At 60.8% G+C, this 57,671-nt stretch carries 53 protein-coding genes (1 of these 53 only partly in view); 33 read left to right on the forward strand and 20 right to left on the reverse strand.

Features of this window, described 5'->3' with window-relative positions:
* Nucleotides 1-155, forward strand: the 3' portion of a protein-coding gene (locus IF199_RS05130; protein ID WP_192559849.1) for a GIY-YIG nuclease family protein. It extends 148 nt beyond the left edge of the window; only the last 155 of its 303 coding nucleotides appear in the window; the start codon falls outside the window, past its left edge; its stop codon occupies nt 153-155.
* Nucleotides 156-901: 746 nt separating this feature from the next.
* Complete coding sequence (locus IF199_RS05135; protein ID WP_192559850.1) at nt 902-1,837, forward strand: glutathione S-transferase family protein; 936 nt, start codon at nt 902-904, stop codon at nt 1,835-1,837.
* Nucleotides 1,838-1,868: 31 nt separating this feature from the next.
* On the opposite strand, the gene IF199_RS05140 is transcribed toward IF199_RS05135, so the two are convergent.
* The gene (locus tag IF199_RS05140; RefSeq protein WP_192559851.1) at nt 1,869-2,219 is read right to left on the reverse strand and encodes a glutaredoxin family protein; all 351 of its coding nucleotides are present in this window, start codon (nt 2,217-2,219) and stop codon (nt 1,869-1,871) included.
* On the reverse strand, nt 2,219-3,223 hold the full coding sequence (gene yejK / locus IF199_RS05145; RefSeq protein WP_007957356.1) for a nucleoid-associated protein YejK: 1,005 nt from the start codon (nt 3,221-3,223) through the stop codon (nt 2,219-2,221). Before yejK ends, IF199_RS05140 begins: the two co-directional genes overlap by 1 nt.
* Before the next feature lie 396 nt (nt 3,224-3,619).
* Between yejK and IF199_RS05150 the strand changes: the two genes are divergently transcribed.
* Nucleotides 3,620-3,901 carry an HU family DNA-binding protein gene (locus tag IF199_RS05150; protein WP_003221909.1) on the forward strand — a complete coding sequence of 94 codons (282 nt, stop codon included), beginning with the start codon at nt 3,620-3,622 and terminating at the stop codon, nt 3,899-3,901.
* A gap of 123 nt (nt 3,902-4,024) precedes the next feature.
* Here IF199_RS05150 and rlmF read toward each other — a convergent pair whose 3' ends face one another.
* From rlmF to IF199_RS05175, 5 genes are all read right to left on the reverse strand, one after another.
* On the reverse strand, nt 4,025-5,047 hold the full coding sequence (rlmF, locus tag IF199_RS05155) for a 23S rRNA (adenine(1618)-N(6))-methyltransferase RlmF (protein ID WP_096819200.1): 1,023 nt from the start codon (nt 5,045-5,047) through the stop codon (nt 4,025-4,027).
* Between the two features lie 131 nt (nt 5,048-5,178).
* Nucleotides 5,179-8,025 (reverse strand): valine--tRNA ligase, encoded by a 2,847-nt coding sequence (locus IF199_RS05160; RefSeq protein ID WP_096819202.1) that lies wholly within the window; start codon nt 8,023-8,025, stop codon nt 5,179-5,181.
* Between the two features lie 134 nt (nt 8,026-8,159).
* Complete coding sequence (locus IF199_RS05165; protein ID WP_192559852.1) at nt 8,160-8,555, reverse strand: DNA polymerase III subunit chi; 396 nt, start codon at nt 8,553-8,555, stop codon at nt 8,160-8,162.
* A gap of 8 nt (nt 8,556-8,563) precedes the next feature.
* On the reverse strand, nt 8,564-8,992 hold the full coding sequence (locus tag IF199_RS05170; RefSeq protein ID WP_096819206.1) for a DNA polymerase III subunit chi: 429 nt from the start codon (nt 8,990-8,992) through the stop codon (nt 8,564-8,566).
* Between the two features lie 60 nt (nt 8,993-9,052).
* Nucleotides 9,053-10,543: a leucyl aminopeptidase gene (locus IF199_RS05175; RefSeq protein ID WP_096819207.1), complete on the reverse strand. Its 1,491-nt coding sequence runs from the start codon at nt 10,541-10,543 to the stop codon at nt 9,053-9,055.
* A 308-nt stretch (nt 10,544-10,851) separates the two neighbouring features.
* Between IF199_RS05175 and lptF the strand changes: the two genes are divergently transcribed.
* The 8 genes from lptF (at nt 10,852) to pdxJ (ending at nt 19,267) form a co-directional block, all read left to right on the forward strand.
* Nucleotides 10,852-11,973: an LPS export ABC transporter permease LptF gene (gene lptF / locus IF199_RS05180; protein WP_096819209.1), complete on the forward strand. Its 1,122-nt coding sequence runs from the start codon at nt 10,852-10,854 to the stop codon at nt 11,971-11,973.
* Nucleotides 11,966-13,027, forward strand: coding sequence for an LPS export ABC transporter permease LptG (lptG, locus tag IF199_RS05185; RefSeq protein WP_096819211.1), 1,062 nt, complete (start codon nt 11,966-11,968; stop codon nt 13,025-13,027). The genes lptF and lptG overlap by 8 nt, the downstream gene beginning before the upstream one ends.
* Nucleotides 13,028-13,199: 172 nt before the next feature.
* Entirely contained in the window at nt 13,200-14,996 is a 1,797-nt protein-coding gene (lepA, locus tag IF199_RS05190; RefSeq protein ID WP_085608162.1) for a translation elongation factor 4, read from the forward strand.
* Nucleotides 14,997-15,005: 9 nt separating this feature from the next.
* Complete coding sequence (lepB, locus tag IF199_RS05195; protein ID WP_096819213.1) at nt 15,006-15,860, forward strand: signal peptidase I; 855 nt, start codon at nt 15,006-15,008, stop codon at nt 15,858-15,860.
* 182 nt (nt 15,861-16,042) lie between these two features.
* On the forward strand, nt 16,043-16,732 hold the full coding sequence (rnc, locus tag IF199_RS05200; protein WP_096819215.1) for a ribonuclease III: 690 nt from the start codon (nt 16,043-16,045) through the stop codon (nt 16,730-16,732).
* Nucleotides 16,725-17,627 (forward strand): GTPase Era, encoded by a 903-nt coding sequence (gene era / locus IF199_RS05205; RefSeq protein WP_003221935.1) that lies wholly within the window; start codon nt 16,725-16,727, stop codon nt 17,625-17,627. Before rnc ends, era begins: the two co-directional genes overlap by 8 nt.
* Nucleotides 17,628-17,790: 163 nt before the next feature.
* Complete coding sequence (gene recO / locus IF199_RS05210) at nt 17,791-18,477, forward strand: DNA repair protein RecO (RefSeq protein WP_192559853.1); 687 nt, start codon at nt 17,791-17,793, stop codon at nt 18,475-18,477.
* A gap of 46 nt (nt 18,478-18,523) precedes the next feature.
* Nucleotides 18,524-19,267: a pyridoxine 5'-phosphate synthase gene (gene pdxJ, locus IF199_RS05215; RefSeq protein WP_007957371.1), complete on the forward strand. Its 744-nt coding sequence runs from the start codon at nt 18,524-18,526 to the stop codon at nt 19,265-19,267.
* 43 nt (nt 19,268-19,310) lie between these two features.
* Here pdxJ and mltF read toward each other — a convergent pair whose 3' ends face one another.
* The gene (gene mltF, locus IF199_RS05220) at nt 19,311-20,771 is read right to left on the reverse strand and encodes a membrane-bound lytic murein transglycosylase MltF (RefSeq protein WP_096819217.1); all 1,461 of its coding nucleotides are present in this window, start codon (nt 20,769-20,771) and stop codon (nt 19,311-19,313) included.
* A gap of 285 nt (nt 20,772-21,056) precedes the next feature.
* Here mltF and purL point away from each other — a divergent pair, with 285 nt between their 5' ends.
* Entirely contained in the window at nt 21,057-24,953 is a 3,897-nt protein-coding gene (purL, locus tag IF199_RS05225) for a phosphoribosylformylglycinamidine synthase (RefSeq protein WP_102619519.1), read from the forward strand.
* 5 nt (nt 24,954-24,958) lie between these two features.
* Nucleotides 24,959-25,270, forward strand: coding sequence for a YqfO family protein (locus IF199_RS05230; protein ID WP_192559854.1), 312 nt, complete (start codon nt 24,959-24,961; stop codon nt 25,268-25,270).
* A gap of 396 nt (nt 25,271-25,666) precedes the next feature.
* On the opposite strand, the gene nagE is transcribed toward IF199_RS05230, so the two are convergent.
* From nagE to IF199_RS05265, 7 genes are all read right to left on the reverse strand, one after another.
* Nucleotides 25,667-27,382 carry an N-acetylglucosamine-specific PTS transporter subunit IIBC gene (gene nagE / locus IF199_RS05235; protein WP_192559855.1) on the reverse strand — a complete coding sequence of 572 codons (1,716 nt, stop codon included), beginning with the start codon at nt 27,380-27,382 and terminating at the stop codon, nt 25,667-25,669.
* 23 nt (nt 27,383-27,405) lie between these two features.
* Nucleotides 27,406-29,919 (reverse strand): phosphoenolpyruvate--protein phosphotransferase, encoded by a 2,514-nt coding sequence (gene ptsP, locus IF199_RS05240; protein WP_192559856.1) that lies wholly within the window; start codon nt 29,917-29,919, stop codon nt 27,406-27,408.
* A 35-nt stretch (nt 29,920-29,954) separates the two neighbouring features.
* On the reverse strand, nt 29,955-30,977 hold the full coding sequence (locus IF199_RS05245; RefSeq protein ID WP_096819227.1) for an SIS domain-containing protein: 1,023 nt from the start codon (nt 30,975-30,977) through the stop codon (nt 29,955-29,957).
* Entirely contained in the window at nt 30,958-32,064 is a 1,107-nt protein-coding gene (gene nagA, locus IF199_RS05250) for an N-acetylglucosamine-6-phosphate deacetylase (protein WP_192559857.1), read from the reverse strand. Before nagA ends, IF199_RS05245 begins: the two co-directional genes overlap by 20 nt.
* Nucleotides 32,065-32,094: 30 nt before the next feature.
* Complete coding sequence (locus tag IF199_RS05255) at nt 32,095-32,826, reverse strand: GntR family transcriptional regulator (RefSeq protein WP_192559858.1); 732 nt, start codon at nt 32,824-32,826, stop codon at nt 32,095-32,097.
* A 329-nt stretch (nt 32,827-33,155) separates the two neighbouring features.
* Nucleotides 33,156-33,671, reverse strand: coding sequence for a L,D-transpeptidase family protein (locus tag IF199_RS05260; RefSeq protein WP_096819231.1), 516 nt, complete (start codon nt 33,669-33,671; stop codon nt 33,156-33,158).
* 103 nt (nt 33,672-33,774) lie between these two features.
* Nucleotides 33,775-34,326 carry an NUDIX hydrolase gene (locus tag IF199_RS05265; RefSeq protein WP_096819233.1) on the reverse strand — a complete coding sequence of 184 codons (552 nt, stop codon included), beginning with the start codon at nt 34,324-34,326 and terminating at the stop codon, nt 33,775-33,777.
* A gap of 147 nt (nt 34,327-34,473) precedes the next feature.
* On the opposite strand from IF199_RS05265, the gene IF199_RS05270 reads away from it, so the two are divergent.
* From IF199_RS05270 to purT, 5 genes are all read left to right on the forward strand, one after another.
* Nucleotides 34,474-35,073 (forward strand): CoA pyrophosphatase, encoded by a 600-nt coding sequence (locus IF199_RS05270; protein WP_085711654.1) that lies wholly within the window; start codon nt 34,474-34,476, stop codon nt 35,071-35,073.
* Between the two features lie 47 nt (nt 35,074-35,120).
* Entirely contained in the window at nt 35,121-35,645 is a 525-nt protein-coding gene (locus tag IF199_RS05275; RefSeq protein WP_192559859.1) for a gamma carbonic anhydrase family protein, read from the forward strand.
* Nucleotides 35,642-35,857, forward strand: coding sequence for a DUF1289 domain-containing protein (locus IF199_RS05280; RefSeq protein WP_192559860.1), 216 nt, complete (start codon nt 35,642-35,644; stop codon nt 35,855-35,857). Before IF199_RS05275 ends, IF199_RS05280 begins: the two co-directional genes overlap by 4 nt.
* Before the next feature lie 64 nt (nt 35,858-35,921).
* On the forward strand, nt 35,922-36,389 hold the full coding sequence (locus IF199_RS05285; protein WP_096819236.1) for a preQ0 transporter: 468 nt from the start codon (nt 35,922-35,924) through the stop codon (nt 36,387-36,389).
* A 100-nt stretch (nt 36,390-36,489) separates the two neighbouring features.
* A complete protein-coding gene (purT, locus tag IF199_RS05290) occupies nt 36,490-37,671 on the forward strand; it encodes a formate-dependent phosphoribosylglycinamide formyltransferase (protein ID WP_192559861.1) in 1,182 nt (393 codons plus the stop codon).
* Between the two features lie 46 nt (nt 37,672-37,717).
* Here purT and IF199_RS05295 read toward each other — a convergent pair whose 3' ends face one another.
* From IF199_RS05295 to IF199_RS05305, 3 genes are all read right to left on the reverse strand, one after another.
* The gene (locus IF199_RS05295; protein WP_192559862.1) at nt 37,718-39,034 is read right to left on the reverse strand and encodes an MFS transporter; all 1,317 of its coding nucleotides are present in this window, start codon (nt 39,032-39,034) and stop codon (nt 37,718-37,720) included.
* Between the two features lie 234 nt (nt 39,035-39,268).
* The gene (locus IF199_RS05300) at nt 39,269-40,510 is read right to left on the reverse strand and encodes a transporter associated domain-containing protein (RefSeq protein WP_096819242.1); all 1,242 of its coding nucleotides are present in this window, start codon (nt 40,508-40,510) and stop codon (nt 39,269-39,271) included.
* Nucleotides 40,511-40,522: 12 nt separating this feature from the next.
* A complete protein-coding gene (locus IF199_RS05305; RefSeq protein WP_096819244.1) occupies nt 40,523-41,335 on the reverse strand; it encodes a cytochrome C assembly family protein in 813 nt (270 codons plus the stop codon).
* Between the two features lie 209 nt (nt 41,336-41,544).
* Between IF199_RS05305 and ffh the strand changes: the two genes are divergently transcribed.
* From ffh to IF199_RS05370, 13 genes are all read left to right on the forward strand, one after another.
* Nucleotides 41,545-42,921 carry a signal recognition particle protein gene (gene ffh / locus IF199_RS05310; protein WP_096819246.1) on the forward strand — a complete coding sequence of 459 codons (1,377 nt, stop codon included), beginning with the start codon at nt 41,545-41,547 and terminating at the stop codon, nt 42,919-42,921.
* Nucleotides 42,922-43,172: 251 nt separating this feature from the next.
* A complete protein-coding gene (gene rpsP / locus IF199_RS05315; protein WP_003185073.1) occupies nt 43,173-43,424 on the forward strand; it encodes a 30S ribosomal protein S16 in 252 nt (83 codons plus the stop codon).
* Nucleotides 43,425-43,429: 5 nt separating this feature from the next.
* On the forward strand, nt 43,430-43,966 hold the full coding sequence (gene rimM, locus IF199_RS05320; protein ID WP_096819247.1) for a ribosome maturation factor RimM: 537 nt from the start codon (nt 43,430-43,432) through the stop codon (nt 43,964-43,966).
* 2 nt (nt 43,967-43,968) lie between these two features.
* Nucleotides 43,969-44,721, forward strand: a complete 753-nt coding sequence (gene trmD, locus IF199_RS05325; RefSeq protein ID WP_192559863.1) for a tRNA (guanosine(37)-N1)-methyltransferase TrmD — start codon at nt 43,969-43,971, stop codon at nt 44,719-44,721.
* A 45-nt stretch (nt 44,722-44,766) separates the two neighbouring features.
* Nucleotides 44,767-45,117 carry a 50S ribosomal protein L19 gene (gene rplS, locus IF199_RS05330; RefSeq protein WP_003175895.1) on the forward strand — a complete coding sequence of 117 codons (351 nt, stop codon included), beginning with the start codon at nt 44,767-44,769 and terminating at the stop codon, nt 45,115-45,117.
* 91 nt (nt 45,118-45,208) lie between these two features.
* On the forward strand, nt 45,209-45,622 hold the full coding sequence (locus IF199_RS05335) for an acyl-CoA thioesterase (protein WP_114881518.1): 414 nt from the start codon (nt 45,209-45,211) through the stop codon (nt 45,620-45,622).
* A gap of 62 nt (nt 45,623-45,684) precedes the next feature.
* Entirely contained in the window at nt 45,685-46,581 is an 897-nt protein-coding gene (gene xerD / locus IF199_RS05340) for a site-specific tyrosine recombinase XerD (RefSeq protein WP_096819254.1), read from the forward strand.
* Between the two features lie 143 nt (nt 46,582-46,724).
* On the forward strand, nt 46,725-47,456 hold the full coding sequence (gene dsbC, locus IF199_RS05345; RefSeq protein ID WP_192559864.1) for a bifunctional protein-disulfide isomerase/oxidoreductase DsbC: 732 nt from the start codon (nt 46,725-46,727) through the stop codon (nt 47,454-47,456).
* 132 nt (nt 47,457-47,588) lie between these two features.
* Nucleotides 47,589-48,893: a homoserine dehydrogenase gene (locus IF199_RS05350; RefSeq protein WP_018926703.1), complete on the forward strand. Its 1,305-nt coding sequence runs from the start codon at nt 47,589-47,591 to the stop codon at nt 48,891-48,893.
* A 66-nt stretch (nt 48,894-48,959) separates the two neighbouring features.
* On the forward strand, nt 48,960-50,369 hold the full coding sequence (gene thrC / locus IF199_RS05355; RefSeq protein WP_096819256.1) for a threonine synthase: 1,410 nt from the start codon (nt 48,960-48,962) through the stop codon (nt 50,367-50,369).
* Nucleotides 50,370-50,488: 119 nt separating this feature from the next.
* A complete protein-coding gene (locus tag IF199_RS05360; RefSeq protein ID WP_192559865.1) occupies nt 50,489-51,862 on the forward strand; it encodes a transporter substrate-binding domain-containing protein in 1,374 nt (457 codons plus the stop codon).
* Nucleotides 51,863-51,980: 118 nt separating this feature from the next.
* On the forward strand, nt 51,981-52,388 hold the full coding sequence (locus IF199_RS05365) for a response regulator (protein ID WP_192559866.1): 408 nt from the start codon (nt 51,981-51,983) through the stop codon (nt 52,386-52,388).
* 164 nt (nt 52,389-52,552) lie between these two features.
* Nucleotides 52,553-52,834, forward strand: coding sequence for a DUF3509 domain-containing protein (locus IF199_RS05370; protein ID WP_085729753.1), 282 nt, complete (start codon nt 52,553-52,555; stop codon nt 52,832-52,834).
* 173 nt (nt 52,835-53,007) lie between these two features.
* Here the strand turns inward: IF199_RS05370 and IF199_RS05375 are convergent, their stop codons facing one another.
* Entirely contained in the window at nt 53,008-53,988 is a 981-nt protein-coding gene (locus IF199_RS05375) for a TIGR02285 family protein (protein WP_192559867.1), read from the reverse strand.
* Entirely contained in the window at nt 53,915-55,114 is a 1,200-nt protein-coding gene (locus IF199_RS05380; RefSeq protein ID WP_192559868.1) for a CaiB/BaiF CoA transferase family protein, read from the reverse strand. Before IF199_RS05380 ends, IF199_RS05375 begins: the two co-directional genes overlap by 74 nt.
* 146 nt (nt 55,115-55,260) lie before the next feature.
* Here IF199_RS05380 and IF199_RS05385 point away from each other — a divergent pair, with 146 nt between their 5' ends.
* Both IF199_RS05385 and recJ read left to right on the forward strand, forming a co-directional pair.
* Complete coding sequence (locus IF199_RS05385) at nt 55,261-55,803, forward strand: YaeQ family protein (RefSeq protein WP_096819266.1); 543 nt, start codon at nt 55,261-55,263, stop codon at nt 55,801-55,803.
* Between the two features lie 54 nt (nt 55,804-55,857).
* Nucleotides 55,858-57,567: a single-stranded-DNA-specific exonuclease RecJ gene (gene recJ / locus IF199_RS05390; RefSeq protein WP_192559869.1), complete on the forward strand. Its 1,710-nt coding sequence runs from the start codon at nt 55,858-55,860 to the stop codon at nt 57,565-57,567.
* Nucleotides 57,568-57,671 lie beyond the last annotated feature (104 nt).

A 57,671-nucleotide genomic window follows, 5' to 3' on the forward strand; every position in this document is an offset into this window, starting at 1 on the left:
AGGGCGCGCGATTCTTTCTGTCCAGCCCGGCGATGGCGCTGGTCTACACCGAGCTGTGCCGTGACAAGGGCGATGCATTGCGCCAGGAACGGTTGATCAAGAAGCTCAGGAAGAGCGCGAAGGAATGCCTGGTGGCGTCTTATCGGCCTGATTGATCAGGTGTTTGCGAGCGGTAGAAATCACTGCACGTTGAAGCGGTGTCCTCAGACAAACGACAGGCGAAAAAAAAACCGCCTTTGCGGGGCGGTTTTTTCTGTAAACCTCGGTTTGCGGCCGGGTTTACTGATCTCACAGGAGACATTGACGTAGGCGGAGAATATTCCTCTTTGCGTCACTGAGCAAGCCTGAAGGCACGCCTACCCAATAAACTCAATTTTGAGTTTATTTGTTTAAGCGAAGGTTCAGAAACCCGGTTACGATCCGTCCGCTCACATGGCAGTGCAACCATTGAGGTCTGGCCGATCGGCGTAACGGTTTCATGCCCTCTGACACGGAGTTGCTCCCGTGCCGGAATGATTTTTCAGGGGGTATCACAACCGGCCGCCTCACAGGAGATATTGACGTGTCTTCCGAAGGCGTACGTGGTCCGGTAAGCACGCTGGAGGTTTGGCCCCCAACCGGAGGCCAAAACGTATGAAGCTTTTGCTGCGTACTCTGAGCCTCGTATGGAGGTCGTTCAAAGCGTTTCGCTTTTACGAGTTCCTGCGAGATCACTTTGATGACCTGATGTAAGGTCATTGATGTGGGAAAACCGTCTCGGCCTCGGCTGAGGCGGTTTTTTTTCGAGCCATTTTTAGTGCCTTATCAACCTGACTGATCAGTTCCCATCAGCCGGATCCGTAGGCTGCGAACGAATTGCGCGCTAAGCTGCTGATTCACTTTCTGTGCGGCGGAGCCGAGCATGTCCGAGTTGATTCTGCATCATTACCCGACCTCTCCATTCGCCGAAAAGGCCCGGCTGCTGTTGGGGTTCAAGGGTTTGTCCTGGCGTTCGGTGCACATCTCGCCGGTGATGCCGAAACCGGACCTGACCGCCCTGACCGGGGGCTACCGCAAGACGCCTGTGCTGCAGATCGGCGCTGACATCTATTGCGACACTTCGTTGATTGCCCGCCGCCTCGAGCAGGAGAAGGCCCAGCCTTCGTTCTTCCCGGAAGGTCAGGAGATGATTGCCGCCAGTTTCGCCGCCTGGGCCGATTCGGTGGTGTTCCAGCATGCGGTGAGCCTGGTGTTTCAGCCGGAGTCGGTAGCGGTGCGTTTCGGCAAGTTGCCGCCGGAAGCGATCAAGGCGTTTCTGGCCGATCGTGCCGGGCTGTTCAGCGGTGGCAGCGCGACCAGACTGTCGGCCGAGCAGGCCAAACATCAATGGCCGACCATCATGGCGCGCCTGGAGCAGCAGTTGCAGCGCGAGGACGGAGACTTCCTGTTCGGCGAGCCATCGATTGCCGACTTCGCCATGGCGCATCCGCTGTGGTTCCTCAAGGCTACGCACGTTACCGCACCGCTGGTGGATGACTACCCTGCAGTGTCCGCGTGGCTCGGGCGGGTGCTCGGCTTCGGTCACGGTGCAGCCAGCGCCATGAGTTCCGAAGAAGCGCTGGAGGTTGCGCGCCATTCGACGCCGGCGGCGTTGCCTGATGAGCAGTTTGTCGATCCGAACGGATTTGCAGCGGGTCAGCAGGTCGTGATCGCGGCTACTGATTACGGCGTTGATCCGGTTGCTGGGGAATTGGTGTTTGCCGGTCGCGAAGAGCTGATCCTGCGCCGTGAAGACGAACGCGGTGGTGTGGTGCATGTGCACTTCCCGCGTTTCGGTTTCCGTATCGAGAAACGTTGAAACAAATGAGGGAGCTCAATGGCTCCCTCGTTCATTTCAGTGCAGCAAGAATTTCGTCCGGATCAAACCCGCGAATCAACGTGCCATTGACGTCGATCAGCGGAATCCCGCGCCCGCCCAGCGCTTCGTACGCCTTGCGCGCCTCGGCGTCCTTCTCGATATCGAATTCCTTGAACGCAATCCCTTTCTGATCGAGAAAGCGCTTGGTCTGCTTGCAGTACCCGCACCAGTCCGTGGTGTACAGCACGACCTTGGCGTTGGCGCGGACCTGCTCCGATGCCATCTGCGACGGGTTGAACACCCGTTCGATCTTGCCCCAGTTCTGATAGACCACGACCACCAGCAGAACCAGTGCGACCTTTTTCAGCACATTGCCGAGCATCAGTTGCGGCGCTTCAACTGATCGGTGAGCGAGGTTGGCAGGCCTTTGATGACCAGCGTGCCAGCTTCTTCGTCGTATTCGATCTTCGAGCCCAGCAGGTGCGCCTCGAAGCTGATCGACAGGCCTTCGGCGCGGCCGGTGAAGCGCCGGAACTGGTTGAGCGTGCGCTTATCCGCCGGGATCTCCGGCGACAGGCCGTAATCCTTGTTGCGGATGTGGTCGTAGAAGGCCTTCGGGCGTTCTTCGTCGATCAGCTCCGAGAGTTCTTCCAGGCCCATCGGCTCGCCGAGCTTGGCCTGGCTGCTGGCGTAGTCGACCAGGGTCTTGGTCTTCTCGCGGGCGGAATCTTCCGGCAGATCTTCGCTCTCGACGAAGTCGCTGAAAGCCTTGAGCAGCGTGCGGGTCTCGCCCGGGCCGTCGACGCCTTCCTGGCAGCCGATGAAGTCGCGGAAGTATTCCGAGACCTTCTTGCCGTTCTTGCCCTTGATGAACGAAATGTACTGCTTGGACTGCTTGTTGTTCTGCCACTCGGAGACGTTGATCCGAGCCGCCAGGTGCAGTTGACCGAGGTCGAGGTGGCGCGACGGGGTCACGTCCAGTTGATCGGTCACGGCCACGCCTTCACTGTGGTGTAGCAGGGCGATGGCCAGGTAATCGGTCATACCTTGCTGGTAGTGGGCGAATAGTACGTGGCCGCCGACGGAGAGGTTCGACTCTTCCATCAGTTTTTGCAGATGCTCGACCGCCACTTTGCTGAACGCGGTGAAGTCCTTGCCGCCTTCCATGTATTCCTTCAGCCAGCCGCTGAACGGAAACGCACCGGACTCCGGATGAAACAACCCCCAGGCTTTGCCCTGTTTGGCGTTATAGCTCTCGTTGAGGTCGGCGAGCATATTCTCGATGGCGGCGGATTCAGCCAGTTCAGAGTCACGGGCGTGCAGAACGGCGGGGGTGCCATCGGGTTTTTTGTCGATCAGGTGGACGATGCAATGACGGATCGGCATGGGCTTCTCGGCAAGTGGAAGGGAGGAGGGCGGGCTCCCCCGAAAAAGCGCCCAGTGTACCGCAACCACTGGTTTTGGCGCGGGCTGAAGGGCAATTCGGGGTCATGGGGTGGCGCTTATGCATTTATTTACCGATTTAGCGCAATAAACCTGACCATTTGGCTAGCTAGAGGCGGATATTTCCTTGTCTCTGTGCTAGTTTTGCCCGGTCTTACGCGTAGTCACTGCGTTAAGCGTGCATTCAGCATTTGTCAGGTCGAACCAAACCCTGATTTCGGCATCTATAACCCCGACTCGTCGTGGTTATCGCCGAGGGTGCCAGATCCAGAAGATCGGGCTCGATGGCTGACACTGCACTCTGCAATCCATATGAATTTGATAGGGAAGGAACACTACATGGCTCTTACTAAAGACCAACTGATCGCCGACATCGCTGAAGCTATCGACGCGCCGAAAACCACCGCGCGTAACGCTCTGGACCAACTGGGCCAAATCGTTGCTGATCAGCTGGAAAACGGCGGCGAAATCACCTTGCCAGGTATCGGCAAGCTGAAAGTGACCGAGCGTCCTGCCCGCACTGGCCGTAACCCATCGACTGGCGCTGCCATCGAAATCCCTGCCAAGAAAGTGATCAAGCTGGTTGTGGCCAAAGGCCTGACCGACGCTGTGAACAAGTAAGACGCAGCGATAAAAAAACCGTGCGCCGGAGTGATCCGGGCACGGTTTTTTTGTGCCTGCCGATTGTGTTTCAGCAGTAGTGGCGGCTGCTTTGCGATCAAGCGCCGCCCCGGTTGAAACGTATTACTTGCGAACCCAGCGTTCGCGACGCCAGATCTGCTGCTCGGACTTGGTCTGGAAGGTCCAGGCGACGAAGCGGCTCTGCTTCTGGCCTTGGGACATTTCCACTACCTGGCTTTCCAGCGCGCCGACCTTTTTCAGCGCGGTTTCGATGGCGGGCAGGTTCGAGGCTTTCGAGACCAGGGTGCTGAACCACAATACCTTGTGCGCAAAGTTCGCACTTTCGGCGATCAGTTGCGTCACGAAGCGCGCTTCGCCGCCTTCACACCACAGTTCGGCCGATTGACCGCCAAAGTTCAGCACCGGCAATTTGCGTTTCGGATCGGCCTTGCCGAGGGCGCGCCACTTACGCTCGCTGCCCTTGGTGGCCTCTTCCATCGACGCGTGGAACGGCGGGTTGCACATGGTCAGGTCAAAACGCTCGCCGGGCTCCAGCAGGCCGATCAGGATGTGCTTGCGGTTCTCCTGCTGGCGCAACTTGATGACCTTGTTCAGGTCGTTGGACTGGACGATGGCTGTTGCGGCAGCCACGGCCGTCGGGTCGATTTCCGAGCCCAGGAAGTGCCAGCGGTATTCGCTGTTACCGATCAGCGGATACACGCAGTTGGCGCCCATGCCGATGTCCAGCACGTTGACGATGGCGCCGCGTGGAACCACGCCGTCGTTGTTGCTGGCCAGCAGGTCAGCCAGGAAGTGCACGTAATCGGCACGACCCGGTACTGGCGGGCAAAGGTAATCGGCCGGGATATCCCAATGCTGGATGCCGTAGAACGACTTGAGCAACGCCCGGTTGAACACGCGCACCGCGTCCGGGCTGGCGAAGTCGATGCTTTCCTTGCCGTACGGGTTGGTGATCACGAACTTCGCCAGCTCCGGCGTAGTTTTGATCAACGCCGGGAAGTCGTAACGACCCTGATGGCGATTGCGCGGGTGCAGGCTGGCCTCTTTGCGCGGCTCCACGGGCTTGGCCGGGGTAGCGGAGTCAGGCTTCTTGCGCGCGGGGCGAGGTGTGCGGGGGGCGTTCATGGGCGTGGTCGATTCGGGTATGGCTGAAAGTGGCAACTATTGTCCCACAGGGAACCGGGTTGTAGGCCGGAAAAGTGCCGGGCACAAAAAAGGGAGGCCGCATGGCCTCCCTTTTTCAGTGCGATTTGCCGTTACAGGCTGGCGATCCGCGCGTGCTGCTCGGCCAGTTTGCCCAAGGCCTGTTCGGCCTCGGCCAGCTTGGCGCGTTCCTTCTCGATGACTTCGGCCGGAGCCTTGTCAACGAAACCGGCGTTGGACAGCTTGCCGCCGACACGCTGGACTTCGCCCTGCAGACGCAGGATTTCCTTGTCCAGGCGCGCCAGTTCGGCGTTCTTGTCGATCAGACCGGCCATCGGCACCAGCACTTCCATCTCGCCAACCAGTGCGGTGGCGGACAGTGGCGCTTCTTCGCCGGCCGCCAGTACGGTGATCGATTCCAGACGCGCCAGCTTTTTCAGCAGCGCTTCGTTCTCGGTCAGGCGGCGCTGGTCTTCAGCGGTGACGTTTTTCAGGTAGATCGGCAGCGGTTTGCCCGGGCCGATGTTCATTTCGCCACGGATATTGCGCGTGCCGAGCATCAGGCCCTTGAGCCATTCGATGTCGTCTTCGGCTGCCGGATCGATGCGCTCTTCGTTGGCCACCGGCCAGGCTTGCAGCATGATCGTCTTGCCCTGAATGCCGGCCAGCGGCGCGATGCGCTGCCAGATTTCTTCAGTGATGAACGGCATGAACGGATGCGCCAGGCGCAGCGCCACTTCCAGTACGCGAACCAGCGTGCGGCGAGTGCCGCGCTGACGCTCGACCGGCGCGTTTTCGTCCCACAGCACTGGCTTGGACAATTCCAGGTACCAGTCGCAGTACTGGTTCCAGATGAACTCGTATAGCGCTTGTGCCGCCAGGTCGAAACGGAACTGATCCAGTTGGCGGGTCACTTCGGCTTCGGTGCGTTGCAGTTGCGAGATGATCCAGCGATCCGCCAGCGACAGCTCGTAAGCTTCGCCGTTCTGGCCGCAGTCTTCGCCCTTGTCCAGAACATAGCGCGCAGCGTTCCAGATCTTGTTGCAGAAGTTGCGATAGCCTTCGACGCGGCCCATGTCGAACTTGATGTCGCGACCGGTGGACGCCAGCGAGCAGAAAGTGAAGCGCAGGGCGTCGGTGCCGTAGCTGGCGATGCCGTCGGCGAACTCGTCGCGGGTTTGCTTCTCGATCTTCTTCGCCAGTTTTGGCTGCATCAGACCGGAGGTGCGTTTCTGCACCAGGGTTTCGAGCTCGATACCGTCGATGATGTCCAGCGGGTCCAGGACGTTGCCCTTGGATTTGGACATCTTCTGGCCCTGGCCATCACGCACCAGGCCGTGCACGTAAACGGTCTTGAACGGAACCTGCGGCGTGCCGTCCTCGTTCTTGATCAGGTGCATGGTCAGCATGATCATCCGGGCGACCCAGAAGAAAATGATGTCGAAACCGGTGACCAGAACGTCGGTGGAGTGGAATTTCTTCAAGAACTCGGTCTTTTCCGGCCAGCCCAGGGTGGAGAAGGTCCACAGGCCCGAACTGAACCAGGTGTCGAGAACGTCGTTGTCTTGTTGCAGCGCAACGTCCGGGCCGAGGTTGTGCTTGGCACGCACTTCGGCTTCGTCGCGACCGACGTAGACCTTGCCCGACTCGTCGTACCAGGCCGGAATCCGGTGGCCCCACCACAGCTGACGGCTGATGCACCAGTCCTGGATGTCGCGCATCCACGAGAAGTACATGTTTTCGTACTGCTTCGGCACGAACTGGATACGGCCGTCTTCAACGGCAGCAATCGCAGGCTCGGCCAGCGGCTTGGTGGACACGTACCACTGGTCGGTCAGCCACGGCTCGATGACGGTGCCGGAGCGGTCGCCTTTCGGCACTTTCAGGTTGTGGTCGTCGACGCTGACCAGCAGGCCGGCGGCGTCGAACGCAGCCACGATCTGCTTGCGCGCTTCGAAACGCTCGAGACCGGCGTACTCGGCCGGAATCTTGCCGTCGATGCTGTCGTTCAGCGTGCCGTCGAGGTTGAACACCTGCGCTGCCGGCAGCACGTTGGCGTTCTTGTCGAAGATGTTCAGCAGCGGCAGGTTGTGGCGCTTGCCGACTTCGTAGTCGTTGAAATCGTGGGCCGGGGTGATTTTCACGCAGCCGGTGCCGAATTCAGGGTCGCAGTAATCGTCGGCGATGATCGGAATGCGGCGGCCGACCAGCGGCAGCTCGACGAATTTGCCGATCAGGGCTTTGTAGCGCTCGTCGTTCGGGTTCACCGCGACGGCGGAGTCGCCGAGCATGGTTTCCGGACGGGTGGTCGCGACGATCAGGAAATCGTTGCCTTCAGCAGTTTTTGCGCCGTCGGCCAGCGGGTATTTCAAGTTCCACAGGAAACCTTTCTCGTCGTGGTTTTCCACTTCGAGGTCGGAAATCGCCGTGTGCAGCTTGGTGTCCCAGTTGACCAGGCGCTTGCCGCGATAGATCAGACCGTCTTCGTGCAGGCGCACGAATGCTTCTTTAACGGCTTCAGAGAGGCCGTCGTCCATGGTGAAACGTTCGCGGCTCCAGTCCACGGACGAGCCGAGGCGGCGGATCTGACGGCTGATGTTGCCGCCGGACTGTTCCTTCCACTCCCAGACTTTCTCGAGGAATTTTTCGCGGCCCAGATCGTGGCGATTCTGGCCCTGGGCTTCGAGTTGACGCTCCACCAGCATCTGCGTGGCGATACCGGCGTGGTCGGTGCCCGGTTGCCACAGGGTGTTGCGACCCTGCATGCGGCGGAAACGGATCAGGGCGTCCATGATCGCGTTGTTGAAACCGTGACCCATGTGCAGGCTGCCGGTGACGTTCGGCGGCGGGATCATGATGGTGTAGGAGTCGCCCGCGCCTTGCGGGGCGAAGTAGTTCTCGGACTCCCAGGTGTTGTACCAGGAAGTTTCAATGGCGTGCGGCTGGTAGGTCTTATCCATGCGCGGCGGGACCCTATTGGCATTTATTCAGGAAAAGCCGGGAAGTATAGCGGGGCATGGGGCGCAGGGCGAGCGGGGCGGGCCGGGTGGGGATCTAAAAGTGGGAGCAACCGTGCGACGGCTCCCACCGTCGATTATTCGTACTGGCTCAGAAGCCGTTCCATCCGTGCCTCGAGGCGACGTTTGATTTCGGTTTCGATGTGCGGGGCGAAGTCATCGATCACGTCTTGCATGATCAGTTGCGCAGCGGCGCGCAGTTCGCTGTCCAGGTGCAGCAGCGCGTCGGGGCCTTTGTCCACAGGTGCGACGGGCGCGGTGGCGGGTTTCGCGACGGTAGCGGGTGGCGGTTCGACGGCGGGTGGCTCAGTGGCGACCGAGTCGAACAGCATCGGAATCTGTTCCTGTTCGCCATCATCGACCGTATCGGTCAAAAGCGGCGGTTGCAGGTTGTCATCGCCCAGCAACTGGCGGATCGACTCGAGGTCATCCAGCAAGTGCGCGGGTTTTTGCAGCGGTTTTGGAGTGTCCATCGGCGTACTCAGAGTCGCTGTAAACGGTGGTCTTGCAGAGGATAGCCCTGTTCCCGGTAGAAACGGAAACTCTCCCGCGCAGCCGCACGGATCGCCGGATCTTCCACCACCACTTCCGCCACTCGGGCGAATTTGTTGGCGAAGGCCGGGACTTTCAGGTCGAGGTTGACCAGCAAGTCCTGATGCTGGCCGCAGTCATCGCCCAATCCAAGCACGATCAAACCTTCCGGTTCGCTCTCGGCCGGGCCATGGGGCACGAAGGTTTCGCCCTTGAACGCCCACAGTCGCGCATCGAGGTCTTCGCGTTGGGCGGCATCGCTGCAATGCAGGTAGATGCGGTGGCCCATGCGCCAGGCTTTCTCGGTGAGCTTGCAGGCAAAATCCAGACGCGCCGAAGGATCGGCACTGGGCAGGATGTAGAAGTCGACTTTGGTCATTGCGGTTCCTGAGCTGAAAGCGGCGCCCCTCAAGAGAGGCGCCGCTCGCAGTCATCGGTTTCAGGCTTTGGCGCGATCCAGCAGGTACTGGGTCAGCAGGGGAACCGGACGGCCGGTGGCGCCCTTGTCCTTGCCGCCGCTGGTCCATGCGGTGCCCGCGATGTCCAGGTGCGCCCAGTTCAGGTTCTTGGTGAAGCGCGACAGGAAGCACGCGGCGGTGATGGTGCCGGCCTTCGGCCCGCCAATGTTGGCGATGTCGGCGAACGGGCTGTCCAGTTGCTCCTGGTACTCATCGAACAGCGGCAGTTGCCAGGCGCGGTCGTCGGCAGCCTTGCCGGCGCTCAGCAGTTGGCCGATCAGTTCGTCGTTATTGCCCAGCAGGCCAGAGGTGTGCGCACCCAGGGCAACCACGCAGGCGCCGGTCAGGGTGGCGATGTCGATCACCGCTTGTGGCTTGAAGCGCTCGGAGTAGGTCAGTGCGTCGCACAGCACCAGACGGCCTTCGGCGTCGGTGTTGAGGATTTCCACGGTCTGGCCGCTCATGGTGGTCACGATGTCGCCCGGACGCGAAGCGGTGCCGCTCGGCATGTTCTCGGCGCAGGCCAGGATGCACACCAGGTTGATCGGCAGCTTCAGTTCCAGCACGGCGCGCAGGGTACCGAACACGCTGGCGGCGCCGCCCATGTCGTACTTCATCTCGTCCATGCCGGCGCCCGGTTTCAGGCTGATGCCGCCGGTGTCGAAGGTGATGCCTTTACCGACCAGCGCGTACGGCTTCTCGGATTTCTTGCCGCCGTTGTATTGCATGACGATCAGGCGCGGTGGCTGGGCGCTGCCCTGGCCGACGGCGTAGAACGAGCCCATGCCCAGGGATTTGATCTTCTTCTCGTCGAGGACTTCGACTTTCAGATCCTTGAACTCTTTGCCCAGGTCCTTGGCTTGTTCGCCGAGGAAGGTCGGGTGGCAGATGTTCGGCGGCAGGTTGCCCAGGTTGCGGGTGAACGCCATGCCGTTGGCGATCGCGGTGGCGTGATTCACGGCGCGTTGCACTTCGGCTTGAGCGGCCTTGATGGTCAGCAGGGTGATTTTCTTCAGAGCGCGCGGTTCGGCTTTCTGGCTCTTGAACTGGTCGAAGGTGTATTCGCCGTCGACCAGGGTTTCGGCCAACAGGCGAGTCTTGCCGTAGCTGTCACGGCCCTTGACGATGATTTCATCCAGTGCCAGCACGGCATCGCTGCCGCCCAGGCCCTTGAGGGTGTTGAGGATGCCGGCAACGATCTTGCGGAACGGGCGGTCGCCCAGTTCTTCATCCTTGCCCACGCCGACCAGCAGCACGCGTTCGGCTTTCAGGTTCGGCAGGCTGTGCAGCAACAGGCTCTGACCGACTTTGCCGGCCAGATCGCCACGCTTGAGGACAGCGCTGATGGCGCCGCCGCTCAGTTCGTCGACCTGCTTGGCGGCGACGCCGAGTTTGCGGCCTTCACCGACGGCAACCACCAGGGTGGCGGTTTTCAACGTTTCTGGGCTAACGCTTTTTACAACCAGTTCCATGTCCGGATCCCTGAATGAATGGTCAACACGCAGGCGTTCGGCGGTGTCCGCAGTCGCCTGCTTATAGAGAGAAAAGGCGCAGGCCAGCGCCTGCGACAAGGGCCGCAGTTTGAACCTCGCTCCCTGCGCCTGACAACCCTCCTCGGAACGATCTTCAACCGATTGCACGCTTGCGTGAGTGTGCGCAGTGACAGGCGCGCTCAATCACAGGATAATGCCGCATCTTTTTTCGACGGCTCTGCCTGGCGGGCCTGTCGATACGTTTGCTTGTTTGGCCGCCTTAGCCTGACAACCCTGGAGTGTCTGGTTTGATCGTCTTCCGTTATCTGTCCCGCGAAGTCCTGTTGACCCTGAGTGCGGTGAGTGCCGTGCTGCTGGTCATCATCATGAGCGGTCGCTTCATCAAATACCTTGCCCAGGCCGCTGCGGGCCAGCTCGATCCGGGATCGCTGTTCCTGATCATGGGCTACCGTCTGCCGGGCTTCATGCAGTTGATTCTGCCGCTGGGTCTGTTCCTCGGGATCCTGCTGGCGTACGGCCGGTTGTATCTGGAAAGCGAAATGACCGTGCTGTCGGCCACTGGCATGAGCCAGCAGCGCCTGTTCCGCATGACCCTGTTCCCGGCCACGCTGGTGGCGCTGGTGGTGGCATGGCTGAGCCTGAGTCTGGCCCCGCAAGGTGCCAACCAGTTCCAGCTGCTGCTGAACAAGCAGGACGCCCTGACCGAATTCGACACCCTTGAGCCGGGCCGCTTCCAGGCGTTGCGCGATGGCACGCGGGTGACCTACACCGAAAACCTGAGCGACGACCGGGTCAACCTGGGCAGCGTGTTCATCTCGCAGAAAAACCTCGGTGCCAACCAGGCGGATCGCGGGATTTCCGTGCTGGTGGCCGAGAAAGGCCGGCAGGAAGTCCGTCCTGATGGCAACCGTTACCTGATCCTGCACAACGGCTACCGCTACGACGGCAGTCCGGGACTGGCCAACTACCGCGCCATCCACTACGAAACCTACGGTGTTCTGCTGCCCAAGCCCGATGTCAGCGAGGAAGTCACCGACCGTGACGCCATGCCGACGTCGACCCTGATGGCCAGTGATGACATCCGCGCCAAGACCGAACTGCAATGGCGCCTGTCGCTGCCGCTGCTGGTATTTATCGTGACTCTGATGGCGGTGCCGCTGTCGCGGGTCAATCCGCGCCAGGGGCGCTTCCTCAAGTTGCTGCCGGCGATTCTTCTTTATATGGCTTACCTGACCATCCTGATTGCCGCTCGCGGCGCCCTCGAAAAAGGCAAGATCCCGGCGAGCCTGGGTCTGTGGTGGGTACACGGGATCTTCCTGGTCATCGGTATCGGCCTGCTGTACTGGGAACCGCTGCGCCTGAAAATGGCCAGCCGTCGCAGCGCTGCGCTGGAGGTGGCTCGTGGTTAAACTCGACCGCTACATCGGCAGCAGCGTGTTCATGGCGATCATCGCCGTGCTGGCGATCATCCTGGGGCTGGCGACATTGTTTGCCTTCATCGACGAGATGAGCGACGTCAGCGATACCTACACCCTGGCTGATGTGCTGAGCTTTGTACTGCTGACCGCACCGCGCCGGCTCTATGACATGTTGCCGATGGCAGCACTGATCGGCTGTCTGATCGGCCTCGGCAGTCTGGCGAGCAGCAGTGAGCTGACGGTGATGCGTGCGGCGGGTGTGTCCATCGGGCGCATCGTCTGGGCGGTCATGAAGCCGATGCTGGTGCTGATGCTGGCCGGCGTGCTGATCGGCGAGTACGTTGCGCCGGCTACCGAGAGCATGGCTCAGGCCAATCGTTCGCTGGCTCAAGGCAGTGGCGACGCGCAAAGCGCCAAGCACGGTATGTGGCACCGTCAGGGTGAGGAATTCATCCATATCAACGCCGTTCAACCCGATGGCCTGTTGTATGGCGTGACCCGCTATCACTTCGACAAGGAACGCCACCTGCTGAGCTCGAGCTTCGCCAAGCGCGCCGAGTTCGATGGCACTCGCTGGCAGCTCACCGATGTGACCACCACGCTGTTCCATGAGCGCAGCACCGAAGTCGTCAACAAACCGACCGAAGACTGGGATGTGTCCATCAGCCCGCAGCTGCTGAACACCGTGGTCATGGCACCGGAAGCGCTGTCGATTACCGGGCTGTGGGGTTACATCCACTACCTGGCCGATCAAGGGCTGAGCAACGGCCGTTACTGGCTGGCCTTTTGGGTCAAGGTGTTGCAGCCGCTGGTGACCGCCGCGCTGGTGCTGATGGCGATCTCCTTCATTTTCGGCCCGCTGCGCTCGGTAACCCTCGGTCAGCGGGTGTTTACCGGTGTGCTGGTGGGGTTCACCTTCCGCATCGTTCAGGATCTGCTCGGTCCGTCCAGTCTGGTATTCGGCTTCTCGCCGCTGTTCGCAGTGCTGGTGCCGGCAGGCGTCTGTGCCCTGGCGGGTGTCTGGTTGCTGCGTCGAGCCGGTTGATGAACAAGGTTTCACCCTTGCTCCAGCCTTGAAAACGCCCCGGTCGCAAGACCGGGGCGTTTTTGCATGCAATCCGGGTGACAGGCGAACGTGACGCTTGCGCCGTGTATCAGGTACAATTCCCGGCTATTTTTCGGCGGGCCAAGCCTGCAGCCTTTTTGAGTGTTGATCCGTGAGTGATTTGAGTCATATCCGCAATTTCTCCATCATCGCCCACATTGACCATGGCAAGTCGACGCTGGCTGACCGTTTCATCCAGATGTGCGGTGGCCTGGCCGAGCGTGAAATGGAAGCCCAGGTACTGGATTCCATGGATCTGGAGCGCGAACGCGGGATCACCATCAAGGCCCACAGCGTTACCCTCTATTACAAAGCCAAAGACGGCGTCACCTACCAGCTGAACTTCATTGACACCCCCGGCCACGTCGACTTCACCTACGAAGTCAGCCGTTCCCTGGCCGCGTGTGAAGGTGCCTTGCTGGTGGTCGACGCGGGTCAGGGTGTTGAAGCCCAGTCCGTGGCCAACTGCTACACCGCCATCGAGCAGGGCCTCGAGGTCATGCCGGTACTGAACAAGATCGACCTGCCGCAGGCCGAGCCCGACCGCGTCAAGGACGAGATCGAGAAGATCATCGGCATCGACGCCACCGACGCCGTCACCTGCAGCGCCAAGACCGGCCTGGGTGTCGACGAAGTGCTCGAGCGTCTGGTCGCGACCATTCCTGCGCCGACCGGCAACATCGAAGATCCGCTGCAAGCGTTGATCATCGACTCCTGGTTCGACAACTACCTGGGCGTTGTCTCCCTGGTGCGCGTGCGTCATGGCCGCGTGAAGAAGGGCGACAAGATCCTGGTGAAATCCACCGGCAAGGTCCACCTGGTCGACAGCGTCGGTGTTTTCAACCCGAAACACACCGCCACCGCAGACCTGAAGGCCGGCGAAGTGGGCTTCATCATCGCCAGCATCAAGGACATTCACGGTGCACCGGTCGGTGACACCCTGACCTTGAGCTCGACGCCGGATGTTCCGGTACTGCCGGGTTTCAAACGCATTCAGCCACAGGTTTACGCCGGTCTGTTCCCGGTCAGCTCCGACGACTTCGAGGACTTCCGCGAAGCGCTGCAGAAGCTGACCCTGAACGACTCGTCGCTGCAGTACACCCCGGAAAGCTCCGACGCCCTGGGCTTCGGCTTCCGTTGCGGCTTCCTCGGCATGCTGCACATGGAGATCATCCAGGAGCGCCTGGAGCGCGAATACGACCTGGACCTGATCACCACGGCACCAACCGTAATCTTCGAACTGGTGCTGAAAACCGGTGAAACGATTTACGTCGACAACCCGTCGAAGCTGCCGGACGTGTCCGCGATCGAAGACATGCGCGAGCCAATCGTGCGTGCCAACATCCTGGTACCGCAGGAGCACCTGGGCAACGTCATCACCCTGTGCATCGAAAAACGCGGTGTTCAGGTCGACATGCTGTTCCTCGGCAACCAGGTCCAGGTGACCTACGACCTGCCGATGAACGAAGTGGTCCTGGACTTCTTCGACCGTCTGAAATCCACCAGCCGCGGCTATGCTTCGCTGGACTACCATTTCGATCGTTACCAATCGGCTAATCTGGTGAAACTGGACGTGCTGATCAACGGCGACAAGGTCGACGCCCTGGCGCTGATCGTGCACCGTGACAATTCGCACTTCAAAGGTCGCCAGTTGACCGAGAAGATGAAAGAACTGATTCCTCGTCAGATGTTCGACGTGGCCATCCAGGCTGCCATTGGCGGTCAGATCGTCGCCCGGACAACCGTCAAGGCACTCAGAAAGAACGTATTGGCCAAATGCTACGGCGGTGACGTCAGCCGTAAGAAGAAACTGCTCGAGAAGCAAAAGGCCGGTAAGAAACGCATGAAGCAGGTCGGCAACGTGGAAATTCCACAAGAAGCCTTCCTTGCCGTGCTCAGGTTGGAATAGTCAGGTCCTATGTCACTAAATTTCCCGCTGTTGCTGGTTATCGCCGTGTTCGTCTGCGGCCTGTTGGCGTTGCTCGATCTGTTGATCCTGGCACCGCGTCGGCGCGCCGCCATCACTTCCTATCAGGGCAGCGTCAGCCAGCCTGACGTAGTGGTGGTCGAGAAGCTGAACAAGGAACCGCTGCTGGTCGAATACGGCAAGTCGTTCTTCCCGGTGCTGTTCATCGTGCTGGTGCTGCGTTCGTTCCTGGTGGAGCCTTTCCAGATTCCGTCCGGTTCGATGAAGCCGACCCTGGACGTTGGCGACTTCATTCTGGTGAACAAGTTTTCTTACGGGATCCGCCTGCCGGTGATCGACAAGAAAGTCATCGAAGTCGGTGATCCGCAACGCGGCGATGTGATGGTGTTCCGCTACCCGAGCGACCCGAACGTCAACTACATCAAGCGTGTGGTGGGTCTGCCGGGTGACACGGTGCGTTACACCGCCGACAAGCGTCTGTTCGTCAATGGCGAGTCGATTGCCGAGCAACTGGTCGGCTCCGAGCCGGGCACCCTTGGCAGCGCTGAGCTCTACAAGGAAAAACTCGGCGCCGCCGAGCACCTGATCCGCAAGGAAATGAGCCGCTACCGCGCCACACCGGACCATACCTGGACCGTGCCGGCCGGGCACTATTTCATGATGGGCGACAACCGCGACAACTCGAACGACAGTCGCTACTGGGATGATCCGAACATTCCCAAGGATCTGCTGGGCATGGTTCCCGACCAGAACATCGTCGGCAAGGCCTTCGCGGTCTGGATGAGCTGGCCGGAACCGAAACTCAGCCACCTGCCGAATTTCTCGCGGGTCGGCCTGATCAAGTAAACAATCACGGCGCTGTTGACCACAGCGCCGAATGCATTTCTGGCGTCGGCACAACCGGCTCCGGGGCATGAAGCCACGATATTCAGGACGTCATTTTTGAACACAGCGTTAATTGTCCCAGGCCTGCGCCGTATCCCGGCGATGGCAGTGGAATCCAGCCACGAACTCAGCGTGGGTAAACCGTGAGCGTTTCTCTAAGCCGTCTCGAGCGTCAGCTCGGTTACACCTTCAAGGACCAGGAACTGATGGTCCTGGCCCTCACGCACCGCAGCTTTGCCGGACGCAACAACGAGCGTCTGGAATTCCTCGGCGATGCGATCCTCAACTTCGTCGCCGGCGAGGCACTCTTCGACCGCTTCCCGCTGGCCCGCGAAGGCCAGTTGTCGCGTTTGCGTGCACGTCTGGTGAAAGGTGAGACCCTGGCGGTATTGGCCCGTGGTTTCGATCTGGGCGAATACCTGCGCCTGGGTTCCGGTGAGCTGAAAAGCGGCGGTTTCCGTCGCGAATCGATTCTGGCCGATGCCCTCGAAGCGCTGATCGGCGCGATCTACCTCGACGCCGGCATGGAAGTCGCCCGCGAGCGCGTTCTGGCCTGGCTGGCCGGCGAGTTCGAAGGTCTGACACTGGTCGACACCAACAAGGATCCGAAGACCCGCCTGCAGGAATTCCTGCAATCGCGCGGTTGCGACCTGCCACGCTATGAAGTGGTGGATATCCAGGGTGAGCCGCACTGCCGTACCTTCTTCGTCGAGTGCGAAGTTGTCCTATTGAATGAAAAAAGCCGGGGTCAGGGCGTGAGCCGTCGCATTGCCGAACAGGTAGCGGCCGCTGCAGCACTGATTGCCCTGGGTGTGGAGAATGGCAATGACTGATACAAACGCAACTCGCTGTGGCTATGTTGCCATCGTCGGCCGTCCCAACGTGGGCAAGTCCACGCTGCTGAACCACATCCTCGGCCAGAAGCTCGCGATCACCTCGCGCAAGCCGCAGACCACTCGCCACAACATGCTCGGGATCAAGACCGAAGGCGACGTGCAGGCGATCTATGTCGACACCCCGGGCATGCACAAGGGTGGCGAAAAGGCCCTGAACCGATATATGAACAAGACCGCTTCGGCAGCGTTGAAAGACGTCGACGTGGTGATCTTCGTGGTCGACCGCACCAAGTGGACCGAAGAAGACCAGATGGTGCTGGAGCGTGTGCAGTACGTGACCGGCCCGCTGATCGTCGCGCTGAACAAGACCGACCGCATCGAGGACAAGGCCGAGCTGATGCCGCACCTGTCCTGGTTGCAGGAACAGCTGCCGAATGCGCAGATCATTCCGATCTCGGCGCAGCACGGGCATAACCTCGATGCACTGGAAAAGGTCATCGCTGACCATCTGCCGGAGAACGATCACTTCTTCCCGGAAGACCAGATCACCGACCGCAGCAGCCGTTTCCTCGCCGCCGAACTGGTGCGCGAGAAAATCATGCGCCAGATGGGCGCCGAGCTGCCGTACCAGATCACCGTGGAAATCGAAGAGTTCAAGCAACAGGGCAAGACTCTGCACATCCACGCGCTGATCCTCGTCGAGCGTGACGGCCAGAAGAAAATCATCATTGGCGACAAGGGCGAGCGCATCAAGCGCATCGGCACCGAGGCGCGCAAGGACATGGAGCTGCTGTTCGACTCCAAGATCATGCTCAACCTGTGGGTGAAGGTTAAGGGCGGCTGGTCCGACGACGAACGTGCGCTGCGTTCGCTGGGTTACGGCGACCTGTAAAGCGTCTGGCATTGCATCGATCCATTGTGGGAGCGAGCGTGCTCGCGAAGACGATGTAACATTCAGCATTGATGTTGACTGTTGCACCGCTTTCGCGAGCAAGCTCGCTCCCACATTGGTTTTGGGTGATGAGTAAAACCGCGTTTTCCTCAACGAGAAATCCATGTCTCAAACGCCTCCCGCCCAACCCGCCTACGTCCTGCACTCCCGCGCCTATCGCGAAACCAGTGCCTTGGTGGACTTCCTCACGCCGCAAGGTCGGTTGCGGGCGGTGTTGCGCAGCGCGCGGGGCAAGGCCGGGACGCTGGCGCGTCCGTTCGTGCCGCTGGAAGTGGAATTCCGTGGCAAGGGTGAGTTGAAGAATGTCGGGCGAATGGAAAGTGCCGGCAATGCGACGTGGATGGTCGGCGAGGCGCTGTTCAGTGGCCTCTATCTCAACGAGTTGCTGATCCGCCTGCTGCCAGCCGAAGACCCGCACCCCGCGGTGTTCGATCATTACGCGGCCACCTTGCTGGCTTTGGCAGAAGGCCGGCCACTGGAGCCGTTGCTGCGTTCCTTCGAATGGCGCCTGCTTGACGACCTCGGCTATGGCTTTTCTCTGAACACCGACATCAATGACGAGCCCATCGCTCCCGATGGTCTCTATCGGTTGCAGGTGGATGCGGGACTTGAGCGGGTCTACCTGCTGCAACCCGGCCTGTTCAACGGCACCGAACTGCTGGCCATGGCCGAAGCCGACTGGTCTGCCTCCGGCGCCTTGTCCGCCGCCAAACGCTTGATGCGTCAGGCACTTGCAGTTCATCTTGGCGGTCGTCCCTTGGTCAGTCGCGAGCTGTTTCGAAAGCCATAACGGCGTGTATGCTGTGCGCCGAAACTTTCCCTTCAGGAGCGCATCCGTGACCACCAGCAATCGCATTCTTCTTGGCGTGAACATCGACCACGTCGCCACCCTGCGTCAGGCTCGGGGCACGCGCTATCCGGATCCGGTCAAGGCCGCGCTGGACGCGGAAGAGGCGGGCGCCGACGGCATCACCGTGCACCTGCGCGAGGACCGTCGCCACATTCAGGAGCGCGACGTACTGTTGCTCAAGGATGTGCTGCAAACCCGCATGAACTTCGAAATGGGCGTCACCGAAGAAATGATGGCGTTCGCCGAGCGCATCCGTCCGGCTCACATCTGTCTGGTGCCGGAGACGCGTCAGGAACTGACCACCGAAGGCGGTCTGGACGTGGCGGGGCAGGAAGAGCGCATCAGGGCAGCGGTGGAACGTCTGTCGAAGATCGGCAGCGAAGTGTCGCTGTTCATCGACGCTGATGAGCGGCAGATCGCTGCCTCGAAACGAGTCGGCGCACCGGCCATCGAGCTGCACACCGGGCGCTACGCAGATGCCGAAACACCGACCGAAGTGGCTGAAGAGCTCAAGCGTGTGGCGGACGGCGTGGCATTCGGTCTGGCCCAGGGCCTGATCGTCAATGCCGGTCACGGTCTGCACTACCACAACGTTGAAGCTGTGGCCGCGATCAAGGGCATCAACGAACTGAACATTGGTCATGCGCTCGTGGCGCATGCGTTGTTTGTCGGCTTCAAGTCGGCAGTGTCGGAGATGAAGGCGCTGATCCTGGCGGCTGCAAAGGCCTGAGCATCAACGCAGATCCTGTGGGAGCTCGCTCCCACAGTATTTATCAGAGCGGCGGGTTTTCCTGCGCCGGCTTGGATTTGTCGATCCCCGGCACATGCAGATTGCCTTCGGCGACCTGATCGCCCTCGAGTTGCGGCTGGGTCACCCAGGTCAGGATGTCGTAGTAGCGACGGATGTTGGCCACGAAATGCACCGGTTCGCCGCCACGGGCGTAGCCATAGCGGGTCTTGCTGTACCACTGCTTCTGCGACAGGCGCGGCAGCATCTTCTTCACATCCAGCCACTTGTCCGGATTCAGGCCTTCCCGGGACGCCAGTTTGCGCGCGTCATCCAGGTGGCCGCTGCCAACGTTGTAGGCGGCCAGTGCAAACCACGTACGATCCGGCTCCTGGATCGAATCGTCGAGCTGATCCTTCATGTAAGCCAGGTACTTCGCGCCGCCCATGATGCTCTGCTTCGGATCGAGGCGGTTGGATACGCCCATGGCCTGGGCGGTGTTCTGGGTCAGCATCATCAGGCCGCGCACGCCGGTCTTCGAAGTGACGGCCGGTTGCCACAGCGATTCCTGATAACCGATGGCCGCGAGCAGGCGCCAGTCGACTTTCTCTTTCTTGGCGTAAGTCTTGAAGTGCTGTTCGTATTTGGGCAACCGCTGCTGCAAATGCTGGGCGAAGGTCGTGGCGCCCATGTAACCGAGGACGTCGACGTGGCCGTAGTAGCGGTCTTTCAGGCGTTGCAGGGTGCCGTTCTTCTGCACCTTGTCCAGATAACTGTTGATCTCGTTGAGCAGGCTGTTGTCTTCACCGGCGGCCACTGCCCAGCTCTGGCTGCGCGCATCGCCGAGGTCGAAGGCCACGCGGATATTGGTGAAGTACACCTGGTTCATCGCCACTTCGTTGGAGTCGACCAGGGTCAGGTCGATCTGGCCTTCATCGACCATGCGCAGCAGGTCGACCACTTCGACGGCGTCGGATTCTTCGTATTCAATCCCGGGATACTTCTGTTTCAGCTCGGCGAGCTGTTCGGCGTGGGTGCTGCCCTTGAGCACCATGATCTTCTTGCCGACCAGTTCACTGGCGTCGGTCGGGCGGGACTGACCGTTGCGATAGATGATCTGCGGGGTGACTTCGAGATAGGCGTGGGAGAACCGAACCTGCTTCTTGCGCTGATCGCTGCTGACCAAGCCGGCGGCGGCCAGTACCGGACCGTTGGGTTTGCCGACCTGGTCGAACAGGTCGTCGAGGTTGTCGGCGGTCTCGATCTTCAGCTCCACCCCCAAATCGTCGGCGAAGCGCTTCACCAGCTCGTATTCGAAGCCGGTTTCGCCGCTGCGATCCTGAAAGTAGGTGGCGGGGCTGTTACGGGTGATCACCCGCAGCACACCATCCTCCTTTACGCGCTCGAGGGTGTTGGGTTTATCAACACAGCCACTGAGCATCAGGAAGAGTCCGGTTGCGATCAGCCATTTGGCGTACCGCGGACGCAAAGCCGTTGGGGAAAACATGTGCGCAGTATACGCAAAGGACAACGGGCGCCATATCTCGACAGTCGAGGGCTTGTCTGCTAGGGATCACAAAACCGCTCGAAACCCCGCAGGAATGGGCCCGAAAGGCATTTTGTGACAGAAAAAATAACCCGCGTTCCAACACCCGATAAATTTGACCTTCGAGGCAAGAACACCACTCGACATCCGGGTGCAACCGTGCGTAGCGTTTCGGGTGATGTTGAGGGCGGTTTAGGCTAGAATGCACGGCCTCAAAGCACACCCCTTCCCGAGGCTGTCCCGAAGATGTTGATCCTGCGCGGCGCTCCTGCCCTTTCTGCCTTTCGCCACAGCAAACTCCTTGAGCAACTGAGCCAGAAGGTTTCGGCTGTCAGTGGCTTGTATGCTGAATTCGCTCACTTCGCCGAAGTCACCGGCGTCCTGACCGGCGACGAACAGCAGGTGCTTGCGCGCCTTCTGAAGTACGGTCCAAGCGTTCCGGTTCAAGAGCCGACCGGTCGTCTGTTCCTGGTGTTGCCGCGTTTCGGCACCATCTCGCCATGGTCGAGCAAGGCCAGCGACATCGCCCGCAACTGCGGCCTGAGCAAGATCCAGCGCCTGGAGCGCGGCATCGCGTTCTACGTGGCCGGTCAGTTCAGCGAAGCCGAAGCACAGCAGATTGCCGATGTACTGCATGACCGCATGACGCAGATCGTTCTGGCCAACCTCGAGCAGGCCGCCGGTCTGTTCAGTCACGCCGAACCGAAGCCGCTGACCGCCATCGACATCCTCGGCGGTGGTCGCGCCGCGCTGGAAAAGGCCAACGTCGAGCTGGGCCTGGCCCTGGCCGAAGACGAGATCGATTACCTGGTCAACGCCTTCAACGGTCTCAAGCGCAACCCGCACGACATCGAACTGATGATGTTCGCCCAAGCCAACTCCGAGCACTGCCGCCACAAAATCTTCAACGCCAGTTGGGATATTGACGGCGAGAGCCAGGAAAAAAGCCTGTTCGGCATGATCAAGAACACCTATCAGATGCACAGCGAAGGCGTGCTGTCCGCTTATAAGGACAACGCTTCGGTGATCGTCGGCAACGTTGCCGGCCGCTTCTTCCCGGATCCGGAAACCCGCCAGTACGGCGCGGTGCAGGAGCCGGTGCACATCCTGATGAAGGTTGAAACCCACAACCACCCGACCGCGATCGCACCGTTCCCGGGCGCATCTACCGGTTCCGGTGGCGAGATCCGCGACGAAGGCGCGACCGGCCGTGGCGCCAAGCCGAAGGCCGGCCTGACCGGTTTCACCGTGTCGAACCTGCAGATCCCGGGCTTCGAACAGCCGTGGGAAGTGCCGTACGGCAAGCCTGAGCGCATCGTCACCGCGCTGGACATCATGATCGAAGGCCCGCTGGGCGGAGCAGCGTTCAACAACGAATTCGGTCGTCCGGCCCTGACCGGTTACTTCCGTACCTTCGAACAATCGATCACCACCCCGCACGGTGACGAAGTTCGCGGTTACCACAAGCCGATCATGCTGGCTGGCGGCATGGGCAACATCCGTGAAGAGCACGTCAAGAAAGGCGAGATTCTGGTCGGCTCGAAGCTGATCGTCCTCGGCGGCCCGGCGATGCTGATCGGTCTGGGCGGCGGTGCCGCTTCCTCCATGGCCACCGGCACCAGTTCTGCAGATCTGGACTTTGCTTCGGTTCAGCGTGAAAACCCTGAAATGGAGCGTCGCTGCCAGGAAGTCATCGACCGTTGCTGGCAACTGGGCGACAAGAACCCGATCAGCTTCATCCACGACGTGGGTGCGGGCGGTCTGTCCAACGCCTTCCCGGAACTGGTCAACGACGGCGACCGCGGTGGCCGTTTCGAACTGCGCAACATTCCAAACGACGAGCCGGGCATGGCCCCGCACGAAATCTGGTCCAACGAATCCCAGGAACGTTACGTTCTGGCAGTCGGCCCGGCCGACTTCGAGCGCTTCAAGGCCATCTGTGAACGTGAGCGTTGCCCGTTCGCCGTTGTCGGTGAAGCCACCGCCGAACCTCAACTGACCGTGACCGACAGCCACTTCGGCAACAACCCGGTGGACATGCCACTGGAAGTGTTGCTGGGCAAGGCACCGCGCATGCACCGTTCGGTGGTTCGCGAAGCCGAGCTGGGCGATGACTTCGATCCGTCGAACCTCGACATCAGCGAAAGCATCGAACGCGTCCTGCACCACCCGGCCGTGGCGAGCAAAAGCTTCCTGATCACCATCGGCGACCGCACCATCACCGGCCTCGTGGCCCGTGACCAAATGGTCGGCCCATGGCAGGTTCCGGTGGCCGACGTGGCCGTCACCGCCACCAGTTTCGACGTCTACACCGGTGAAGCGATGGCGATGGGCGAGCGCACTCCGCTGGCGCTGCTGGACGCTCCGGCGTCGGGCCGCATGGCCATCGGCGAAACCCTGACCAACATTGCCGCTTCGCGCATTAACAAGCTCTCCGACATTAAACTGTCGGCGAACTGGATGTCCGCTGCCGGCCACCCGGGCGAAGACGCGCGTCTGTACGACACCGTGAAAGCGGTCGGTATGGAGCTGTGCCCTGAGCTGGGCATCACCATCCCGGTGGGCAAGGACTCGATGTCCATGGCCACCCGCTGGAACGACAACGGTGAAGACAAAACTGTCACCTCGCCAATGTCGCTGATCGTGACCGGTTTCGCGCCAGTGTCTGACATCCGTCAGACCCTGACCCCGGAACTGCGCATGGACAAGGGCACCACCGACCTGATCCTGATCGACCTCGGTCGCGGCCAGAACCGCATGGGCGCCTCGATCCTCGCTCAGGTTCACGGCAAGCTCGGCAAGCAGGCTCCGGACGTCGACGACGCCGAAGACCTGAAAGCCTTCTTCGCAGTGATCCAGGGCCTCAACGCCGACGGTCACCTGCTGGCTTACCACGACCGTTCCGACGGTGGTCTGCTGACCTCCGTGGTGGAAATGGCCTTCGCCGGCCACTGCGGTCTGAGCCTGAACCTGGACAGCGTTGCCGAAAGCTCCGCTGAAATCGCCGCCATCCTGTTCAACGAAGAACTGGGTGCCGTGATCCAGGTTCGCCAGGACGCCACGCCGGACATCCTCGCGCAATTCAGCGCGGCCGGTCTGGGCGACTGCGTTTCGGTGATCGGTCAGCCGATCAACAACGGCCAGATCAACATCACCTTCAACGGTGACACCGTGTTCGAAGGCCAGCGTCGTCTGCTGCAACGTCAGTGGGCCGAGACCAGCTATCAGATCCAGCGTCTGCGCGACAACGCCGACTGCGCTCAACAGGAATTCGACGTCCTGCTGGAAGAGGACAATCCGGGCCTGAGCGTCAAGCTCAGCTACGACGTCAACCAGGACATCGCCGCGCCTTACATCAAGAAAGGCATTCGCCCACAGGTTGCCGTGCTGCGTGAGCAGGGCGTCAACGGTCAGGTGGAAATGGCGGCGGCGTTCGACCGCGCCGGTTTCAACGCGATCGACGTGCACATGAGCGACATTCTGGCCGGCCGTGTCGACCTGAACGAGTTCAAAGGTCTGGTGGCGTGCGGTGGTTTCTCCTACGGCGACGTACTCGGCGCCGGTGAAGGCTGGGCCAAGTCCGCACTGTTCAACAGCCGTGCCCGCGATGCGTTCCAGGGTTTCTTCGAGCGTAACGACAGCTTCACCCTCGGCGTGTGCAACGGTTGCCAGATGATGTCCAACCTCCACGAACTGATCCCGGGCAGCGAGTTCTGGCCGCACTTCGTGCGCAACCGCTCCGAGCAGTTCGAAGCGCGCGTGGCGATGGTTCAGGTTCAGGAATCGAACTCGATCTTCCTGCAGGGCATGGCCGGTTCGCGCATGCCGATCGCCATCGCTCACGGTGAAGGCCATGCCGAATTCGAAAGCGAAGAGGCACTGCTCGAAGCCGATCTGTCCGGTTGCGTGGCGATGCGTTTCGTCGACAACCACGGCAAGGTCACCGAAGCCTACCCGGCCAACCCGAACGGTTCGCCGCGCGGGATCACCGGCCTCACCAGCCGCGACGGTCGCGTAACGATCATGATGCCGCACCCGGAGCGTGTGTTCCGTGCCGTGCAGAACTCGTGGCGTTCGGAAGAGTGGAACGAAGACGCTCCTTGGATGCGCATGTTCCGTAACGCTCGTGTGTGGGTGAACTAAGCGCTGTGTACAAGCTCGCGTTTTTTGTTCCCGACAGCCATGTCGAGGTGGTCAAGGACGCTGTATTCGCTGCCGGTGGTGGGCGGATTGGTGACTATGATCACTGTGCTTGGCAGGTGCTTGGCACTGGTCAGTTTCGGCCTTTGGACGGGAGTCAGCCGTTTATTGGTCAGGCGGGGCAGGTTGAGCGGGTCGAGGAGTGGAAGGTCGAGCTTGTCGTTGGCGATGAGTTGATCCGCGCGGTAGTGGCGGCTCTTAAGTTGAGCCATCCCTACGAGACACCGGCTTATGAAGTGTGGCGGCTGGAGGATTTTTGATCTTCCTTGGCTGCTGAAATGGAAAACCCGCTGAGAGTGATTTCAGCGGGTTTTTTGTTGTTCGGGGTTTGGGTTGGGTGAATATCCGTTTCTTCGGGTGCGGCGGCTGGCGGTTCCGCTCTTACAGCGGGTCACTTTTTCAAACGCCAAAAAGTAACCAAAAGGCTAGGCCCCTGCGTTCGGCACCTCGCCTAGGCTCGGTGTTCCTTCGTTACGGGATTCATCCGGGGGCATCGCCTCCGGTTTGCTTCGCTGCACCTCCTCTCGATGTGTTCGACTTCGTCGAACGGTCGCTGCGCTCCCACCCCCGGATGAATCCCTCCCCTCAGCCTGCCGATGGGGCCGGCACGTCAAAAGCGGTACTCGAGCTAACGCTCATCGTGTTGAGTGGTGGTCCTAAACCTTGGCACTCACCTCACTCCGATTAACCAACCCCTCCAGCGCCGCACTCAAACTCTGCGCCCGATCCCCCACCAGCAAGTGCCACACGCCATCTTCCAATGCGCTCACGCCCAGGCAGCCCAGTTCTTTCAATCGGCTTTCCGACAGCGCTTTGCCATCGGCCAGTTGCAGGCGAATCCGGCTCATGGCGATGCAATCAAGTTGCAGCACATTGTCGCTGCCGCCCAGAGCGGTCAGCCATTGCTGTGCCAGCGGTGCAGCGACTGCAACCGGTTCACTGGTTTCGATGACGGCGACAGGTGCAGCCACTACGGCCCGCCCCAACGCCGGCATCGCCAGGCGAATCTCATCAGCAATGCTGTCGGCCATCGGCCCGACAACCACCTGCAAACTCCCGCCCTTGCCCGGACGCACAACGGCCATCGCGCCCAGCGCTTTCAAATCCGCATCCGAAGCTTTGTTGCGATCGACCATTTCCAGTCGCAGCCGCGTGGTGCACGCGCCAACCGTGACCAGATTCTCCGCACCACCGAGTGCCTTGATGTAAGCCCCGGCGCGTTCGTTTTCGGTCAGAACCGCTTTGTCGGCGGTGGCGACGTCTTCACGCCCCGGCGTCTTCAGGTTGAAGCGACGGATACAGAAATCGAACACCGCGTAATAGATGACCGCATAAGCGAGGCCCACCGGGATCACCAGCCAGCCATTGGTGGACTTGCCCCAGCCGAGCACCATGTCGATGAAGCCGCCGGAGAAGGTGAAGCCCAGATGAATGTTCAGCGCGTTGGTGATCGCCATCGACAGCCCGGTCAGTAACGCATGCACCAGATACAGCAGCGGTGCGAGGAACATGAAGGCGAATTCGATCGGTTCGGTTACCCCGGTCAAGAACGAGGTCAGGGCCATCGACAGGAAGATCCCGCCCATCACTTTGCGTCGTTCCGGCAGGGCGTTGCGGTACATCGCCAGGCACGCCGCGGGCAGGCCGAAGATCATCATCGGGAACATGCCGGTCATGAACTGGCCGCCCTTCGGATCGCCGGCGAAGTAACGCGACAGGTCGCCGGTGACCAGGGCGCCGGTGGTCGGGTCGGTGAAGTTGCCGAACACGAACCACGCCATGTTGTTGAGGATGTGGTGCAGGCCGGTGACGATCAGCAGGCGGTTGAACACGCCGAAGACGAAGGCGCCGAAGCTGCCGCTTTCCATCATCAGGCTGCCGAAGCTGTTGATGCCGTGCTGGATCGGCGGCCAGATGTAGCCGAACACCACGCCCAGGCCCACCGCCGCAAAACCGGTGACGATCGGTACGAAGCGCCGGCCACCGAAGAACGCGAGGTACTCCGGCAACTTGATGTCCTTGAAGCGGTTGTACAGCGCGCCGGCCATCAGGCCGCTGACGATCCCGGCGAGCATGCCCATGTTGATACTGGCGTCGAGCACCTTCAGCGTGGAGATCATCACCAGGTAACCGATCACCCCGGCGAGGCCGGCGGTGCCGTTGTTGTCCTTGGCGAAGCCGACCGCGATGCCGATGGCGAAGATCATTGCCAGGTTGGCGAAGATCACCTGCCCGGCGTCGTGGATGATCGCGATGTTCAAGAGGTCGGTGTCGCCCAGGCGCAGCAGCAGGCCGGCGATCGGCAGGATCGCGATCGGCAGCATCAGCGCTCGGCCGAGGCGTTGCAGGCCTTCGATGAAGAGTTGGTACATGGCGTTTGTCCTTGTTGTTTTTGTTAGCGCAGAGGCCAATGTTGATGACAGGCATGACGCACCGCGGCGGCGCTGCTCAGCTTGAGCAAGTCCCGGGCGAGGCGTTGGCATTCGGCTTCGTGCAGCTGGCGCACGCGATCCTTGATTTCACCAATTTGCACCGGGCTCACCGACAGTTCGGTCACGCCCAGGCCGATCAACACCGGCGTCGCCAGCGGATCGGAAGCCAGGGCGCCGCACACGCCGACCCAGCGTTTATGCACCGCCGCGCCTTCGCAGGTCATGGCGATCAGGCGCAGCAGTGCCGGGTGCAAGGCATCGACCCGTGCGGCGAGGCCGGCGTGGTCGCGGTCCATGGCCAGGGTGTATTGCGACAGGTCGTTGGTGCCGATGGACAGGAAGTCGGCGTGTTCGGCCAGTTGTTCGGCCTGCAATGCAGCGGCTGGGACTTCGATCATCACGCCGATTTCCGGACGTAGGCTGATGCCCAGTTCCAGGCACAGCGCATCGACCCGTTGGCGGATGTGCAGCAGTTCGTCGACTTCGGTGACCATCGGCAGCAGGATCCGGCAGCGTTGCAACGGGCTGACTTGCAGCAGGGCGCGCAGTTGCTGATCGAGGATTTCCGGGCGGGCCTGAGCCAGACGAATACCGCGCAGACCCAAAACCGGGTTGGCTTCCACCGGCAGTGGCAGGTAGTCGAGTTGTTTGTCGCCACCGACGTCGATGGTGCGGATGATCACCGACTTGTCGCCCATGGCATCGATCACCGCTTGGTAGGCGGTGCGCTGTTCTTCGACGTCCGGCGCGGTGTGGCGATCGACGAACAGGAACTCGGTGCGCAACAGGCCGACGCCATCGGCGCCATTGGCAAACGCATCGGCCGCTTCATGGCTGGAGGCGACGTTGGCGACCACTTCGATGGCCACGCCGTTGCGGGTTTCCGCCGGCAGATGGGCTTGGGCTTGCTGGGCTTCGCGACGTTGTTGGCGGTCGATCTGGGCTTGCCGGACTTCGGCCAGTCTTTCGCCATTTGGCGTCAGTTCGAGGCGCCCGCCGTCGGCATCGAGGACCACCGATTGGCCTTGCGCTTCATCCAGTAGCGCCGAGCCCAGTGCGACCATGCACGGCAGGCCTTTGCCCCGGGCCAGAATGGCCACGTGGGATGTCGCGCCACCTTCGGCCATGCACAACCCGGCGACACCTTGCGCGCTCAGTTGCAGCAAGTCCGAAGGCGTCAGTTCGTGGGCGGCGACAATGGCGCCGGCCGGCACGTCGTAATGCCAGGCTTCGCCGAGCAGGGCACGCAGCACCCGTTGTTTCAAGTCGCGCAGATCGTTGGCACGCTCGGCCAGCAGTGCGCTGCCGGTGTTTTGCAGCACCTCGCATTGCACATCGATGGATTGGCTCCAGGCGTGAGTCGCCGCGACGCCGGTTTCAATCGATTGCTGCGCGGCATCTAGTAGTGCTGGGTCTTCCAGCAATGCCAGATGCGCGGCGAAGATCGCTTCTTCGTCGGCATTACGCTGTTTTTTCGCCTGGGCGAGAGTGCCGTTGATTTCGCTGCGAACCTGATTCAATGCTGCGTCGAGGATCTGCAATTGTTGCTCGGGCTGATGATTGCCAGCGTCCGCCGGCAGGCTGATCGCGTTCAAGCGAAACAGCGGCCCGCCGACCAGACCCGGTGCGGCGCACACACCGTGCAACACGCCGGCCTCGGCCGGGCGATTGCGTGGTGCAGAAACAACCGGCGCGGCAGCGTGGTGATCGTCGGGCAGGGCGGTGGCCAGTGCGTTGAGCAAGGCTTGCAGTGCAGCTTGCGCATCGGAACCCTGGCAGCTGACTTGCACTTCGTCCTGCTCGCCAATCGCCAGGCCCATCAAGCCGATAAGACTGTTGCACGGCGCCGACTTGCCGGCGAAATGCAGCTGCGACTGGCTCTTGAAACCTTGCGCCGTCTGGCGGATCAACGCGGCCGGGCGTGCATGCAGGCCACCGCGATGGGCGACCCGCACGTGACCGTGAACTTCAGGGCCGCCGGTTTCTTCTGCATTCGCCGCCGTGCTGTGACGAGCAACTATGTGCAGCAGCGGTTCGCCAACCTTCACCGTTTTCAGGGTGATGGGACGCGCCTGAAAGTCCTGGCTGTTGGTCAGGATCAGCAGGCTGACCAGGCTTTTGCACTGGCGGCCGACCTTGTCCAGGTCATAGCGCAGCAACGGCTGGCCACTGCTGACCCGAGTGCCTTCCTTGACCAGCATCGAGAAACCTTCGCCCTGCAACTCGACCGTGTCGAGTCCCAGGTGCAGGAGGATTTCCGCGCCGTTGTCGGCACGCACGGTCAGCGCGTGGCCGGTGCGGGCAACGTGGATCACCACCCCGGCGCAGGGCGAATACAAGGTGTCGTTCAGCGGATCGATGGCAATGCCGTCGCCCATCGCGCCGCTGGCGAACACCGTGTCCGGAACTTTGGCGAGCGTGAGCACCGGGCCGCTGAGCGGGGCGCTTAAAGTCAGCTCTTTATTGTTGTTGTGCATGGCTCGGTCTCATCAGGAAAACGTTCGGTTCGGACTCAGTGCGTACGAGTGACTTTGCTCAGGTGTCGCGGCTGATCCGGGTCCATGCCACGGGCCACGGCCAGGCCGGCCGCCATCACGTAGAAACTCTGGATCGCCAGGATCGGGTCGAGCGCCGGATGCTCCGCGCGGCTCAACGTCAGGTCGCGTTCGCTCACGTCATCCGGTGCGGCCAGCAGCACGCGGGCGCCGCGTTGGCGCATTTCGGCCGCCAGGCTCAGCAGACCGGCCTGTTCGGCACCGCGCGGGGCGAACACCAGCAGCGGGTAATGTTCGTCGATCAGGGCCATCGGGCCGTGACGGACTTCAGCGCTGCTGAAGGCTTCGGCCTGGATCGCCGAGGTTTCCTTGAATTTCAGCGCGGCTTCCTGGGCGATGGCGAAACCGGCACCACGGCCGATCACCATCAGGCGTTCGCAATCGCGCAGGGCGTCGATGGCCAGGCTCCAGTCCTGTTGCGCGGCGTCGCGCAAGCCTTCGGGCAAGGCGTTGTGTGCTTCCAGCAATTCGCTGTCTTCTTTCCAGTGCGCGATCAGACGGGCGCTGGCACTGAGGGTGGCAATGAAGCTCTTGGTCGCGGCGACGCTGCTTTCGGTGCCGGCCAGCAGCGGCAGGCTGAATTCGCACGCGGCCTCCAGCGGCGAGTCGGCGGCGTTGACCATCGACACGCTCAGTGCGCCGCGCTTGCGAAGCAGACGCAGGCTGTTGACCAGGTCCGGGCTCTGGCCCGACTGGGAAAACGCGAACGCGACCTGACCGCTGACTTTCAACGGCGCCTGTTGCATGGTCACCACCGACATCGGCAGCGACGCCACTGGAATGCCCAGTTGCTGCATGGTCAGGTAGGCGAAGTAGCTCGCCGCATGATCGGAACTGCCACGGGCGACGGTCATTGCCACTTGCGGCGGCTGACGGCGCAGGCGCCCGGCGATCTCGATCATCGAGCCATCGAGCTGTTGCAGTTGGGCTTGCACGGCCTCGAACGAGGACAGCGCCTCCTCAAGCATTTTTGAAGTCAATGTCTTCTCCTTCGACCATGACGGCGGTCAGTGTGAGTGAGCGATCCAGCCGCACGCAGTCGGCCCAGGCGCCCGGTTGCAGGCGCCCGCGTTCGGTGATGCCGAGGTAGTCGGCGGGGAATTGCGAAAGACGTTGCGAGGCTTCGGCGATCGGCAGACCGATCTTCACCAGATTGCGCAAAGCCTGATCCATGGTCAGGGTGCTGCCGGCCAGCGTGCCGTCCGGCAGGCGCACGCCGCCCAGGCATTTGGTGACGGTGTGGCTGCCGAGCTTGTACTCGCCGTCGGGCATGCCGGCGGCGGCGGTCGAATCGGTGACGCAATACAGGCAAGGAATCGAGCGCAGGGCCACGCGGATCGCACCGGGGTGCACGTGCAGCAAGTCCGGGATCAACTCGGCGAATTTGGCGTGGGCGAGGGCGGCGCCGACGATGCCCGGTTCGCGGTGATGCAGCGGGCTCATGGCGTTGTACAAGTGCGTGAAACTGGTGGCGCCGGCTTCGAGGGCGGCGACACCTTCCTCGTAACTGCCGAGGGTGTGGCCGATCTGCATGCGGATGCCACGGCGGCTCAGTTCACGAATCAAGCCGTCGTGGCCGGCGATTTCCGGGGCGATGGTGATCACCCGGATCGGCGCGAGTGCCAGATACTCTTCGACTTCGGCCATCAGCGCGGTGTGGGCAAAGTTCGGTTGCGCGCCGAGTTTGCCGGGATTGATGTACGGACCTTCGAGGTGAACGCCGAGGACCCGGGCGGCGCCTTTCGGACGCTGCTCGCAGAATTCGCCGACATCCCTGAGCACGCTGGAGATCTCGGCACTCGGCGCGGTCATCGTGGTGGCCAGCAGCGAGGTGGTGCCGAAACGCACGTGGGTCTTGGTGATGGTCTCGAAGGCGCTGGTGCCTTCCATGATGTCCTTGCCGCCACCGCCGTGGACGTGCAGATCGATGAAGCCCGGCAGCAGATAAGGCAGGTCGTTGTCCGCCGGATCGCAAGGCACGCCTTCGATGGACACGACTCTGCCGTGTTCGTGGATCAGCCGGCCGCGAATCCAGCCGTCAGCGGTAAGGATGTTGTCTTCGGACATTTCGCTTCTCTCGTTTGGCCTGGCTGCTGATCAGCGGCGAAGCTCTGCAACAAAGTCGTAGTAGTCGTTGCGGCAATAGGTGTCGGTGACTTCGATCGGCGTGTTGTCTTCCAGGTAGCCGACCCGGGTCATCAGCAGCATCGCGGTGCCGGGGGCGATGCCGACCAGCGCGGCGAACTCGTCCGAGGCGTTGATCGCCTGGATGTGCTGCAAGGCGCGCACGATCGGTTTGCCGATGCTGTCGAGGTGTTCGTAGAGCGAATCGCCCACAACCTGCGGCCTGGGCATGATCGAGGCGGGCAGGGTGCTCATCTCGATGGCCATCACCGTGTCGTCCGCTTTGCGCAGGCGTTTCATGCGCGCGACCTTGTCGTTCGGTGACAGGCCGAGGCGGATCAGTTCTTCGTGGGTCGGCAGGGTGATTTCCCGCTCCAGCCATTGCGAGCTGGGCACGAAACCCTTGAGACGGAGCATTTCGCTGAATCCCGACAGGCGCGACAGTGGTTGTTCAAGGCGTGGGGTGATGAAGGTGCCGGAACCTTGCAGGCGGCGGATCAATCCTTGATCGAGCAAGACTTCCAGCGCCTTGCGGGCGGTAACCCGAGAAATCCCCAGCATTTCGCTGAGATTGCGCTCCGACGGCATCGCCTGTTCGGCTTTCCACTGGCCGGCATGGATCGCTGCTTCCAGGTTGCGCGCCAGTTGCAGGTACAGCGGCGTCGGCTGGGAGTCGTCAGGGCGCAGGGCGTGTAGATCATTCATGCAGGCATTTCCGGAGCTGATATTGGATTGTTGTCGCTCGCTGTTTCGGCGAAAACTAATACCACTTGCATACCATGTCAACGCGGCGGAAAGGCCTGTAGTCCTTTGGGCTCGGGTGTTTTAGGGTGGGTGGTTTCAAGTGGTATTAGAGGTGGGCTCTGGAATGCAAAAGATCGCAGTCTGCGGCAGTTCTGGCGGGTGAAAGTGGTATCACCGTTCAGACGTTGCCGCAGGTTGCGATCTTTTGAATTTATTTTTTGCGGGCGACCAATGGTCAGAGGGAAGGGCCGCTTCGCGGCCCGGAGAGAGCAGGCGCCCTGGTGACAGAATCAGGGGCGGATTTCGATCATCGTGCCGTCTGGCACCAGGTTCCAGACTTCGCGCATGTCGACGTTGCGCATGGCGATGCAGCCGTCGGTCCAGTCCAGGGTGTGGAACAGGTTTTCCGGGTTGTCTTCGGAATCCGGCGTGCCGTGGATCATGATCATGCCGCCAGGCTCGACGCCTTCGCGCCGGGCGCGGGCGGAGTCGCTGATGTTCGGGTAGGAGATGTGCATCGACAGGTTGAATTTGTCGCTGGTCTTGCGCCAGTCGATCCAATAGAAACCTTCAGGTGTGCGTTTGTCGCCTTCAATCAGTTTCGGGCCTTTTTTCGCGCCCTTGCCCAGGGAAATGCGATAGCTCTTGAGCGGCTTGCCATCGGCGATCAACTGCAGTTGATGAGCCGACTTGAGCACCAGTATTTTTTCGATGAGCGGGGTGTTCGAAGGCGTCACGGTGGTCACGAACGACGCTTGGGAGACGGTGACGAACGACAGGCAAAACAGGGCAAGCAACCAGCGCATTGAAACGATTCCCCAGAAGGTGATGCAGATAATTTATTTATAGATCTTATGCAGGCGCTGTCGCGGGCTGCGCACGCGGGTTATCGGCCGGCTGGCGCTGAAATCAAGTGATGGCCGGTTGAGCGAGCGGCGGGATCGATTCCGAGCGCACCGGGTAAGTCTCGGCGCGGCGGTCAGCGAAGAAGCATTCTAAGGTACGGCCCACTGTGCGGAAAGCCAGCTCGTCCCATGGAATCTGCGCTTCGTCGAACAATTGCACTTCGAGGCTCTCGGGGCCGGCGGAAAAGTCCAGGTCCGCCAGCTCTGCGCGAAAGAACACGTGCACCTGACTGATATGCGGCACGTCGATCAGGGTGTAGATGCTCAGGTTACGCACCCGGGCGCAGGCTTCCTCGGCGGTTTCGCGGATGGCGGCCTGCTCGATGGTCTCGCCGTTCTCCATGAAACCGGCGGGCAGCGTCCAGTAACCGAGACGCGGCTCGATGGCACGGCGGCAGAGCAGGACTTTGCTGCCCCAGGTCGCCACGCATCCGGCCACGATATTGGGGTTCTGGTAGTGAATGGTCTGACAGCTGTCGCAGACAAATCGCAGCCGCGAGTCGCCTTCGGGAATGCGCTGGGTCACCGGGTTGCCGCACTGGCTGCAAAATTTCATGCTGGGGTTCCTGAATGCTGCGCCTATCTTGGCGTGCAGCGGTGTCAGTCGGCAAGTTGTCGTTTCGCGACATGACCCTTGTTCAGGGCTTGGGCGGTCGCATTGATTGGTGCATGATGCAGGGCAAGGCACAGATCGAGAACACTTATGCTGGACGAGCTACTGCACCGGGTAAGCAATCACACGCCGCGCACGCTGGAGACCGACACGCGTTTCCCCGAGGCCGCCGTCCTGGTGCCGATTACTCGCAGTGACGAACCCGAGCTTGTCCTGACCTTGCGCGCCAGCGGGCTCTCGACCCACGGTGGCGAAGTCGCCTTTCCCGGCGGTCGACGGGATCCGGAGGATCCGGACCTGATCTTTACCGCGCTGCGTGAAGCCGAAGAAGAAATCGGCCTGCCACCCGGCCTGGTCGAAGTGATCGGACCGCTCAGCCCGTTGATCTCCCTGCATGGCATCAAGGTCACACCGTATGTCGGGGTGATTCCCGATTTCGTCGAATACCAGGCCAATGATGCCGAGATCGCTGCGGTGTTCAGTGTGCCGCTGGAATTCTTCCGCAAGGACCCGCGCGAACACACCCACCGCATCGACTATCAGGGTCGCAGTTGGTACGTGCCGAGCTATCGTTATGGCGAATACAAGATCTGGGGGCTGACGGCGATCATGATCGTCGAGTTGATCAACCTGCTCTATGACGCCAAAATCAGCCTGCATCGACCGCCTAAAAGCTTTATCAACACCTGAAGCCATCGTTCGAATGGCCAGCCAACGTGAGCCCTGAGGAAAACAAGATGATATACCGCCTGGGCGACGCCCGTGTCGAGACCCATCCGCAGAGCTGGGTCGCCCCCAATGCCGTGCTGGTGGGCAAGGTCAGACTGGAAGAGGGCGCCAACGTCTGGTTCAACGCCGTGTTGCGTGGCGACAACGAACTGATCCTGATCGGCAAGAACAGCAACGTGCAGGACGGCACCGTGATGCACACCGATATGGGCTACCCGCTGACCATCGGCACCGGCGTGACCATCGGCCACAACGCCATGCTCCACGGCTGCACGGTCGGCGACTACAGCCTGATCGGCATCAACGCGGTCATCCTCAACGGCGCGAAGATCGGCAAGAACTGCATCATCGGCGCCAATTCGCTGATTGGCGAAGGCAAGGAAATTCCCGACGGTTCGCTGGTGATGGGCTCGCCGGGCAAAGTGGTGCGTGAGTTGACCGAACAACAGAAGAAGATGCTCGAAGCCAGCGCCGCCCACTATGTACATAACTCGCAGCGCTATGCGCGCGATCTGGTCGAGCAGGAAGAATGAATACGGTTGAGCGGCCGGTGGCCTCGCCCTGCGTGAATATTTGCGCGTTGGATGGCGATGACATTTGCACCGGTTGCCAGCGCACGGTCGAGGAAATCACCCGCTGGAGCCGGATGACCAACGACGAGCGGCGGGCGGTGCTGGGGTTGTGTCATGAGCGGGCGAAGTCTAGTGGGCTGGTCTGGATGATCGGCAAAACGCCTGGGCAATAGCCGATTTGATTGGCGTCATCGAAGGGCTGAAGTAACCTGTGCGCCAAATTGACAGGTCACGCCCATGATTTTCCTCATCGCCTACATCAGCAGCGTCGTGCTGATCAACTTCGCCTTCTCCACCGCGCCGCACCTGGACATCATCTGGTCAGCCTGGGGCGGGCTGGTGTTCGTGTTGCGCGACATGGTGCAGATCCGGTTCGGCCACGGTGCGATTGCGGCGATGCTGGCGGCGCTGGTGCTGTCCTATGTCACCTCCGATCCATCGATTGCGCTGGCCAGCGCCACGGCGTTCGCGGTGTCCGAGTGCATCGACTGGCTGGTGTTCACCGTCACCAAGCGGCCGTTGCGTGACCGCCTGTGGATCAGTTCGGCGCTGAGCATTCCCCTCGATACCTTTATCTTTTTCGGCATGATCGACCTGCTGACGCCACCGGTGATCATCACTGCCCTGGCCTCGAAGTTCGCCGGTGTCACCGCCGTCTGGCTGATCATGGCCTGGCGCGAGCGTAAACAGGCTGTCGCCGGCTGAAGCCAAACCCTCAGGTTCATGTAAAATGCCGCGCTTTCTCCCCATGGAAAGCGCGTCTGGCGTTGCTTTCCTCGATGATCCGCTTCTTTGAGGACCTGAGATGACCCGTATCGGAACTCCATTGTCGCCGACCGCGACCCGCGTATTGCTGTGTGGCTGTGGTGAGTTGGGCAAGGAAGTGGTGATCGAGCTGCAACGCCTGGGCGTTGAAGTGATCGCCGTTGACCGTTACGCCAATGCGCCGGCCATGCAGGTTGCCCATCGCAGCCACGTGATCAACATGCTCGATGGCGCAGCACTGCGTGCGGTGATCGAAGCCGAGAAGCCGCACTTCATCGTGCCGGAAATCGAAGCCATCGCCACCGCCACTCTGGTAGAGCTGGAAGCCGAAGGCTTTACCGTGATCCCGACCGCTCGTGCCGCGCAACTGACCATGAACCGCGAAGGCATCCGTCGTCTGGCCGCCGAAGAGCTGGATCTGCCGACTTCGCCGTATCACTTCGCCGATACCTTCGAGGACTACAGCAAAGCCGTTGAGGACCTGGGTTTCCCGTGCGTCGTCAAACCGGTGATGAGTTCGTCGGGCAAGGGCCAGAGCCTGCTGCGCAGCGTCGATGACGTGCAGAAAGCCTGGGATTACGCGCAAGAGGGCGGTCGCGCTGGCAAAGGTCGGGTGATCATCGAAGGTTTCATCGATTTCGACTACGAAATCACCCTGCTGACCGTTCGTCATATCGGTGGCACCACGTTCTGTGCGCCGGTCGGCCACCGTCAGGAGAAAGGCGACTACCAGGAATCCTGGCAGCCACAGGCCATGAGCCCGATTGCACTGGCTGAATCCGAGCGCGTTGCCAAAGCGGTAACTGAAGCCTTGGGTGGTCGTGGCCTGTTTGGCGTCGAATTGTTCATCAAGGGCGATCAGGTGTGGTTCAGCGAAGTGTCGCCGCGCCCGCACGACACCGGTCTGGTGACCCTGATTTCCCAGGACCTGTCGCAGTTCGCCCTGCACGCCCGGGCGATTCTCGGCCTGCCGGTTCCGTTGATCCGTCAGTTCGGCCCATCGGCTTCGGCGGTGATTCTGGTGGAAGGTCAGTCGACCCAGACCGCATTCGCCAACCTCGGCGTTGCACTGAGCGAGCCAGATACCGCGCTGCGCCTGTTCGGCAAGCCTGAGGTCAATGGCCAGCGTCGCATGGGCGTGGCCCTGGCGCGTGACGAGTCGATTGAAGCGGCTCGTGCCAAGGCGACCCGTGCTTCTCAGGCAGTCGTTGTAGAGCTGTAATCTCGCTATCTGATCGCTCCCGCCTGTGCGGGAGCGATCATTGCGCTTACGACACCTGATTCAGGTCGTTATGGCGCGTCTCCTTCAGGCACAGCACAGCGATCAAGCTGAGCACCGCGGCCGCAGACACATACCCGCCGACATAACTCAAACCACCCATCGCCACCAGTTTCTGCGCGAAGAACGGTGCCGCCGAGGCCCCGACAATCCCGCCGAGGTTGTAGGCCGCCGATGCGCCGGTATAGCGGACGTGCGTCGGGAACAGTTCCGGCAGCAGGGCGCCCATCGGGGCAAATGTCACGCCCATCAGGAACAGCTCGATACACAGGAACAGTGCCACGCCCCAGGTCGAGCCCAGAGTCAGCAACGGCTCCATCAGAAATCCGGAAAGAATTGCCAGTACACCGCCGACGATCAGCACCGGTTTACGCCCGTAACGATCACTGGCCCAGGCTGACAACGGTGTGGCGGCCGCCATGAACAGCACCGCGAAGCACAGCAGCCCGAGGAATGTCTCGCGGCTGTAGCCCAGTGTGGACACGCCGTAGCTCAGGGAAAACACCGTCGAGATGTAGAACAGCGCGTAGCACACCACCATGGCGGCGGCACCCAGCAACGTCGGCACCCAGTATTGGCTGAACAGTTCGACCAGTGGCACTTTCACCCGCTCCTGACGGGCGATGGCGTTGGCGAACACTGGCGTTTCGTGAAGTTTGAGGCGCACATACAGCCCGACCATCACCAGCACCGCGCTGAGCAGGAACGGAATCCGCCAGCCCCAGCTGCGGAACTGTTCGTCATTGAGCGTCATGGCCAAGGTCAGGAACAGGCCGTTGGCCGCCAGAAAACCGATCGAAGGGCCCAGCTGCGGGAACATGCCGAACCACGCGCGTTTGCCTTTCGGTGCGTTTTCGGTCGCCAGCAGCGCCGCCCCGCCCCATTCACCACCCAATCCCAGGCCCTGGCCGAAGCGCAGCACACACAACAGGATCGGCGCCCACGCCCCGATGCTGTCGTAACCCGGCAGCACGCCGATCAGCGTGGTGCAGACACCCATCAGCAGCAGGGAAGCCACCAGTGTTGATTTGCGTCCGATACGGTCGCCGAAGTGACCAAACAATGCCGAACCCAGCGGACGGGCGAGGAAAGCGATACCGAAAGTGAGGAATGCCGAGAGCATCTGCGCCGTGCCGGATGTCTGCGGAAAGAATACCGGCCCGATCACCAGTGCAGCAGCAGTGGCGTAGACGTAAAAATCGTAGAACTCGATGGCCGTGCCGATGAAACTTGCCGTGGCCACGCGGGTGGCGGAGTTGGTCGGTTGGGCAGGCGCGGTGTCGCTGTAAGCGGTACTGGTCGTCATGCGGTGATCCCTGACAGTCATGAGCTCCGTTGGAGCGAATTATTATGGTCGAACACCCAGGGATGTGGGATGAGGCACGAGCGCTGTTTCGAGTAGGAACAGTCGTCGGTGTGATGCGGAAAGCGGCGATGAACCGGCCGGAACCAGTCGGGTGCGGATAAGCACGCGGTTCGGCGGGGCTTGGGTAAGCGCCCCGATTATAGGAAGGTGGCTAACGATTGAACAAGGGGCGAGCTAGCGGACGGGTGTGAGTGCCGGTGCCGAGCTGGTGTGCCAGATGAGCACTTTGCTTACGCGGTTCTCCTCGGTTTCGAGGATCTCCAGGCGATAGCGCCCGATCTTCAGGCAGACCGCGCTTTCCGGAATGGTTTCCAGTGCTTCTGTCACCAGACCGTTGAGAGTCCGGGGGCCGTCGCTGGGCAGGTGCCAGCCCAGGCATTTGTTCAGCTCGCGGATCGAGGCGGCGCCGTCGATCACCATGCGACCATCGGCCTGCGGATGAATATGCGGGTTGTCGAGGCTGTGCTCGCTTTCGAATTCGCCAACGATTTCTTCGAGAATGTCTTCCAGGGTGACGATCCCCAACACTTCGCCGTACTCGTCCACCACCATGCCCAGGCGCCGCTGCTGCTTGTGGAAGTTCAGCAGCTGCAGTTGCAGTGGCGTGCTTTCCGGTACGAAATACGGCTCGTAGCTGGCGGCGAGGAGCGCTTCGCGGGTCAGGGCGTGATTGTCCAGCAAGTGGCGGATCTGCCGGGTGTTGAGGACGGCCTCGACCTGGTTGATGTCGCTGTGGAAAACCGGCAGGCGCGTGCGCTTGTTGTGGCGCAATTGCTCGATGATCTCTTCGATCGGGTCATCAAGATTGATGCCGTCGACGTCACTGCGAGGCACCAGGATGTCGTTGACCGTGATGTTGTCCAGCGCATGGATGCCGGAAACCGGGTGCGGGCGAGACGAGTGCTCCGGGTCGTCATGGCGATCGGCGGGGACGTCGTCTTCGCTCTGCTGCACGACCTGAGGCTTGCGCACCAGCGGACGCAACAGCAAACCACTGATGCTGCTCAGCAGCCATGCGAGCGGATAGATCACTTTCAGCGGCACGGCCAGCAACGAGTTGCCGAATGACAGCACCGCATCCGGATAGCGTTGGGCGAGGGTGCGCGGGAAATAGTCGGCAAATACCAGCAATACGGCGCTGGCGCCCAGGCAGGCTGCCCAGGGACCGTTCTCTTCACAGAGGAAAATCGCCAGTAGCGTGGCAAGCACCACGGCGAGGGCGCGGCACAGGGTGTTGCACAGGATCAGGCTGTCGAGCGGGAAGCTGAGTTTTGCCAGTGGTTTGTCACTGGCGCGCGACGCGGTGCGTTGCGCCAGCAGATGCTGTTGCGCCACTTCGATGGCGGTAAACAATCCCGACCAGAGAATCAGCAGGACAAATACCGCGAGCATCGGCCCTATGGGCAAACCGTCCATTTATGCCGCCCGTCAGATGTGCAGGATGTATTCACGGACCAGTTTGCTGCCGAAATACGCCAACATCAGCAGGCAGAAACCGGCGAGGGTCCAGCGGATCGCTTTGTGGCCGCGCCAGCCCAGGCGGTTGCGGCCCCACAACAGCACGCTGAACACGACCCAGGCCAGGCAGGCCAGCAGGGTCTTGTGCACCAGGTGCTGGGCAAACAGGTTTTCGACGAACAGCCAGCCGGAAATCAGCGACAGCGACAGCAGCGTCCAGCCGGCCCAGAGGAAGCCGAACAGCAGGCTTTCCATGGTTTGCAGCGGCGGGAAGTTCTTGATCAGCCCGGACGGGTGCTTGTTCTTGAGCTGGTGATCCTGCACCAGCAGCAACAACGCTTGGAACACGGCGATGGTGAACATGCCGTAGGCGAGGATCGACAGCAGGATATGCGCGAGGATGCCCGGCTCTTCGTCGATGATCTGCACGGTGCCGGTGGGTGCGAACTGCGCCAGCAACACGGTGATCGCACCCAGCGGGAACAGCAGGACCAGCAGGTTTTCCACCGGGATCCGCGAACAGGCCAGCAGGGTCAGGGCAATGACTGCCGCGGCAATCAGGCTCGAAGCGCTGAAGAAGTCCAGGCCCAGACCGATCGGCGTCAGCAGGTGAGTCAGCAGGCTGGCACTGTGGGCCAGCACGGCGAGCACGCCGAGCGTGACCAGCAGGCGCTTGTTGGCCTTGGCGCCAGTGGCCAGGCGGGTGCCCTGATAGAGGGTCGCAGCGGCATATAGAAGGGCGGCGGCGAGGGTGGTCAGCAAACTCGGTGACAAGGGGAGCATAAATCCTGTTAGGCAAGCCCGAAAGGCGCTGAGTTTGGCATAGAACCGCCATGGCACGAAAGACCGGCAAGCTGACAGCGAGGTGTCCGCCAGACGCAGTCTTCGCTATAATCCGCGACCTGCCCACGCCGCAGGCTCGCCGAGCACATGTTGATTCCGGTCTGGGCCGCCATTATCCCGGTCTACACAGGGCCTGAAAGGATCGCGCAATGTTTGAAAACTTAACCGACCGTCTCTCGCAGACGCTGCGCCATGTCACTGGCAAGGCGAAGCTGACCGAAGACAACATCAAAGACACCCTGCGCGAAGTGCGCATGGCGTTGCTCGAAGCCGACGTCGCCCTGCCGGTGGTCAAGGACTTCGTCAATTCGGTCAAGGAGCGCGCTGTCGGCACCGAGGTGTCGCGCAGCCTGACACCGGGCCAGGCGTTCGTGAAGATCGTCCAGGCCGAGCTCGAAAGCCTGATGGGCGCGGCCAACGAAGATTTGAACCTGAGTGCCGTGCCGCCAGCCGTCGTATTGATGGCCGGTCTGCAGGGTGCCGGTAAAACCACTACCGCCGGCAAGCTGGCGCGCTTCCTTAAAGAGCGCAAGAAGAAGTCGGTCATGGTCGTGTCGGCGGACGTCTATCGTCCTGCGGCGATCAAACAGCTGGAAACCCTGGCCAACGACATCGGCGTGACGTTCTTCCCGTCCGACCTGAGCCAGAAGCCGGTCGACATCGCCAACGCGGCTATTAAAGAAGCAAAACTGAAATTCATCGACGTGGTCATCGTCGATACCGCCGGTCGTCTGCACATCGACGAAGAGATGATGGGCGAGATCAAGGCGCTGCACGCCGCGATCAACCCGGTCGAAACCCTGTTCGTGGTCGACGCCATGACCGGTCAGGACGCCGCCAACACGGCCAAGGCCTTCGGCGATGCACTGCCGCTGACCGGTGTGATCCTGACCAAGGTCGACGGTGACGCCCGTGGCGGTGCCGCGCTGTCCGTTCGTGCCATCACCGGCAAGCCGATCAAGTTCATCGGTATGGGCGAGAAGACCGAAGCCCTCGAGCCGTTCCACCCGGAGCGTATCGCTTCGCGGATCCTCGGCATGGGCGACGTGCTCAGCCTGATCGAACAGGCTGAAGCGACCCTCGACAAGGACAAGGCCGACAAACTGGCCAAGAAGCTGAAGAAGGGCAAGGGCTTCGACCTCGAAGACTTCCGCGATCAGTTGCAACAGATGAAGAACATGGGCGGTCTCGGCGGCCTCATGGACAAACTGCCGAGCATCGGTGGTGTGAACCTGTCGCAGATGGGCAATGCCCAGAACGCCGCAGAGAAGCAATTCAAACAGATGGAAGCCATCATCAACTCCATGACCCCGGCCGAGCGTCGCGACCCTGAGCTGATCAGCGGTTCGCGCAAGCGCCGGATCGCCATGGGTTCCGGCACTCAGGTGCAGGACATCGGTCGCTTGATCAAGCAGCACAAGCAGATGCAGAAGATGATGAAGAAATTCTCCGCCAAGGGCGGAATGGCGAAAATGATGCGCGGCATGGGCGGTATGTTGCCCGGCGGCGGCATGCCGAAAATGTAAAGAATCCGCGCCGGTCGTCGCACCGGCGCAGACCCCGCAAGGATGCGGGATCAACAGCAAACCCGCACTCGGCGGGAGCTGACCGGCCGTTTTAAACGACGGCCCTATATGCAAATCTGCACGGCCTGCCATAGGCGCCGGAAAAAGTCATTTGCAAAAGTCCGGATATTCCTTAGAATATGCGGCCTTTCGGGCACCCATGCCCGCTGTGCATTTAGATTTGCAGCACCGACTACAGGAACGATGTTCACATGCTAACAATCCGTCTTGCCCTTGGCGGCTCCAAAAAGCGCCCGTTTTACCACCTGACCGTAACCGACTCCCGCAACCCGCGTGACGGTTCCCACAAAGAACAGGTTGGTTTCTTCAACCCTGTTGCCCGTGGTCAGGAAATCCGTCTGTCCGTGAACCAAGAGCGCGTTGCCTACTGGCTGAGCGTTGGTGCACAACCTTCTGAGCGCGTTGCTCAGTTGTTGAAGGAATCGGCTAAGGCTGCGGCCTGAGCAATATGAACGCGACGCCTGCTATTGCCGATGATTTGATCGTTATTGGCAAAATTTATTCTGTTCACGGCGTTCGCGGCGAAGTGAAGGTTTATTCCTTTACTGATCCGACTGAAAACCTGTTGCAGTACAAAACCTGGACGCTCAAGCGCGAAGGCAATGTCAAACAGGTCGAGCTGGTCAGTGGACGCGGGAGCGACAAGTTCCTGGTCGCAAAGCTCAAGGGTCTTGATGATCGTGAAGAAGCTCGTCTTCTGGCCGGTTATGAGATCTGCGTGCCGCGCAACCTGTTCGCTGAATTGACCGAAGGCGAGTACTACTGGTACCAGCTGGAAGGTCTGAAGGTCATCGATCAACTGGGGCAATTGCTCGGGAAAATCGATCATCTTCTGGAAACCGGCGCCAATGATGTAATGGTAGTCAAGCCTTGCGCTGGCAGCCTGGATGATCGCGAACGCCTGTTGCCCTATACGGAGCAATGTGTGTTGGCCGTCGACCTCGCAGCGGGCGAGATGAAGGTGGATTGGGACGCGGACTTCTAAGCGTGGCTAACTTGCGCGTAGAAGTGATCAGTTTGTTTCCCGAGATGTTTTCCGCCATTGGCGACTACGGCATCACCAGTCGTGCGGTCAAACAGGGGCTCTTGCAGCTGACCTGTTGGAATCCGCGGGATTACACGACGGATCGGCATCACACTGTGGACGATCGCCCGTTTGGCGGTGGTCCGGGCATGGTGATGAAGATCAAGCCCCTGGAAGATGCTCTGGTTCAGGCCAAGGCAGCAGCCGGGGAGGTGGCGAAGGTGATTTACCTGTCCCCCCAAGGCCGTCAACTGACTCAGTCGGCGGTACGCGAACTGGCGAAATCGGATGCACTGATCCTGATTGCCGGTCGCTATGAAGGCATTGACGAGCGTTTTATTGAAGCTCATGTCGATGAAGAGTGGTCGATTGGCGACTATGTATTGTCTGGCGGCGAGCTGCCGGCCATGGTCCTGATCGATGCGGTTACACGACTGCTGCCTGGAGCTTTAGGGCATGCGGACTCCGCCGAGGAAGATTCCTTTACGGATGGTCTGCTGGATTGCCCGCACTACACCCGACCTGAGGTGTATGCGGATCAGCGTGTACCCGACGTGTTGCTGAGTGGCAACCACGCGCACATCCGGCGTTGGCGTTTACAGCAGTCCCTTGGTCGGACCTATGAACGACGCGCCGATCTTCTGGAAAGCCGCTCGCTTTCTGGAGAAGAGAAGAAGCTGCTCGAGGAATACATCCGCGAGCGGGACGATAGTTAACAACGTATCGATGGTAAATCCGACGATTTACCTTAGGAGCACAGCATGACCAACAAAATCATCCTTGCACTCGAAGCAGAGCAGATGACCAAAGAAATCCCTACCTTTGCCCCGGGCGACACCATTGTCGTTCAGGTGAAAGTGAAGGAAGGCGATCGTTCCCGTCTGCAAGCGTTCGAAGGCGTTGTAATCGCCAAGCGTAACCGCGGCGTGAACAGTGCGTTCACCGTTCGTAAAATCTCCAACGGTGTTGGCGTAGAACGTACTTTCCAGACCTACTCCCCGCAGATCGACAGCATGGCTGTTAAACGTCGCGGTGACGTACGTAAAGCCAAGCTGTACTACCTGCGCGACCTGTCGGGTAAAGCAGCTCGCATCAAGGAAAAACTGGCTTAAGTCCAGCTTCCGATGCAGAAAAAAGCAGCCTACGGGCTGCTTTTTTGTTGTCCGCAATTTATCCACAGCACTATTGCTTCAGGCCGTATCCATGACATCTCGTGAGCAAGAAATCGAACGCCGCACCGAACTCTCGGTGACCCGCGTGACCAAGGCGGTTTTCCCGCCGACCACCAACCATCACAACACCCTGTTCGGCGGCACTGCGCTCGCCTGGATGGACGAAGTGTCGTTTATCACCGCTACGCGTTTCTGCCGCTTGCCACTGGTGACCGTGTCGACCGACCGAATCGATTTCAACCACGCGATCCCGGCAGGTTCCATCGTCGAACTGGTCGGGCGGGTGATCAAGGTCGGCAACACCAGCCTCAAGGTCGAGGTGGAAGTGTTCGTTGAAAGCATGAGCTGCGACGGGCGCGAAAAAGCGATTCACGGGCAGTTCAGCTTCGTCGCGATTGACGACGACAAGCGCCCGGTGCCAGTTCTGCCTGGTTTTGCCGCCTGAAGGTTCCGTGTACGGGCGGGCTATGAAAGACTGTCCGCCATCTCTGCCTTGCCTGAGCTTTTATGCCCGCCATCGACCACCCGCTGATTGACCAGTTTCTCGACGCCCTATGGTTGGAAAAAGGTCTTTCCGACAACACCCGCGACGCCTATCGCAGTGATCTCGCACTGTTCAACGGCTGGTTGCAGGAGAAAAATCTCGAGCTGATCAACGCCGGTCGTGAATTGATCCTCGATCACCTGGCCTGGCGCCTGGAACAGAATTACAAACCCCGTTCCACCGCGCGATTCCTCTCGGGTGTACGTGGCTTTTATCGCTACCTGTTGCGGGAAAAGCTGATCTCGGTCGATCCGACCTTGCGCGTCGACATGCCGCAACTCGGTCGGCCGTTGCCCAAATCCCTGTCAGAAGCCGACGTTGAAGCGTTGCTGAGGGCGCCAGACTTGAGCGAAGCCATCGGCCAGCGTGACCGCGCCATGCTTGAAGTCCTTTATGCCTGCGGCTTGCGGGTAACCGAGCTGATCAGTCTGACCCTGGAGCAGGTCAACCTGCGTCAGGGCGTATTGAGGGTGATGGGCAAGGGCAGTAAAGAGCGCCTTGTACCGATGGGCGAGGAAGCGATTGTCTGGGTCGAGCGTTACCTGCGCGATGGTCGCGGCGAGCTGCTGGGCGGGCGTCCCAGCGATGTGCTGTTTCCCAGCCAGCGCGGCGAGCAGATGACTCGCCAGACCTTCTGGCACCGCATCAAGCATCAGGCCAAGGTCGCCGGTATCGGCAAATCGCTGTCGCCCCATACGCTGCGTCATGCCTTCGCCACGCACCTGCTCAACCATGGCGCCGACTTGCGGGTGGTGCAGATGTTGTTGGGCCACAGCGACCTGTCGACCACGCAGATCTACACTCACGTCGCCCGGGCACGGTTGCAGGATCTGCATGCCAAGCATCACCCTCGAGGCTGAGCGCAGTTTGTCTTGCGACAGGCGCATTCGGTCACGCGAACCTTATGTGGTAGGCTTTGCCGGTTTGCACGATGGACGGTTATGACCCGGTGTTCCGGCACGGGCGTTCTGAACGTTCCATTTGTCCGCCTTCAGGAGTTCTCATGCGTCTGACCCAGATTTTCGCCGCCGCAGCCATTGCGTTGGTCAGCACCTTTGCCATCGCCGATGATGCGGCCGACAAAGCCATCCGCCAGAGCCTGGAAAACCTCCAGCTCGACGTGCCGGTGGACACCATCACCGCCAGCCCGCTGCCGGGCCTGTACGAAGTCAAGCTCAAGGGCAGCCGCGTGCTCTACGCCAGCGCCGACGGCCAGTACATCGTTCAGGGCTACATGTTCCAGCTCAAGGACGGCAAACCGGTCAACCTGACGGAGAAGACCGAGCGCCTGGGCATTTCCAAACTGATCAATGCGATCCCGGTGGCCGAAACCGTGGTTTACCCGGCCGTGGGCGAAACCAAGTCGCACATCACCGTTTTCACCGACACCACTTGCCCGTACTGCCACAAGCTGCACGCCGAAGTGCCGGAGCTGAACAAGCGCGGCATCGAAGTGCGTTACGTGGCGTTCCCGCGCCAGGGCCTGGGTTCGCCGGGTGACGAGCAACTGCAAGCCGTGTGGTGCTCGAAAGACAAGAAAGCGGCCATGGACAAGATGGTCGATGGCAAGGAAATCAAGGCTGCCAAGTGCGAGAACCCGGTTTCCAAGCAGTTCGCCCTCGGTCAGTCGATCGGCGTGAACGGCACACCGGCCATCGTATTGGCTGACGGACAAGTCATTCCGGGCTACCAGCCTGCGCCACAAGTCGCCAAACTGGCGCTGGGCGCGAAGTAATTCGCATCGTCACGCTCAGGCGCTGACGAGCGTGGTCCGGCGGCAACATGGCCGGGCCATCAATAGAGAGCCGCGATTACGCGGTTGTTTTCACGGCCGGCCTCGCGTCGGCCGTTTTATGGGGAGTTCACAGTGAAACCGGTCAAAGTAGGCATCTGTGGGTTAGGGACCGTCGGTGGCGGTACCTTCAACGTACTTCAGCGCAACGCCGAGGAAATTGCTCGTCGTGCCGGGCGTGGAATCGAAGTGGCACAAATTGCCATGCGCACGCCAAAGCCTCAGTTCCAGACGACCGGTATTGCGATTACCAACGATGTCTTCGAAGTGGCCACGAACCCTGAGATCGACATCGTCATAGAGCTGATGGGCGGCTACACCGTTGCCCGCGAGCTGGTACTCAAGGCCATCGAGAATGGCAAGCATGTGGTCACCGCGAACAAGGCTCTGATTGCCGTTCACGGTAATGAAATTTTCGCCAAGGCACGCGAGAAAGGCGTGATCGTGGCATTTGAAGCGGCGGTAGCCGGTGGCATTCCGGTGATCAAGGCGATCCGTGAAGGCCTGTCCGCCAACCGTATCAACTGGGTCGCCGGGATCATCAACGGCACCGGCAACTTCATCCTCACCGAAATGCGCGAGAAGGGTCGCACCTTCGAAGACGTGCTGGCCGAGGCGCAAGCGCTGGGCTACGCCGAAGCCGATCCGACGTTCGACGTCGAAGGCATCGACGCGGCGCACAAGCTGACGATCCTGGCTTCGATCGCGTTCGGTATTCCGTTGCAGTTCGACAAGGCTTACACCGAAGGCATCACCAAGCTGACCACCGCCGACGTGAACTACGCCGAAGCGCTGGGCTACCGCATCAAGCACCTGGGCGTGGCACGCAGCACCGCCGCGGGTATCGAGTTGCGCGTACACCCGACGCTGATCCCGGCCGATCGCCTGATCGCCAACGTCAACGGCGTGATGAACGCGGTGATGGTCAACGGTGACGCTGCCGGTTCGACCCTGTTCTACGGCGCTGGCGCCGGCATGGAGCCGACCGCTTCGTCGGTGATCGCGGATCTGGTGGACGTGGTTCGCGCCATGACCTCCGATCCGGAAAACCGCGTGCCGCACCTGGCCTTCCAGCCGGACTCGCTGTCGGCCCACCCGATCCTGCCGATCGAAGCCTGCGAAAGCGCCTACTACCTGCGCATTCAGGCCAAGGACCATCCGGGCGTACTCGCTCAGGTGGCGAGCATCCTGTCGGAGCGCGGCATCAACATCGAGTCGATCATGCAGAAGGAAGTCGAGGAACACGACGGCCTGGTGCCGATGATCCTGCTGACCCACCGCGTGCTGGAACAGCACATCAACGATGCGATCGCCGCCCTCGAAGCCCTGGCGGGCGTGGTCGGTCCGGTTGTGCGGATCCGCGTCGAGCACTTGAACTAAGTTGATCTCCTTCACAGGGCCCGCCTGCGGGCCCTGTGTTGCGAACACTGTCCATTGGAGTCAGTCATGCGTTACATCAGTACCCGCGGCCAGGCACCGGCCCTGAATTTCGAAGACGTCCTGCTGGCCGGTCTCGCCACCGACGGCGGTCTGTACGTCCCGGAAAACCTGCCACGTTTCACCCAGGAAGAAATCGCTTCCTGGGCCGGCCTGCCGTATCACGAGCTGGCCTTCCGGGTGATGCGCCCGTTCGTGACCGGCAGCATTCCGGATGCCGATTTCAAAAAGATCCTCGAAGAAACCTACGGTGTGTTCTCGCACAACGCCGTGGCGCCGCTGCGTCAGTTGAACGGCAACGAATGGGTGCTGGAGCTGTTCCACGGCCCGACCCTGGCGTTCAAGGACTTCGCCCTGCAACTGCTCGGTCGTTTGCTCGACTACGTGCTGGAAAAGCGCGGCGAGCGCGTGGTGATCGTCGGCGCCACCTCCGGTGACACCGGTTCGGCCGCCATCGAAGGCTGCAAGCACTGTGAAAACGTCGACATCTTCATCCTGCACCCGCACAACCGTGTGTCCGAAGTGCAGCGTCGGCAGATGACCACCATCCTCGGTGAGAACATCCACAACATCGCCATCGAAGGCAACTTCGACGACTGCCAGGAAATGGTCAAGGCAAGCTTCGCTGACCAGAGCTTCCTCAAGGGCACGCGTCTGGTGGCGGTGAATTCGATCAACTGGGCGCGGATCATGGCCCAGATCGTTTACTACTTCCACGCAGCGCTGCAATTGGGCGGCCCGGCACGTTCGGTGTCGTTCTCGGTGCCGACCGGCAACTTCGGCGACATCTTCGCCGGTTACCTGGCGCGCAACATGGGTCTGCCGATCAACCAGTTGATCGTCGCCACCAACCGCAACGACATCCTGCACCGCTTCATGAGCGGCAACCAGTACGTCAAGGAAACCCTGCACGCCACCCTGTCGCCGTCGATGGACATCATGGTCTCGTCGAACTTCGAACGCCTGCTGTTCGACCTGCACGGTCGCAACGGTGCGGCGATTGCCGGTCTGATGGATTCGTTCAAGCAGGGCGGCGGTTTCAGCGTCGAACAGGAACGCTGGACCGAGGCGCGCAAACTGTTCGACTCGCTGGCCGTGGATGATGCGCAAACCTGCGAAACCATCGCCGAAGTCTTCGAACAGACCGGTGAGGTGCTCGATCCGCACACGGCCATCGGTGTGAAAGCCGCACGCGAATGCCGTCGCAGCCTGGATATCCCGATGGTGATCCTGGGCACGGCGCATCCGGTCAAATTCCCGGATGCCGTGGAAAAAGCCGGTGTAGGAAAAGCTCTCGAGCTACCTGCACATCTTTCTGATTTGTTTGAGAGAGAAGAGCGCTGCACAGTTTTGGCAAACGAGCTGAAAGCCGTGCAGGCCTTTGTCAGCCAGCATGGCAATCGCGGCAAGCCGCTTTAAGCCCTGAAAGCTGTCACATTTTGAAGCCCGTCTCCTGACGGGCTTTCTTGTTTTTGCATGCCACACTGCTCGGGTTTCGCCCACGAAGGACGGGCGAGTCGATGACGAAGGATGTGGCAATGCGGTTTTATTCAGGATTGAGGCCAGCGCTGAGCTGGTTGTTTTTGTTGGGGCTGTCGGGGTTTCTGCAATTGACCGAGGCAGCTCATCTGACGATGCATTCAGAGGGGGTGGAGTTGAATATCCAGCCCATCGAGCTGGACGCGCAAGAGCGACAGTGGATTCGTGAAAACCCCAGGGTGACAGTCGCCTCGGTGCAATACCCGTTGTATCTGTTTCAGGACGAACACGGTCAGTGGAGTGGCTTGAACAACGATGTGCTCAAGCACATCAGCGCCATGACCGGTTTGCAGTTCGTGCATCAGGAATCGTTCTCCACCAACCACATGCTGGAACGCCTGGAAAGCGGCGTCGCCGACATGAGTACGACACTGGCCATGAACGAGGAGCGCAGGCAGTTCCTCGATTTCAGCCATGCCTTCGGAGGAGCGGGGTGGGTGTTCGTCGGGCGGGCAGGTTTGCCGGCGGTGCAGTCGCTTGAAGAGCTGGAGAAACGGGTCCTGGTGTTGCCGGCCAGGCATGCGCTGGAGGACAGTATCCGGCGCGACCACCCGTTGATCGAGATTCGTTCGGTCAAGACCTACGCCGAGGCCCGGGCGCTGGTGGAGAGTGGCGAGGCTTATGCCACGATTGAAAACGAGATCGGTGCGCAGCTGTTTCCATCAGGCTTGCTCAAGGTCGGTGGTCTGGTCGAGGGCAAGTGGGAGGCGGATCATCTGGCGGTGCGCAAAGGCCTGCCTGAGTTGCTGAGCATTCTCAACAAGGCCCTCGGTGCTTTCTCGGTCGCCGAGTTGCGGGCGATGCGCCTGAAGTGGCTGGACGGTATTTCACCTGCACCGGCACCGTCGTTCGTGGCGCGGCTGATCAAGTGGGGATGCTGGGCGATGGGGGCGCTCGGAGTATTGGGCCTGCTTTCGCTGTTTTGGAATCGTCGGCTTGCTACCGAGATAAAACAGCGCCGGGAGGCCGAAAAGGGCTTGGGCGATCAACTGGCCTTTCAGCATGCACTGATCGATGCGATGCCCGATCCCGTGTTTGTGCGTGATCTGCAGGGACGCTTGATCATGTGCAACCGCAGCTATGAAGAAGCGCTCGGCGTCCGTTTCGAGCAAGTGCAAGGACGAACGCTGTATGAGTTCGATGCGCTTCCGCCAGCCACGTCACTAATGCTGCATGACGAGTTCATGGTGCAATTGCGCACACGCAAGACGCGCTTCAGCAAACGACAGTTATTGTTCAGGAATGGCTCCCGGCACATCTATCAATGGACGGTGCCCTTTTACGGTGTCGATGGGAAGTTGCGTGGCCTGCTGGGTGGCTGGACGGATATCACCCAGTGCCGGACCGAGAGCGGGTGTCGTTGTCCGCAGTGAAGTTGGGAAATGTCCTATAAAGCGTGGCTACTTTTCTGATGGGAGGCTTAGGACGACTGCCCTAGAGTGACAAACCACTGCGGCGAGAAACCGCGATTGTCGTTCCAGAGGTCGTCCAATGCGCTCGCTCAAAATCCTGCTTCTCGAACCCAACCCGTTCCAGTTGATGGCGTTGCACCAGATGCTCAACGCCATCGGTATCTATGACGTGTTGACCGCGCCTTCGCTGAGCGCGGCAAAGCGTTCGCTGGTACGCCGTGGGACTGTCGATATCGCCATCTGCAATCCGCAACTCAAGGGTGGCGAGGGGGTGGCGCTGATCAGGCATCTGGTGGCCCGGCAAGAGGCGCGGGCGCTGATTCTGTTGGGGGTGGTGGCGCCCAGCGTACAGGCCGACCTGGAACCTTTGCTCGGCGATGAAGGGATGAAGCTCCTGGGACGCCTGCACACACCGGTTTCGGCCGTGCTGATGCGCAATCTGCTCGACAGCTATCTGTCGTCGCCCCGACGTCCGGTCATTGCCTGAAGTCATTGGTTATTTTTCTGTCATCTTCACCCTGCATGCTCCGTCAGGCAGGTGACGCTCCGGGAGAGGCCGCCGACATGCAGAACTTTCTTCTCGGGCCGGTGGTCATTTACTGTGGACACGCCCCAGGCACTGTGTTTTCGGACTATTGAGTGGAGATCGAGATGGAAAGTATCAGTCTATTGCTCGGTGAGGCTCTGAGCCCGTATCAGGTGACGCTGACCCCTCGCGGTCTGCAGGGTGAATGCCTGGTGACACTGAAGAACGGCAGTGGTGCCATCATGGTGGAACGTGAATTCAATCGGGCGCAATTGAGCGACAAGCGCCAACTGACGGATGTGGTCGATGGCTTGCATCGCGACATCCTGATCGCCGAAGGTCGGCTGGAGCCGTGTGTGATTGCAGCGTTGCGCAACGCTGCCCGCGACAAGCACCCGGGTCTCTGAAACTGATTTGTCTTTTGTGGGAACCTTCCTGCACCCGGGTCAGTCAGACCCCATAGCAGCAGGATCAAGCATTGTGCTCCGGTGCTTGTCGCTTGCTGCTACGGGTCTTTGATAAAGACCACGTTTAACCCCGAGTCGTCTCCCCACTTCTCGGGGTTTCTTTTGTCCGGGATTTACTGCGTGGCCTGCTGCTTGAAGAAGATCCGCGCCTGCTCCAGATAGTCCTGACGCCTTTCAGGGTCCAGCCAGTCGGCGTAGAGCTGGTCGAGATGTTCGTGGGGCAGGGTACGCAACAGTTGATCGATTTCACTGATCGCTTGCCGGCCCTGAGTAGTGTCGGTGCAGCCGACGTGGCCCGAAATGTACTTGCCTGACCCGCGAATGGGGAAAAACTCCAGCTCGTCTTCAGCGATCTGTGCCTGACGCGCCTGATAACGGATTTCCGGCCAGTAACCCAGCACCACCTGCAATCGCCCGAGCCGTTGCATCGACAGCAGACTGCTTAACGCGTCATTCCCGTAATGCGGTGTCAGCGCGCCGCCCGGTGCCTGTCGGAGCAGGCCGTCGATGTATTCGCCATAACTGCGCTCGGCCACCACGCCGACTTTCCTGTCGCTGTTGGCCAGGAATGCGGACAGATCGACTTCACCGTCGGAAATGAACGGCGCCAACACTTCGCGATCTTTCTGACGCACCACCAGGCCATTGCTGACCGCCCGAAATGCCGGGATGGAGAACGCGATCCATTGCGCGCGCTCCTTGTTCCAGATCAGCGAAGGATCACAGGCGAACGGGTGTTCATGGAGCATCTGGATGCCGCGGGCGCGGTTGACCCGCATCAAGGTGTGTTCGTATTGCGGCATGCCGGCAATCAGCATCGGCATCAGTTGATCGATGACGCCCTGGCCCTTTTTCGGGCCTTCGAAAATGGTCAGCGGCGGCAGGTCGCGCAGCAGCCAGATCAGCGTCGGCTTCGCCTGCGCCCAGGCCGGAAGCATCAGCAGAAAAAGCAGGCCGAACAGCCGCCACGTCCACCAGTGGTGGGCGCGGTTGGAGGCTGAGGCCGGTCGGCGCTTCAGCTCAGATGGCTCCGTCTTCGCGCAGCCGGGCGATCTGCTTCTCGTCGTAGCCAAGATCGTGGAGTACCTGCGCATTGTGTTCACCGAGCTGCGGTCCGACCCATTCGGACGTGCCGGGTGTATCAGAGAGTTTCGGCACGATGCCCGGCATCTTGAAGGGTTTGCCGTCCGGCAGTTTGGCCTGCAGGAACATTTCCCGGGCCAGGTACTGCGGATCGTTGAACATGTCTTCGGCGCTGAAGATCCGGCTGGCCGGGACTTCGGCCTGGTTCAGCAGGTCCAGCACGGTTTGCAGCGGCAGCGAATTGACCCAGCGATCGATCACCCCGTACAACTCGTCACGGCGGGTGTCGCGCCCGTCATTGCTGGCCAGCGCCGGGTCATTGGCCAGATCTTCACGGCCGATGATCAGCATGAAACGCTTGAAGATCGCATCGCCGTTGGCGCCGATCTGCACATGTTTGCCGTCGGCGCTGGTGTGGATCGACGACGGCGTGATGCCCGGCATGATGTTACCGGTGCGTTCACGAATGAACCCGAACACATCGAACTCCGGCACCATGCTTTCCATCATGGCGAAGATCGCTTCGTACAACGCCACATCAACGACCTGGCCAAGCCCGCCGTTGACCTCGCGATGACGCAGGGCCATCAACGCGCCGATCACACCCCACAGGGCGGCAATCGAATCGCCGATGGAAATCCCGGTACGCACCGGCGGGCGGTCTTCGAAACCGGTGATGTAGCGCAGGCCGCCCATGGATTCGCCGACCGCACCGAAACCTGGCTGATCCTTCATCGGCCCTGTCTGGCCGAAGCCTGAAAGGCGCACCATCACCAGTTTCGGGTTCAGCGCGTGCAGGGTTTCCCAGCTCAGGCCGAGTTTTTCCAGGACGCCGGGGCGGAAGTTTTCGATCAGGATATCGGCTTCACCCAGCAGTTTTTTCAGGATCCCCAGACCGTCGGGGTGTTTCAGGTTCAGCGTCAGGGACTTTTTGTTGCGTGCCTGGACGAACCACCACAACGAAGTACCTTCATACAGCTTGCGCCACTTGCGCAGCGGATCACCGCCGTCCGGCGATTCGATCTTGATCACTTCGGCACCGAACTCGCCGCAAATACGCGAGGCAAACGGCCCGGCAATCAATGTACCCAATTCGATGACTTTCAGACCGCTGAGCGGTTTGTTGGCGAACGGCATGCGAGATCCTGTAGGACAAGGCTGAACGGATACAGCGTTTTAACATAGCCGGCTGTCAGTCGCGCAAGGTTGATCGCCATCAATTCGTGGATTGCCTACAGCATCGGTTAGACTTGCCGACTTTCCTCGTATCAAGAAGCCCGTTCATGGCCCAGCCGTCCACCACCTACAAATTCGAACTGAACCTCACCGATCTCGACCGCAGCGTCTACGAGAACGTGAAGCAGACCATCGCCCGCCACCCTTCGGAAACCGAAGAACGCATGACCGTGCGCCTGCTGGCCTACGCGCTCTGGTACAACGAGCACCTGTCGTTCGGTCGTGGTCTGTCGGACGTGGACGAACCTGCGCTGTGGGAAAAGAGCCTGGATGACCGTGTCCTGCACTGGATTGAAGTCGGCCAGCCGGATGCGGATCGCCTGACCTGGTGCTCCCGTCGCACCGAGCGCACCAGCCTGCTGGCCTACGGCAGCCTGCGCGTCTGGGAAGGCAAGGTGATCCCGGCGATCAAGAACCTGAAGAACGTCAACATCGCTGCTGTCCCGCAGGAAGTGCTGGAAACCCTGGCCAAGGACATGCCCCGCGTCATCAAGTGGGACGTGATGATCAGCGAAGGCACGATCTTCGTCACCGACGACCGTGGTCAGCACGAAGTCCAGCTCAGCTGGCTGCAAGGCGAGCGCGGCTAAGTCCGCAGCGCTCCCGAAAAATCCCACGTACCCAAGAGAAGCTCCTGTCACCCCATGCGTATCGATCCTCGCCCGTTGCCCGCCACTCTGCCGTTTCTCGGTGATCTGCCACCGTTGCTGACCCGCCTGTACGCGGCGCGGGGCGTGCAGTCCGAGGCGGAGCTGGACAAAAGCCTGGCGCGGCTGATTCCGTTCCAGCAACTCAAAGGGATCGATGCGGCGGTGGATCTGCTGGTGACGGCGCTGGAGCAGCGTCAGCGGATCCTGATCGTCGGCGACTTCGACGCCGACGGCGCGACGGCCAGCACCGTGGGCGTGCTCGGTTTGCGCCTGTTGGGCGCAGCGCATGTCGATTATCTGGTGCCGAACCGCTTTGAATACGGCTACGGCCTGACCCCGGAAATCGTCGAAGTCGCGATGACCCGCGAGCCGCAACTGTTGATCACCGTCGACAACGGTATTTCCAGCGTCGAAGGTGTGGCGGCCGCGAAGCGTCACGGTTTGAACGTCTTGATCACCGACCACCATTTGCCCGGCGATGAACTGCCGCAAGCCGATGCGCTGGTCAATCCGAACCAGCCTGGTTGCGAGTTCCCGAGCAAGGCGCTGGCCGGGGTCGGGGTGATTTTCTACGTGTTGATGGCCTTGCGTGCGCGCCTGCGCAGCCTCGGCTGGTACGAGAGCAAGCCACAACCGAACATCGGCGAACTGCTGGATCTGGTGGCGCTGGGCAGCGTCGCAGACGTGGTGCCGCTGGATGCCAACAACCGGATTCTGGTGCACCAGGGCCTGGAACGAATTCGCGCCGGACGTGCGCGGCCGGGGATCAAGGCGATCCTTGAAGTAGCCAAGCGTGAAGCCTCGCGCATCACGTCGACCGACCTCGGGTTCATTGTCGGCCCGCGCCTGAACGCGGCGGGGCGTCTGGATGACATGAGCCTCGGGATTGAGTGCCTGCTGACCCAGAATGCAGAACTGGCTCGGGAAATGGCGGCGCAACTGGACGGTATGAACCAGGATCGCAAATCCATCGAGCAAGGCATGCAGCGTGAGGCGCTGGCACAGCTCAAGGACTTGCCGGTCGAGTCGATGCCGTTCGGACTTTGCCTGTTCGATCCGGAGTGGCACCAGGGTGTCATTGGTATCCTCGCCTCGCGGATGAAAGAACGTTACTTCCGCCCGACCATCGCCTTCGCCGATGCCGGTGACGGCCTGCTCAAGGGCTCGGGACGTTCGGTTCAGGGTTTCCATATTCGCGATGCGTTGAGCGTGGTGGCAGCGCAGCATCCGGACCTGATCAGCAAGTACGGCGGCCACGCGATGGCAGCTGGCCTGACCTTGCCGCAGGAGAATTTTCCGTTGTTCGCCGAGGCATTCGACGCCGAAGTGCGCAGGCAGCTTCGCGAAGAAGATCTGACCGGGCGCCTGCTGTCGGACGGGACCCTGGCTGTTGAAGAGTTTCATCTGGAACTGGCTCGTGCCCTGCGTCATGCCGGGCCTTGGGGCCAGCATTTCCCGGAGCCGCTGTTCCACGGCGTGTTTCAGTTGGTCGAGCAGCGTGTGGTCGGCGAGCGGCACCTGAAAGTGGTGCTGAAGAGCGAATGCGGTTCGGTGAAACTGGATGGCATCGCCTTCGGCATTGACCGCGATATCTGGCCGAACCCGACGATCAAATGGGTCGAACTGGCCTACAAACTCGATCTCAACGAGTTTCGCGGCAATGAAACCGTGCAGTTGATGATTGCCCACATCGAACCGCGCTAAAGGTCACTGCGCCCCTTTCTGAAGGGGCGCAGGCGTTTTCAATTGTGCTGTTTCATTTCTGAACCCTCCCTCATCCCCGGATGTCGACTAGGCTCTAAGCACTG

Source organism: Pseudomonas allokribbensis, assembly GCF_014863605.1.
Taxonomy (GTDB): domain Bacteria; phylum Pseudomonadota; class Gammaproteobacteria; order Pseudomonadales; family Pseudomonadaceae; genus Aquipseudomonas; species Aquipseudomonas allokribbensis.

Coding starts and splice junctions, on each gene's coding strand:
- ffh (WP_096819246.1), top strand. CDS start 41,545: ATGTTTGAAAACTTAACCGACCGTCTCTCGCAGACGCTGCGCCATGTC.
- IF199_RS05275 (WP_192559859.1), top strand. CDS start 35,121: ATGATATACCGCCTGGGCGACGCCCGTGTCGAGACCCATCCGCAGAGC.
- ptsP (WP_192559856.1), bottom strand. CDS start 29,919: ATGCACAACAACAATAAAGAGCTGACTTTAAGCGCCCCGCTCAGCGGC.
- IF199_RS05385 (WP_096819266.1), top strand. CDS start 55,261: ATGGCCCAGCCGTCCACCACCTACAAATTCGAACTGAACCTCACCGAT.
- era (WP_003221935.1), top strand. CDS start 16,725: ATGACTGATACAAACGCAACTCGCTGTGGCTATGTTGCCATCGTCGGC.
- IF199_RS05270 (WP_085711654.1), top strand. CDS start 34,474: ATGCTGGACGAGCTACTGCACCGGGTAAGCAATCACACGCCGCGCACG.
- IF199_RS05280 (WP_192559860.1), top strand. CDS start 35,642: ATGAATACGGTTGAGCGGCCGGTGGCCTCGCCCTGCGTGAATATTTGC.
- IF199_RS05170 (WP_096819206.1), bottom strand. CDS start 8,992: ATGACCAAAGTCGACTTCTACATCCTGCCCAGTGCCGATCCTTCGGCG.
- IF199_RS05260 (WP_096819231.1), bottom strand. CDS start 33,671: ATGCGCTGGTTGCTTGCCCTGTTTTGCCTGTCGTTCGTCACCGTCTCC.
- IF199_RS05255 (WP_192559858.1), bottom strand. CDS start 32,826: ATGAATGATCTACACGCCCTGCGCCCTGACGACTCCCAGCCGACGCCG.
- IF199_RS05265 (WP_096819233.1), bottom strand. CDS start 34,326: ATGAAATTTTGCAGCCAGTGCGGCAACCCGGTGACCCAGCGCATTCCC.
- rimM (WP_096819247.1), top strand. CDS start 43,430: ATGAACGCGACGCCTGCTATTGCCGATGATTTGATCGTTATTGGCAAA.
- IF199_RS05150 (WP_003221909.1), top strand. CDS start 3,620: ATGGCTCTTACTAAAGACCAACTGATCGCCGACATCGCTGAAGCTATC.
- lepB (WP_096819213.1), top strand. CDS start 15,006: ATGTCACTAAATTTCCCGCTGTTGCTGGTTATCGCCGTGTTCGTCTGC.
- IF199_RS05335 (WP_114881518.1), top strand. CDS start 45,209: ATGACATCTCGTGAGCAAGAAATCGAACGCCGCACCGAACTCTCGGTG.
- IF199_RS05305 (WP_096819244.1), bottom strand. CDS start 41,335: ATGCTCCCCTTGTCACCGAGTTTGCTGACCACCCTCGCCGCCGCCCTT.
- IF199_RS05300 (WP_096819242.1), bottom strand. CDS start 40,510: ATGGACGGTTTGCCCATAGGGCCGATGCTCGCGGTATTTGTCCTGCTG.
- IF199_RS05360 (WP_192559865.1), top strand. CDS start 50,489: ATGCGGTTTTATTCAGGATTGAGGCCAGCGCTGAGCTGGTTGTTTTTG.
- IF199_RS05295 (WP_192559862.1), bottom strand. CDS start 39,034: ATGACGACCAGTACCGCTTACAGCGACACCGCGCCTGCCCAACCGACC.
- yejK (WP_007957356.1), bottom strand. CDS start 3,223: ATGCCGATCCGTCATTGCATCGTCCACCTGATCGACAAAAAACCCGAT.
- xerD (WP_096819254.1), top strand. CDS start 45,685: ATGCCCGCCATCGACCACCCGCTGATTGACCAGTTTCTCGACGCCCTA.
- dsbC (WP_192559864.1), top strand. CDS start 46,725: ATGCGTCTGACCCAGATTTTCGCCGCCGCAGCCATTGCGTTGGTCAGC.
- IF199_RS05175 (WP_096819207.1), bottom strand. CDS start 10,543: ATGGAACTGGTTGTAAAAAGCGTTAGCCCAGAAACGTTGAAAACCGCC.
- nagE (WP_192559855.1), bottom strand. CDS start 27,382: ATGTACCAACTCTTCATCGAAGGCCTGCAACGCCTCGGCCGAGCGCTG.
- recO (WP_192559853.1), top strand. CDS start 17,791: ATGTCTCAAACGCCTCCCGCCCAACCCGCCTACGTCCTGCACTCCCGC.
- rpsP (WP_003185073.1), top strand. CDS start 43,173: ATGCTAACAATCCGTCTTGCCCTTGGCGGCTCCAAAAAGCGCCCGTTT.
- IF199_RS05165 (WP_192559852.1), bottom strand. CDS start 8,555: ATGGACACTCCAAAACCGCTGCAAAAACCCGCGCACTTGCTGGATGAC.
- rplS (WP_003175895.1), top strand. CDS start 44,767: ATGACCAACAAAATCATCCTTGCACTCGAAGCAGAGCAGATGACCAAA.
- purT (WP_192559861.1), top strand. CDS start 36,490: ATGACCCGTATCGGAACTCCATTGTCGCCGACCGCGACCCGCGTATTG.
- IF199_RS05135 (WP_192559850.1), top strand. CDS start 902: ATGTCCGAGTTGATTCTGCATCATTACCCGACCTCTCCATTCGCCGAA.
- IF199_RS05365 (WP_192559866.1), top strand. CDS start 51,981: ATGCGCTCGCTCAAAATCCTGCTTCTCGAACCCAACCCGTTCCAGTTG.
- thrC (WP_096819256.1), top strand. CDS start 48,960: ATGCGTTACATCAGTACCCGCGGCCAGGCACCGGCCCTGAATTTCGAA.
- mltF (WP_096819217.1), bottom strand. CDS start 20,771: ATGTTTTCCCCAACGGCTTTGCGTCCGCGGTACGCCAAATGGCTGATC.
- IF199_RS05370 (WP_085729753.1), top strand. CDS start 52,553: ATGGAAAGTATCAGTCTATTGCTCGGTGAGGCTCTGAGCCCGTATCAG.
- recJ (WP_192559869.1), top strand. CDS start 55,858: ATGCGTATCGATCCTCGCCCGTTGCCCGCCACTCTGCCGTTTCTCGGT.
- rlmF (WP_096819200.1), bottom strand. CDS start 5,047: ATGAACGCCCCCCGCACACCTCGCCCCGCGCGCAAGAAGCCTGACTCC.
- nagA (WP_192559857.1), bottom strand. CDS start 32,064: ATGTCCGAAGACAACATCCTTACCGCTGACGGCTGGATTCGCGGCCGG.
- purL (WP_102619519.1), top strand. CDS start 21,057: ATGTTGATCCTGCGCGGCGCTCCTGCCCTTTCTGCCTTTCGCCACAGC.
- IF199_RS05140 (WP_192559851.1), bottom strand. CDS start 2,219: ATGCTCGGCAATGTGCTGAAAAAGGTCGCACTGGTTCTGCTGGTGGTC.
- IF199_RS05160 (WP_096819202.1), bottom strand. CDS start 8,025: ATGGATAAGACCTACCAGCCGCACGCCATTGAAACTTCCTGGTACAAC.
- IF199_RS05375 (WP_192559867.1), bottom strand. CDS start 53,988: ATGCGCAGGTACTCCACGATCTTGGCTACGACGAGAAGCAGATCGCCC.
- IF199_RS05380 (WP_192559868.1), bottom strand. CDS start 55,114: ATGCCGTTCGCCAACAAACCGCTCAGCGGTCTGAAAGTCATCGAATTG.
- IF199_RS05285 (WP_096819236.1), top strand. CDS start 35,922: ATGATTTTCCTCATCGCCTACATCAGCAGCGTCGTGCTGATCAACTTC.